The sequence below is a fragment of the Pseudalkalibacillus decolorationis genome (assembly GCF_024609785.1).
GTDB classification, from domain to species: Bacteria; Bacillota; Bacilli; order Bacillales; family Fictibacillaceae; genus Pseudalkalibacillus; species Pseudalkalibacillus decolorationis.
The window spans coordinates 1-49,503 of record NZ_JANHJQ010000033.1 but is presented as its reverse complement, the minus strand read 5'-3'; the positions used below and the strand labels follow the sequence as shown (position 1 = coordinate 49,503).

The 49,503-nt window shown below is 39.6% G+C and carries 47 protein-coding genes, 1 pseudogene and 2 riboswitches; of the genes and pseudogenes, 33 read left to right on the top strand and 15 right to left on the bottom strand.

The features are described from left to right. Positions 1–328 precede the first annotated feature (328 nt). Positions 329–814: a hypothetical protein gene (locus NON16_RS21970; RefSeq protein ID WP_257351539.1), complete on the top strand. Its 486-nt coding sequence runs from the start codon at positions 329–331 to the stop codon at positions 812–814. 385 nt (positions 815–1,199) lie between these two features. Here NON16_RS21970 and NON16_RS21965 read toward each other — a convergent pair whose 3' ends face one another. Together NON16_RS21965 and NON16_RS21960 are read right to left on the bottom strand one after the other, a co-directional pair. After that, positions 1,200–2,579, bottom strand: coding sequence for an amino acid permease (locus NON16_RS21965; RefSeq protein ID WP_257351538.1), 1,380 nt, complete (start codon positions 2,577–2,579; stop codon positions 1,200–1,202). 132 nt (positions 2,580–2,711) lie between these two features. Continuing rightward, positions 2,712–2,942, bottom strand: a complete 231-nt coding sequence (locus NON16_RS21960; protein ID WP_257351537.1) for a hypothetical protein — start codon at positions 2,940–2,942, stop codon at positions 2,712–2,714. A gap of 244 nt (positions 2,943–3,186) precedes the next feature. On the opposite strand from NON16_RS21960, the gene NON16_RS21955 reads away from it, so the two are divergent. From NON16_RS21955 to NON16_RS21935, 5 genes are all read left to right on the top strand, one after another. Continuing rightward, positions 3,187–3,609, top strand: coding sequence for a DUF1801 domain-containing protein (locus NON16_RS21955; protein WP_257351543.1), 423 nt, complete (start codon positions 3,187–3,189; stop codon positions 3,607–3,609). A 162-nt stretch (positions 3,610–3,771) separates the two neighbouring features. After that, positions 3,772–4,311 carry a GNAT family N-acetyltransferase gene (locus NON16_RS21950; protein ID WP_257351536.1) on the top strand — a complete coding sequence of 180 codons (540 nt, stop codon included), beginning with the start codon at positions 3,772–3,774 and terminating at the stop codon, positions 4,309–4,311. Between the two features lie 79 nt (positions 4,312–4,390). Next, entirely contained in the window at positions 4,391–4,891 is a 501-nt protein-coding gene (locus NON16_RS21945; protein ID WP_257351535.1) for a GNAT family N-acetyltransferase, read from the top strand. A gap of 71 nt (positions 4,892–4,962) precedes the next feature. Then, on the top strand, positions 4,963–5,886 hold the full coding sequence (locus tag NON16_RS21940; protein ID WP_257351534.1) for an aminoglycoside phosphotransferase family protein: 924 nt from the start codon (positions 4,963–4,965) through the stop codon (positions 5,884–5,886). A gap of 216 nt (positions 5,887–6,102) precedes the next feature. After that, positions 6,103–6,927 carry an alpha/beta hydrolase gene (locus tag NON16_RS21935; RefSeq protein WP_257351533.1) on the top strand — a complete coding sequence of 275 codons (825 nt, stop codon included), beginning with the start codon at positions 6,103–6,105 and terminating at the stop codon, positions 6,925–6,927. Between the two features lie 168 nt (positions 6,928–7,095). Here NON16_RS21935 and NON16_RS21930 read toward each other — a convergent pair whose 3' ends face one another. Then, on the bottom strand, positions 7,096–8,016 hold the full coding sequence (locus NON16_RS21930; protein ID WP_257351532.1) for a PhzF family phenazine biosynthesis protein: 921 nt from the start codon (positions 8,014–8,016) through the stop codon (positions 7,096–7,098). A gap of 117 nt (positions 8,017–8,133) precedes the next feature. On the opposite strand from NON16_RS21930, the gene NON16_RS21925 reads away from it, so the two are divergent. From NON16_RS21925 to NON16_RS21910, 4 genes are all read left to right on the top strand, one after another. Further along, on the top strand, positions 8,134–9,015 hold the full coding sequence (locus tag NON16_RS21925; RefSeq protein ID WP_257351531.1) for a LysR family transcriptional regulator: 882 nt from the start codon (positions 8,134–8,136) through the stop codon (positions 9,013–9,015). A 135-nt stretch (positions 9,016–9,150) separates the two neighbouring features. After that, entirely contained in the window at positions 9,151–10,755 is a 1,605-nt protein-coding gene (locus NON16_RS21920; RefSeq protein ID WP_257351530.1) for an FAD-dependent monooxygenase, read from the top strand. Positions 10,756–10,820: 65 nt separating this feature from the next. Further along, positions 10,821–11,435, top strand: coding sequence for a TetR/AcrR family transcriptional regulator (locus NON16_RS21915; protein ID WP_257351529.1), 615 nt, complete (start codon positions 10,821–10,823; stop codon positions 11,433–11,435). Positions 11,436–11,832: 397 nt separating this feature from the next. Next, on the top strand, positions 11,833–12,267 hold the full coding sequence (locus tag NON16_RS21910) for a hypothetical protein (RefSeq protein WP_257351528.1): 435 nt from the start codon (positions 11,833–11,835) through the stop codon (positions 12,265–12,267). Positions 12,268–12,515: 248 nt separating this feature from the next. Here NON16_RS21910 and NON16_RS21905 read toward each other — a convergent pair whose 3' ends face one another. Further along, a complete protein-coding gene (locus NON16_RS21905) occupies positions 12,516–14,222 on the bottom strand; it encodes a Xaa-Pro dipeptidyl-peptidase (RefSeq protein WP_372508862.1) in 1,707 nt (568 codons plus the stop codon). A 411-nt stretch (positions 14,223–14,633) separates the two neighbouring features. Between NON16_RS21905 and NON16_RS21900 the strand changes: the two genes are divergently transcribed. The 9 genes from NON16_RS21900 (at position 14,634) to NON16_RS21860 (ending at position 21,928) form a co-directional block, all read left to right on the top strand. Beyond that, a complete protein-coding gene (locus tag NON16_RS21900) occupies positions 14,634–15,104 on the top strand; it encodes a hypothetical protein (RefSeq protein WP_257351526.1) in 471 nt (156 codons plus the stop codon). Between the two features lie 255 nt (positions 15,105–15,359). Continuing rightward, complete coding sequence (locus NON16_RS21895) at positions 15,360–15,986, top strand: hypothetical protein (RefSeq protein ID WP_257351525.1); 627 nt, start codon at positions 15,360–15,362, stop codon at positions 15,984–15,986. A gap of 2 nt (positions 15,987–15,988) precedes the next feature. After that, a complete protein-coding gene (locus NON16_RS21890; RefSeq protein WP_257351524.1) occupies positions 15,989–17,848 on the top strand; it encodes a DUF6792 domain-containing protein in 1,860 nt (619 codons plus the stop codon). A 13-nt stretch (positions 17,849–17,861) separates the two neighbouring features. Then, entirely contained in the window at positions 17,862–18,194 is a 333-nt protein-coding gene (locus NON16_RS21885; RefSeq protein WP_257351523.1) for a hypothetical protein, read from the top strand. Between the two features lie 541 nt (positions 18,195–18,735). Then, positions 18,736–20,469, top strand: a complete 1,734-nt coding sequence (locus NON16_RS21880) for a M14 family metallopeptidase (protein ID WP_257351522.1) — start codon at positions 18,736–18,738, stop codon at positions 20,467–20,469. A gap of 185 nt (positions 20,470–20,654) precedes the next feature. Then, a complete protein-coding gene (locus NON16_RS21875) occupies positions 20,655–20,846 on the top strand; it encodes a MarR family transcriptional regulator (RefSeq protein ID WP_308216647.1) in 192 nt (63 codons plus the stop codon). Positions 20,847–20,928: 82 nt separating this feature from the next. After that, positions 20,929–21,540 carry a GNAT family N-acetyltransferase gene (locus tag NON16_RS21870; protein WP_257351521.1) on the top strand — a complete coding sequence of 204 codons (612 nt, stop codon included), beginning with the start codon at positions 20,929–20,931 and terminating at the stop codon, positions 21,538–21,540. 11 nt (positions 21,541–21,551) lie between these two features. Continuing rightward, the gene (locus NON16_RS21865) at positions 21,552–21,827 is read left to right on the top strand and encodes an AzlC family ABC transporter permease (protein WP_308216646.1); all 276 of its coding nucleotides are present in this window, start codon (positions 21,552–21,554) and stop codon (positions 21,825–21,827) included. Further along, complete coding sequence (locus NON16_RS21860; RefSeq protein ID WP_257351520.1) at positions 21,767–21,928, top strand: hypothetical protein; 162 nt, start codon at positions 21,767–21,769, stop codon at positions 21,926–21,928. The genes NON16_RS21865 and NON16_RS21860 overlap by 61 nt, the downstream gene beginning before the upstream one ends. A gap of 295 nt (positions 21,929–22,223) precedes the next feature. Here NON16_RS21860 and NON16_RS21855 read toward each other — a convergent pair whose 3' ends face one another. The 3 genes from NON16_RS21855 to NON16_RS21845 all read right to left on the bottom strand — a co-directional run bounded on the left by NON16_RS21855 (position 22,224) and on the right by NON16_RS21845 (position 24,794). Beyond that, a complete protein-coding gene (locus tag NON16_RS21855) occupies positions 22,224–23,039 on the bottom strand; it encodes a YihY/virulence factor BrkB family protein (RefSeq protein WP_257351519.1) in 816 nt (271 codons plus the stop codon). A gap of 325 nt (positions 23,040–23,364) precedes the next feature. After that, on the bottom strand, positions 23,365–23,775 hold the full coding sequence (locus tag NON16_RS21850; protein ID WP_257351518.1) for a VOC family protein: 411 nt from the start codon (positions 23,773–23,775) through the stop codon (positions 23,365–23,367). A 116-nt stretch (positions 23,776–23,891) separates the two neighbouring features. Beyond that, positions 23,892–24,794, bottom strand: coding sequence for a LysR family transcriptional regulator (locus NON16_RS21845; protein ID WP_257351517.1), 903 nt, complete (start codon positions 24,792–24,794; stop codon positions 23,892–23,894). 320 nt (positions 24,795–25,114) lie between these two features. On the opposite strand from NON16_RS21845, the gene NON16_RS21840 reads away from it, so the two are divergent. Both NON16_RS21840 and NON16_RS21835 read left to right on the top strand, forming a co-directional pair. After that, entirely contained in the window at positions 25,115–25,591 is a 477-nt protein-coding gene (locus tag NON16_RS21840) for a DinB family protein (protein WP_257351516.1), read from the top strand. 11 nt (positions 25,592–25,602) lie between these two features. Next, positions 25,603–26,424 (top strand): alpha/beta fold hydrolase, encoded by an 822-nt coding sequence (locus NON16_RS21835; protein ID WP_257351515.1) that lies wholly within the window; start codon positions 25,603–25,605, stop codon positions 26,422–26,424. Between the two features lie 409 nt (positions 26,425–26,833). Here the strand turns inward: NON16_RS21835 and NON16_RS21830 are convergent, their stop codons facing one another. Both NON16_RS21830 and NON16_RS21825 read right to left on the bottom strand, forming a co-directional pair. Then, positions 26,834–27,031 (bottom strand): hypothetical protein, encoded by a 198-nt coding sequence (locus NON16_RS21830; protein WP_257351514.1) that lies wholly within the window; start codon positions 27,029–27,031, stop codon positions 26,834–26,836. A 314-nt stretch (positions 27,032–27,345) separates the two neighbouring features. Further along, positions 27,346–27,930: a Crp/Fnr family transcriptional regulator gene (locus tag NON16_RS21825; protein WP_257351513.1), complete on the bottom strand. Its 585-nt coding sequence runs from the start codon at positions 27,928–27,930 to the stop codon at positions 27,346–27,348. Positions 27,931–28,428: 498 nt separating this feature from the next. Between NON16_RS21825 and NON16_RS21820 the strand changes: the two genes are divergently transcribed. The 7 genes and pseudogenes from NON16_RS21820 (at position 28,429) to NON16_RS21790 (ending at position 37,247) form a co-directional block, all read left to right on the top strand. Continuing rightward, a complete protein-coding gene (locus NON16_RS21820) occupies positions 28,429–30,717 on the top strand; it encodes a helix-turn-helix domain-containing protein (protein ID WP_257351512.1) in 2,289 nt (762 codons plus the stop codon). Between the two features lie 302 nt (positions 30,718–31,019). Continuing rightward, positions 31,020–32,645 carry an extracellular solute-binding protein gene (locus NON16_RS21815; protein WP_257351511.1) on the top strand — a complete coding sequence of 542 codons (1,626 nt, stop codon included), beginning with the start codon at positions 31,020–31,022 and terminating at the stop codon, positions 32,643–32,645. Positions 32,646–32,716: 71 nt separating this feature from the next. Continuing rightward, positions 32,717–33,670, top strand: coding sequence for an ABC transporter permease (locus NON16_RS21810; protein WP_257351510.1), 954 nt, complete (start codon positions 32,717–32,719; stop codon positions 33,668–33,670). A gap of 13 nt (positions 33,671–33,683) precedes the next feature. Then, positions 33,684–34,580 (top strand): carbohydrate ABC transporter permease, encoded by an 897-nt coding sequence (locus tag NON16_RS21805; RefSeq protein WP_257351509.1) that lies wholly within the window; start codon positions 33,684–33,686, stop codon positions 34,578–34,580. Positions 34,581–34,592: 12 nt separating this feature from the next. Continuing rightward, positions 34,593–35,453, top strand: coding sequence for an EamA family transporter (locus NON16_RS21800; protein WP_257351508.1), 861 nt, complete (start codon positions 34,593–34,595; stop codon positions 35,451–35,453). A 15-nt stretch (positions 35,454–35,468) separates the two neighbouring features. Next, complete coding sequence (locus NON16_RS21795; protein ID WP_257351507.1) at positions 35,469–36,293, top strand: MBL fold metallo-hydrolase; 825 nt, start codon at positions 35,469–35,471, stop codon at positions 36,291–36,293. An 88-nt stretch (positions 36,294–36,381) separates the two neighbouring features. Continuing rightward, a pseudogene (locus NON16_RS21790) lies at positions 36,382–37,247 on the top strand (alpha/beta fold hydrolase). A 72-nt stretch (positions 37,248–37,319) separates the two neighbouring features. On the opposite strand, the gene NON16_RS21785 reads toward NON16_RS21790, so the two are convergent. From NON16_RS21785 to NON16_RS21765, 5 genes are all read right to left on the bottom strand, one after another. Continuing rightward, the gene (locus NON16_RS21785; protein ID WP_257351506.1) at positions 37,320–37,868 is read right to left on the bottom strand and encodes a cupin domain-containing protein; all 549 of its coding nucleotides are present in this window, start codon (positions 37,866–37,868) and stop codon (positions 37,320–37,322) included. A 19-nt stretch (positions 37,869–37,887) separates the two neighbouring features. Next, positions 37,888–38,508 carry a methylthioribulose 1-phosphate dehydratase gene (locus tag NON16_RS21780; protein ID WP_257351505.1) on the bottom strand — a complete coding sequence of 207 codons (621 nt, stop codon included), beginning with the start codon at positions 38,506–38,508 and terminating at the stop codon, positions 37,888–37,890. Next, complete coding sequence (locus tag NON16_RS21775; RefSeq protein WP_257351504.1) at positions 38,505–39,179, bottom strand: 2-hydroxy-3-keto-5-methylthiopentenyl-1-phosphate phosphatase; 675 nt, start codon at positions 39,177–39,179, stop codon at positions 38,505–38,507. The genes NON16_RS21780 and NON16_RS21775 overlap by 4 nt, the downstream gene beginning before the upstream one ends. Then, entirely contained in the window at positions 39,176–40,420 is a 1,245-nt protein-coding gene (locus NON16_RS21770) for a 2,3-diketo-5-methylthiopentyl-1-phosphate enolase (protein ID WP_257351503.1), read from the bottom strand. The genes NON16_RS21775 and NON16_RS21770 overlap by 4 nt, the downstream gene beginning before the upstream one ends. A 69-nt stretch (positions 40,421–40,489) precedes the next feature. Then, a riboswitch (SAM riboswitch) is annotated at positions 40,490–40,600 on the bottom strand. A 110-nt stretch (positions 40,601–40,710) separates the two neighbouring features. Beyond that, positions 40,711–41,886: a pyridoxal phosphate-dependent aminotransferase gene (locus NON16_RS21765; RefSeq protein ID WP_257351502.1), complete on the bottom strand. Its 1,176-nt coding sequence runs from the start codon at positions 41,884–41,886 to the stop codon at positions 40,711–40,713. Positions 41,887–42,094: 208 nt separating this feature from the next. Continuing rightward, a riboswitch (SAM riboswitch) is annotated at positions 42,095–42,247 on the top strand. Positions 42,248–42,470: 223 nt separating this feature from the next. On the opposite strand from NON16_RS21765, the gene mtnK reads away from it, so the two are divergent. The 5 genes from mtnK to NON16_RS21740 all read left to right on the top strand — a co-directional run bounded on the left by mtnK (position 42,471) and on the right by NON16_RS21740 (position 48,517). Beyond that, positions 42,471–43,679, top strand: coding sequence for an S-methyl-5-thioribose kinase (gene mtnK / locus NON16_RS21760; RefSeq protein WP_257351501.1), 1,209 nt, complete (start codon positions 42,471–42,473; stop codon positions 43,677–43,679). A gap of 3 nt (positions 43,680–43,682) precedes the next feature. Next, positions 43,683–44,729 carry an S-methyl-5-thioribose-1-phosphate isomerase gene (mtnA, locus tag NON16_RS21755; RefSeq protein ID WP_257351500.1) on the top strand — a complete coding sequence of 349 codons (1,047 nt, stop codon included), beginning with the start codon at positions 43,683–43,685 and terminating at the stop codon, positions 44,727–44,729. Between the two features lie 96 nt (positions 44,730–44,825). Continuing rightward, positions 44,826–45,974 carry a sugar ABC transporter substrate-binding protein gene (locus tag NON16_RS21750; protein ID WP_257351499.1) on the top strand — a complete coding sequence of 383 codons (1,149 nt, stop codon included), beginning with the start codon at positions 44,826–44,828 and terminating at the stop codon, positions 45,972–45,974. A gap of 16 nt (positions 45,975–45,990) precedes the next feature. Then, complete coding sequence (locus tag NON16_RS21745) at positions 45,991–47,487, top strand: sugar ABC transporter ATP-binding protein (protein ID WP_257351498.1); 1,497 nt, start codon at positions 45,991–45,993, stop codon at positions 47,485–47,487. Positions 47,488–47,518: 31 nt separating this feature from the next. After that, on the top strand, positions 47,519–48,517 hold the full coding sequence (locus NON16_RS21740) for an ABC transporter permease (RefSeq protein ID WP_257351540.1): 999 nt from the start codon (positions 47,519–47,521) through the stop codon (positions 48,515–48,517). 366 nt (positions 48,518–48,883) lie between these two features. Here NON16_RS21740 and NON16_RS21735 read toward each other — a convergent pair whose 3' ends face one another. Next, entirely contained in the window at positions 48,884–49,192 is a 309-nt protein-coding gene (locus NON16_RS21735; protein ID WP_257351497.1) for a hypothetical protein, read from the bottom strand. Positions 49,193–49,503 lie beyond the last annotated feature (311 nt).

Here is a 49,503-nt window from a genome sequence, read left to right as displayed (position 1 = left end):
AAATCATTTGATTGGGATAAGTTCAATCTATTTCTTAGAAAATATCCATTGTCGAAGCTACGAGTAAAAGTGAACATATACGATCTTAGAAGCGAATTAAGCTATATTCTGTAAATGATGATGGAGAAGAGCCGTGTGCGGGAGTACCGCTCGCACGGTTCTGTGAGGGGGGCGGAGCACAATCCATAATGGAAAGGCTCCCTCCTACTCGACAAAATACTTTCTATAGTATAAGCGCAACTTAGGCTCAGCCGGCGCCAAAGGCTTGACTTTGCCAAGTTTTCTTTAGTTAAATGGAGATAATACTCTCAAACGTGGAGGTGTCTCTTTGAAAAAACATTATGTGTATATCCTTTTAGTCGGTTTATTTCTGTTCAATGTAACCGACGTTGAGGCAAAACAACCATCAGAAGCCATTGTTATTGAATGTACCAAATTCAATTCGGCAGTCTTATTAGACATTAAACGAAGCTTTCCAGAACTCAACGTGTTGGATGATGAAAAAGAAAAGGTATTGGATTATACTCTGAGAGATTTGCAAAAAGCTAAGATAGCTGTAGGAAAGAACGATCGACATATCAACTCATTGTTACGATATTTCGAAGGGGGGAGTATTGGTGAAAGAAGGTTGTTTATACTCGGTGGGCAACCAAGTGAAAAGTATGAAAGCAATATAGCCGGTTACCTCTTGTATAAAGAAATAGATGGTACGAACGTTTTCGTTAAATTAAGGTTAACAAAGGACAAATGGGTAAGAGAATACAAAAAGGAAAAAAAGGGGCGTGTTCTCTCCTATCAAGATTATTGTAAATAATATCGTTGATAACAAAGACCCCGGAAAGAAGACCGAGGTCTATTTGATGAGTAAAGAAAGTATTAAAGTTTGCGGCATGGATGTAATGCCCAGCTTCAGCANAACAAAGACCCCGGAAAGAAGACCGAGGTCTATTTGATGAGTAAAGAAAGTATTAAAGTTTGCGGCATGGATGTAATGCCCAGCTTCAGCACCCAACCACTTGGATCACTTCAGGCCTCCTGCGGCGGCAACACACTGAAGTACTTCATGTATATTCCCACGCAGGGCCGAACTCGTTTGGGCCGAGCCTCCTCGTCGGTCTTCCAGTGACCTTCGTGGCTAAGCAGGGCGCTTGCGCTTTTCTTATTTTTCAATAGGACCGATGATGTTTATCTGTTAACACTTAATTTTCCGCCATCTCTCCCGGAGTGGCTTGTTCTGCCTTTGATTTTCGCATCTTATAAATCGCAATCAGCAAAATAAACCAAGCAGGTGTTATAAACAAGGCAACACGTGTATCTTCCGCAAGTGCAAGTACGACAAGAACGAATGCTAGGAAAGCGAGAATCAAGTAATTGGAAAATGGATAAAGCGGCATTTTAAATTTGTTCACTTTCGCTAGATCTGGTCTTGTTTTGCGGTATTTCAAATGGCTGATGACCGTAATTCCCCAAATAAAGATGAAACATACGGTAGAAATACTTGTAATCAGGGTAAATACTCCTTCTGGCATTACATAATTCAAAACAACTGTAATGAGAATGACGACAGTTGAAAAGAACAATGCATTGGAAGGCACTTTACGGGAAGTAAGTTTTGTAAATGGTACAGGTGCATTTTTTTCTTTTGCAAGTGAGTATACCATCCTGCTTGTACTAAAGATGGCGCTGTTACATGCTGAAGCTGCGGATGTTAGGACGACAAAATTGACGATACCGGCTGCTGCAGCGATACCAACCGCGACAAAGACTTGAACGAATGGGCTTTCCATTGGGTTGACAGCGCTCCACGGATAAATACTCATAATGACAACAAGTGCGCCAATGTAGAAAATTATAATCCGAATTGGGATATTATTGATTGCTTTTGGGATAACTCTTTCAGGGTCTTCCGTTTCACCTGCCGTAAGTCCTACAAGTTCAATGCCAACAAACGCAAACACGACCATCTGGAATGAGAGGATAAAACCATTTATTCCATTTGGGAACATCCCGCCGTGGTTCCATAGATTCGTGAAACTGGATGCGCCTGCATCAGTAGAGAAGCCTTTAATAATCATGAAAATACCGATAACAATCAGTGCTAGAATCGCGATGACTTTAATTAATGCGAACCAGAATTCCATTTCGCCAAAAAGCTTTACGGTTGCAAGGTTCATAAAAAGTAAAATAACAAGTGCAATCAATCCCGGCATCCACTGTGGTACATTAGGAAGCCAATACTGCGTATAGAGACCAACGGCTGTTAAGTCTGCCATTGCGATTGAGATCCAGCAAAACCAGTAGGTCCAGCCGGTGATAAATGCTGACATATCACCTAAATAGTCTTGTACAAAGTCGACAAAAGAATTATAATTCAAATTCGTTAAGAGTAACTCTCCAAGCGCGCGCATGATTAGAAAACAAATGACGCCTGTAATCATGTAAGCGAATAGAATCGATGGTCCTGCTAAATGAATAGATTTTCCTGCTCCAAGAAATAAACCTGTTCCGATTGCTCCACCAATAGCGATGAGTTGTACGTGTCTGTTTTTCAGACCTCTAGACAATTTTTGTTCCTGCATTTGATTTCCCACTTTCTGCTCTTCTAAGCTGTCTACAATGAAAAAATTAAATCAGATTGCCAATTCATATCCCAATAATAGTTTAACAAATTATGAGTTGATACGACAGCAAACGCTTACAAATTTAAAGACTCAATAGTTAAAAAAACTCCTCTCATGCATATTAAAAAGAAATATTACCATCAAGACTAAGCGTTTCAAGGGACTGTTCAACATGAATAACCATCCCCCGTCTGTAGAAATATTCGAACCATCTACTGAAAGGGTGTCTATTTTCCAGCCCTTATCTTTTAAAAATTTTTGAAGCAGAGTCACCTGCCAAACCGCGCAGTTATCAAATACAATGAATGCAAATTTCTTCATCGTCATCATCCTAAACTCAAGATATACCCATTTTACAAGGATATAAATGGAAAAAGCAGACTGATTTTAAAAAGAAATTAATGATATAATTAAAGTATGATAGGTACATAATTTTCTAGAATAGTAGACACGGAAATCCGAGAAGTAGTCATTTTGGAAGATATATTAGTCTAGGTTACTGCCTGTACAGTTGGAAAAGTTGATAACCAAGCAAGAAAGAAGATAAGGAGGAGGGATTAGTATGGTGTACGAACTAAAAACGAAAGAAAATGACAACAGTGTCATCGAGTTTATTGGAGGTGTGGAAAGCCCTAAAAAGCGTGAGGATGCATACAAATTGTTGGACATTTTTACAGAAACGACGGGCTTTAAAGCAAAGATGTGGGGTACTAGTATCATCGGATTCGGTTCCTATCATTATAAATATGAGTCGGGTCACGAGGGCGATGCACCGTTAGTAGGATTTTCACCGCGAAAAGCAAAAATCAGTTTGTACTTTGCAACAGGTGATACAAAAAGCGAGGAATTATTAAAGGAATTTGGAAAACACACGGCAGGAAAAGCATGTGTGTACATCAATAAAGTTGCAGATATTGATGAAGATGTATTAAAGGCATTGATCAACCAGTCCGTAATGTTTTTGAAAGAAACCTACCCGAACCAATAATGTTTGTTTTGTATTAATGATAAATTCAAAAGAATTACATGGACGTTTCATCGGAGGCGTCTTATTTGTAATGGACAAAAAAGTGATGGGGGAGGATTTGCAGGTTTTACAAGGATATTAAAGAATTAATAGAGAAATAATACATGTTTAGGAGAGGTATTCATGCTATTTCAAAAAGAGAAGTTAAAAGTCCGGCATTTAAAGGTCGAGGATCAACATGTCTTGACAAAATGGCTTTCTGACCCTTTCGTTCTGAAGTACTATGAGGGAAGAGATAATCCTTTCGATTTAGAAAAGGTAAACAAGGAATTTTTTAATCCTGATAATGATAGTTTTGGTTGTATTGTTGAATTTGAAGGAAAAGAAATTGGTTATATCCAATATTATCAATTAGATGAAGAAACGAGAAAAAGATACGGATACCTTGATAAGACAGAAAACATTTATGGAACTGACCAATTCATAGGTGAAATCGATTATTGGAATAGAGGAATCGGTAGTTTACTTGTCAAATCCATGTTGGAATATTTAGTTGAAGAAAAACAAGCGGATGTTGTCGTGATGGACCCGCAAATTTGGAATGTAAGAGCCATTCGCTGCTATGAAAAGTGTGGGTTTAAAAGAGTTAAAGTACTACCTAAACACGAGCTTCATGAAGGTGAGTATCGAGATTGTTTGTTAATTGAATTTAAAAAAAGGTAAAAACGAAGAAGAACAAACGCAATTAAACTATGATAATTAGAACTAAGATGGGGATCTAGTAGAAAAAGGTGGTGAGCAAATGGTTATTACGGTACAGATTGATGTGTTGTTAGCAGAAGACTGGACTCAAGTTCGAGAAATCTACCTTGAGGGAATATCAACCGGTCATGCAACCTTTCAAAAGGAAGCGCCTTCTTGGGAAAACTGGAATGAAGGACATTTTTCTGAATGTAGAATAGTTGCACGGTTAGGAGATAAAGTATTGGGATGGGCTGCACTTAGTCCAGTTTCCAGTCGGTGTGTATATGCTGGTGTTGCAGAGGTAAGTGTATATGTTCGTCAACGTACCCACGGTAAAGGAATAGGCAGTAAACTACTAAAATCATTAATTGAAAAAAGTGAGCAAAATGGAATTTGGACATTACAGGCAGGAATTTTTCCGGAAAATAAGTCAAGTCTTCAACTTCATAATAAATTCGGGTTCCGGGAAGTAGGCCGTAGGGAGCGTCTCGGCCAAATGAATGGTATATGGCGTGATGTTATTTTAGTAGAAAGAAGAAGTAACGTTGCTGGAATATGAATAACCTTGATTGCTGAAGTGGCTAACAAGTACATAATCTTTAACACATTTTTAAAAGAGGAGCACAGCTCATGAAGCTGCAAAAGCAATTTGTTCAGTCGGTTCGTTTATATTTTCAAGAACAAGGGGAAGCTTGGTTAGAAAAATTGCCAGAGCTAATCGAGTATTGTGAACAAAAATGGTCGATGAAGCTGAAGGAGCCTTATTCCCTTTCTGTCAATTATGTTGCCCCTGCTGTAATGGAAGACTCAACAGAAGTGGTTGTAAAGATCTGTATTCCTGGGGAAGAATTTCTTGATGAACTAGAAGCTTTACAATTATTTGGGGAGAAAGGGAGCGTCCAATTGATTGATTCGGATCATAAGAATAGAATCATCATTTTAGAAAAACTTTCACCTGGGTGTACGTTGGCAGAACTAACAGACGACGAAGAAGCGTGTTGGATTGCAGCTAAAGTAATCAAAAATCTATCAATAAAAGCACCGGTCCAAACTAGAATCCCTACGATAAAAACAAGGGAAGAAAGCCTACGGAAGATTGTAAAAGAATACCCAAATGGAATTGGCCATATTTCTCTTCAAACACTGCAAAAGGCTTTGAAAATCTTTACCTATTTGAACGAAACAGCAGATAAAAGCTTTCTCCTACACGGGGATTTTCATCATTATAACGTGCTTGCTTCTGGAGACATGACATGGACGGCAATTGACCCTAAAGGATTGATCGGTGAAATTGAGTATGATTTGATTCAGTACATGTTAAATAAACTGCCGAATCAAAGAGCGTATGAAGTAATCGAAAAGAGAGTAGAAATCTTCACCGAAGAACTGAATCTCAATAAAGAGCGACTCCTACTCTGGGGTTATTGTCATACTGTGTTGGCAACCTCATGGTCAGTAGATGATAAGGATGGATCATACTCTGAAAGCTTCTATCAAGGCATTGAAATCTTTAAAAAGTTGTACGAAGCAAATTTCGGTGGTTTGTATTATTAATTTGAATGTTTCTTTGTAAATATCACCTATATATACAGGGATTATAGTGGGGAACTAACTTCTGATAACGTTGAAAATAATGAAGACGGGAGTCAATTAACCCAACAATTAAAAGAAGAACTTGAAGATCAATATAAGATTCACTTTTCTCTGTCAAATATGGCGAGAAATAAAATATAATTAGAGTAGTAAATAGCTAGTATTTGCGAGGAGGGAATGGAAATAAGAAAAGAAGCTATTATTCATTCGTACGATGGTGTGGAGCTATACTATCAACAAGATGTTCCTTCTGATCCTAAGGCAATCGTTGTCATTGTTCATGGACTAGGCGAGCATTCTGGAAGATATGATTATGTCGTTAAAGCACTGAATTCCTATGGATATGGTGTATTTAGATTTGATAACAGAGGACACGGGAAATCCGGTGGCGCTAGAGGATATTTGGATGATTATTTTAAATTTGTGGATGATGCGAATTTCATTGTTGATAATGCAAAAGAACAATTCCCAGACGTTCCTATATTTATGTTGGGTCATAGTATGGGAGGGTTCATCACTGCATCATACGGTGTCAAGTATCCTAAAAAGCTGAATGGCCAAATCTTATCGGGTCCATGTATTATCGAATTGCCGATTTTCGAAGACTTGAAAACGGTTGATGTAGAAAAAAATCCATTATCACCTATCGAAAATGGATTATCTCATCTTGTTTGTAGAAGCCAAAAAGTTGTTGATGATTATAACAACGACCCATTCAATTTGAAGGTATTTACCCTCAAATTGTTAACAACAGTGTTTCACGATGGAATTCAATGGCTAACCAGTAATGTTACAAACTACCATTATCCTTGCTTGATTTTGCATGGCGAAGATGATCAGATTGTACCTAAGAATGGATCTGAATATCTTTACCATAACTCTCCTTCAAATGATAAAATGTTAAAAGTTTACCCTGACTTATATCATGAAATATTAAACGAAGAGATTGAAAAGAAAGAAATAATGGAAGAAATTAATTCTTGGATCAAAAAAAGGATTTAGTGATAAGCATGGGTTCTTCACATCCGTGTATGAAAACATCTTTTTAAATTTCGTTTTCTTATTCATCAATGAACTTATTAAATGATTCCGTATGACCTAAAGAAACAATCTCTCTCAATTCATTATAAAGGAGTGACTCAAAATTCAAAGTCACCCCAACACTTCTCTCTAAAAAAGATTCAATTGCCCAGAACCGATGATGACGGAGTTTCCGCCGATTTTAACCTTTTTAAATCCATTTCCATCCTTTCTTATGGAAATATCAATATAACTCGGTCTTCCCAGTTCCAATCCTTGTTCACTTTTAATTAAGTACGAATCATTATCATTAGGAGATACGACTCCATTTTCAACTAAATATGCTCCAAGAGGACCACTTGCCGCCCCGGTGGCAGGGTCTTCCGAGATCCCCATTGCCGGTGCGAACATTCTGCTATGAACGGTAGATTCTTGGTGTTCCGTTTCGGTTGTAAAGGTGAAAATATGCTTTGTATTCGGATTACCGCTAAAATACTTTTCCCATATATCAGCCCGAAAGTGAATGTTCTGAATTGCTGAAAGGGAACGGATCGGGATGTATAAAAATGGTACACCCGATGAAACCGTTTGGATAGGTAAGCTCGTATCTAACTCATTGATGGATAGTGAAAGCAATTCCGTCACAGCTTCTATATTTGAAAATTGATCTCCAAACAGAGGGGTCGGCTGCTGCATTTCTACCTTTGTTATTTCCGAATTTTCCTTATGGACCGTTACAGGAACATCACCGACACCTTCTTCAAAAATCCATTCATTTTCGCCTTCTTTCGTTTCGACTATACCTTGGTCCGCTAAAAGATAAGCCGCACCTATCGTTGGATGTCCAGCCATCGGCAATTCAACATGTGGGGTGAATATTCGAAGTCTTTTTTCATGATTCGAATCATCTGCGGGATAGATAAATACGCTCTCCGATAAGTTTAATTCTCTCGCTATCTTTTGCATTGTTTCAGTCGGGAGTACTTTATTTGGTTGGAAAACAGCTAACTGGTTTCCTCCAAATGGGGTCTTGGTGAAAACGTCTAATAACGAATAATTCAATGTGTTCATGGATATCCTCTCCTTCAATTTTCTTTCTTGCATTCATCATATGTCACCCTTTACTATTAATCAAATGAATGTTTATAATGATTTAAATGAATATAATTAATGATAGGAGACAATAGGATGACACTACTTCAATACGAAGTCTTTAAAACGATTGTTGATACAGGAAGCTTCACGAAAGCTGGGGATGCACTTGGTCTCACCCAATCTGCTGTGAGTCACGCCATTAGAGGGTTAGAGACAGAACTTAACCTGACTCTTTTGAATCGGGGGCGTACCGGTGTGACACTCACTTCTGAAGGTGAGAGAATCATCGATTATGTACGGGAAATTCTAAATTTAACAGAAAGGATGAAGCAGGAAGCGGGAAAACTTAACGGCTTGGAAGTTGGCACGCTCTCCATCGGTACGTTCCCTAGTGCCTCAGCAAATTTATTACCCGGTATCATTGAAAAATTTCAGTCTGAGTTCCCTGCGATAAACATAAAATTTCATGAAGGAGGATACGACGAGATTAAAAAAATGATTTTGTCCGGAAAAATTGAGATCGGTTTTTTGCCTTCATCAGATGCCGAAAACGTTGATTTTATCCCGTTATTTGATGATCATCTCCGTGTAATCTTACCCGAAAATCATCGGCTGAAAAATAAAAAGAAGCTCAGCATCCACGAAATCGCATCCGAGCCTTTCATTATGCCAAAAGCAGGGTGTGATGAATTGATAAAAGGTCTGTTCAAGAAAAACAAGGTTCAACCAAATATCTATTGTGAAATTGCTGACAATCAAACCATCATCGCGATGGTACAAAAGAACCTAGGCATTAGTATTGTCCCTGAAATGGTAATTAGAGGCGGTCACAATGAACATACAATCGCACAGTTAAAAGAAGAGTGCTATCGGACGGTAGGTCTGGCTTTGGCGTCGCGTCAGCAGGCATCACCGGCAGTTCGAGCATTCATTGAACTGACAACAACTTTAGCGAATGATCTCTTTACAAAATAACCCGGGGTTGAAGAAATTTGTCGAAAACTTATGTGGAACTTTTTATTGAAAAAAGAATATAGATAAATTATAATCAAACTGAACAGTACAGTTTGATAAAAGCGATACTTAAAAAATGAAAAGGGGTTTTGAAAAATGAAAACTTTTGAAACGGATGTTTTAATCGTCGGTGCAGGACCTACAGGTTTGACGTTAGCGAATGAGTTAGCAAGACACGGGATCAAGTTTAAGATAATTGATGCCTCCAGTACAACATCAAAAACGACGAAAGCTCTCGGTGTAATGTCAAGGACACTTGAACTATTTGAAAAAACGGGAATCACTGATGAATTGGTTACAAAAGGTCTTCCAACCCCAACATTCAATGTCGTTCAACAAGATCGTCAACTTATAAAACTTGATTTTGATAAACATTGTGAAAGTCCTTTTCCAATGGTATTAATGGTTCCCCAGAACATTACAGAGGAAGTCCTTTATGAAAACTTAAAAAACCAAGGATACGATGTAGAGTGGGAAACGAGTTTACTTGATTTTAAAGAAATTGAAGAAGGGTGCCAGGCAACGGTTCGAAAAGATAGGGACAAAGATGAAACCATTACGGCAAAATATATCGTCGGTTGTGACGGAGCCCACAGCGCTGTTCGCCATCAATTAGGATTCGAATTCGAAGGAACAACCATTGATCAAACGTTCGCTCTCGCCGATATTAAATTGGATTGGAAATTACCGTATAATCAGAGCTATGCTTTTGTGAACAAAGGTCAATTTATCGCCTTTTTCCCAATGAAAGATGGCCGCCACCGGATTCTAATGACATCAAAAGAAGATTCCAAACAACAAGAGGTGACCATGGAGGAAATTCAGTCAGTCATTAACAAGGTTGGTCCGTCACCTGCGACCATTAGCGATCCGTCATGGACGTCAAGATTCCATGTCAACCAGAGGAAAGTGAAGGAAGCTCGAAAAGGCCGGATTTTCCTTGCAGGAGATGCAGCACATATTCACTCCCCAGTTGGTGCTCAAGGGATGAATACAGGCATACAGGATGCATTCAATCTATCGTGGAAGCTTGCACTTGTCGTTCAAAATCATTCACCAGAGGATCTGTTAAACAGCTATGCAGAAGAGAGGGTGCCTGTATGGAGCGAATTATTGGCAGGAACGGAACGTGTAACGCGGATGCTCTTGAATGAAAATCAATTGTTCAATCATTTTAGAAAAAGAGTAGCCCCTATCATTACGTCGAAAAAACCTGTAAGGCAACGATTAATCGGATCCCTTTCTGAAATCGGTATCCATTATCGCCACAGCCCTCTTATTGACAATGACGGCAAACCTTCGACAACATGGAAAAGCCTTTTGAAAGGAAATGAATCGATCCAAGCAGGGGACCGTGCGCCTGACGTTACGTTCAGCAATGACGACCGGCTATTTAACCATTTGAAAACAACTAAGCATGTCCTTCTTATCTTCACGAACTACCCTCAACCGATTCAACATACTATTACTGCTCTTGATTCCCTTCCCATTGAGGTTTATCAAGTGGGAACAACGGAAGCTCATGAACGCTTTTTAGCTGATAAGGAAAATGTAATCTCTCAAGCTTATAATCTTCAAACCAAGAACGGTTTTATTTTGATCAGACCGGATGGATATATTGGTTATCGCAGTGAAAACCTACAGGAAAAAGAACTCCTCGATGTATTGAACCATTATTTCTTAGGTGAAAAAGTCGTGTAGATAATGTACATCATCTAGGATACAATAAGACTGTACAGTTCAGTTTGAAAAAGGAGTTTTATTTAATGAATTCTAGATCAAGGAAAAAGAAAGAACAGATTCATGATGCTGCGAAACAGTTGTTTTTACACAACGGCTTTTCAGGAACAAGCATGGATATGGTAAGAGACAAGGCCGGGGTATCGAAGCAAACACTATACGTCTATTATTCCAGTAAAGAAGAATTATTGACCGATGTAATCAATCAATTGATCTCAGTTATATCACAGGAAGAATTCTCTTTAATCATGAATCAGTTGTCACTATCCAACCACGAGGAAGTGGAGAATTCGTTAAGGTTGGTCGGGCAACGAATTCTTGATCATCTTATGCAGGAAGAATATATAGGGTTGGCTAGAGTGATCATCTCAGAAATATCTCGTTTTCCACATTTAGGTCAACTTTTTCAGGAAGCCGTGCCAAAACAGGTATTAAGCAGCATAGCGAACCTTTTGGAAAAAGCAAATCAAATGGGCAGTATTTCAGTAGAAGATACAGCGGTTGCTGCAAGAGGATTTGTAGGGCCGTTGGTAACGTATGTGTTAATTGACGGTTTACTTGTTGGGGATGGACCTATTCGGAAACCAGATGAAGAAGAAATCACTAAGCTAGTTCGTTTTTATATGAAGGCACTAGAATGAGTCATCAGGATTGTTTCAACAATTTATACTATGAGGCTGTATCAAGATCTTTTGATACCGGAAACAGGGATGCTGAATAAGGCTCTAATAATCGGCGCGGGAATTAGTGGACTTTGTTTTATGTAGCGAAATTTCCGCCCATTTACTGGGTCATGCGTTTAAAACCAAAAGTTCATTCGAAAACATATCGTCGTAGCTTTTGTCTCAGGTGATCGTTCAGTAACATTCTTCTGAAATTGTCTAAAATGTCTTGAACTGAGCCTCTAGGAGATGGTAATGCCATCCGCTAATAGATAACTTCATCATAGAATTTAAATCCTTCCATCAATTTTTGGATGAATGCACCGGGAAAAGAAATACTGAATAGGCTATATATATGAAGAAAGGAGGTCAACGGATGTCTTCTCACAATCCTTATAAACCGAGTTGGCAATATTCTGGTCATGACCAAGGCAGAAGCAATCAACGCGGTGGATCCCAAGGTCAAGGCAGGGAACAAGCGCAGGGGTCAAGCGTAGGAACACAAGCCCAAGGGGGTATGCCAGGCATCGGTAAGTTCCAGGGAGATCCGTCCCCTTTTCGAGATCCTAACTTTCATGGATACAATAGTACTCAAGCCTATTCAAATTCGTATTATCCGAATAGTTCGTACGATGTCCCATCAACAGATATGCAGTATATGATCCAAATGATGATCAGTCTCGGGCATCAATTGGATCAACTTTCCCACTTGATCGCACAGAACAATCAATTGTTACAATCTATGCACGACCAAGAAGATACCAAGTGCATCCAGGGCAGTGGTGGCGGCGCGATCATTGTACGGATGTGAAACAAAACAGATTTCTTTTTGCTATTGTATAAGAAAAGCGCAAGCGCCCTGGTTAGCCCCGAAGGTCACTGGAAGGCCAACGAGGAGGCTGTCGCCGCCGCAGGAGGACTGAAGTGATCAAGGGGTTGGGCGCTGGAGCTAGACATTGCATCTATGCATCCGAATTTTATACTTTCTTAACGTCCAATAAAGACACCTGGATATAATGTCCAGGTGTCTTGTAAATGGCGTTAATAGTGTTAGCTAGGTTACCAATCAAGTGCCTTTTTCCCACCAACAATCGGTAATGTAATTTTACTACGTGTAGGTGTTAGTGTGATCTCCGTTCCTGCTTCAGGACGCAATGTATAGAAATAGTCACTTGCTATAAAAACTACTCCGATACGATGCCCTTTCTTAAATACATAATCGTCTGGTTGCATATTCCAGCTAAATGTATACTCCCGATTAGGTGTAAGCGCCTTTGACCGTTTTGATGACTTAAGATTTTGTGGATCCATCCAGCCCCGAGTAACGATTTCTGGCGTTTCCCCACCATAATCGACTAGAAGAGCCGTTAAGTTAGCAACTCTCCGATCAATATTTGCACGAATGCTGACTTCCGGTGTACCGCTGATTCGGGTTGCTTCAGTCAGTTCCGGTGTAAGGTAAGCTAATCGATTTGGGTTATCAGAATTGGGTTCTGTCACAAGACTGCTTGCTTTCTTTTGGGGAGCGTCAACCAATGTTTGAGTAAAGTGCGGTTTATTGCGTCCATGGCGGGTACTAAGTGTTCCATCGAGACCTTGGTGATTACCATCTATAAAGAGTTTGGTTGGGTCTGATTTGTTATTTGGCCAATTTTCTTCCTGATCCCAAGTATGGTCTTCGCGTTCAATGTCGATCTTCGGTTCATCCATAATTCCATTTTCTATCCCGTACAACCAGTGATCGAACCATCTATTTTCTGTTTGCTTCCAATTGTTTGCGCTTGTTCCGCCGTGTCCGCCCTGATGCAGCCACATTTTACGAGGTACATTATTCTTCTCTAGAGCTTCCCACCATTGGGCAAAATGTTCTGTTTTCACGTTCCAATCGTTAAGTCCATGGACGATCAATACACTTGCTTCAATATTCTTTGCATCATTTACATAGTTCCGTTCATCCCAAAAATTGTTGTAGTCTCCGGTTGCTCGATCTTGGTTCTGTGTCAGTTCATCAATTACAGTTCCGCACACTTCAGGATTGTCTCTAGTCGTGACTGCCTTAGCCAAAACATCTGTATCCTCACCTTGATAGCCGCCCGGAGCAACGACAGCCCCATTCGCTCGATAATAGTCATACCAGCTGCTGATCGCCGAAATTGGAACAATCGTTTTCAGTCCTTCAACCCCTGTCGTAGCAGCTGCGTTTGGAAGGGTACCATTATATGAAACGCCAATCATTCCGACGTTTCCGGTTGTCCAGCCAGCATTCACTTCTTGCCCGTCTTCAGTAAACGCCTTCGCTCGGCCGTTTAACCAATCGATTACTGCTATTGTGGCGAGTGTTTCCTGCTCATCCCCTGTTGTAGCGCAGCCTTCGGATTTTCCAGTGCCAATGCTCTCTCCTAAAATAACTGCATAACCACGAGGAATATAATAGTTTGCGAAGCGACCGAAGTTAGGTCCTGCACCATTCGTAACAGCAAATGGCTCCCCACCTCGATTATTACCTGGGTGTTCGACAGGTGTAAGAGGAACATTAACATCATGAAAATCTATGGGATTTAACCCGGAGCGATAGGGGCTCATTTCATAAATGACAGGAACTTTTACCCCAGGTTCAGTCTTTGGTCGCATAACCTTGATTGAAATCCAATCATACTCCCCATCACGATCACTATCTACAGTCGTTTCGACATATAAATTTTCCACGATTGTTTCATCAAGTGGGTAGATCGGCTGAGTCATCCCGTTTTCCACTTTAATGTTCATTGAATCAGTAGTTGTTTCCGCATTAGCAACAGAAACAGTCGTGATATTCATCCCAACTGATAAAGATAAGAACATCACGAAACAAATCGTCACGTTTAATACTTTTCTGCTCATAAAAAACTCCTCTCATCAGTAAATGATTCAAAAAATAGGTATCTGCTAAACTTCTTTACTATTTATAAAAAACCTTTTAAAAAAGGGATAAATAGGGATAAGGTAGGATGATTAAAGACTAATATTGGGTTAATATTTAGCTTTTTATGGAACTAACTGGTGGATAATGGTAGGATAATACATGGTTATTTACGACCTACCCAGTCGTTTGGAAAAGGTAACAATAAAACAGGAAAGCAGTGAGTAATTAATTATTTCTTAATAACCTATTTATATAAAGCTAAAGGGAGCTAAAGAATGTTATTAAAGATTGGAAGAATCGTTGGAGTAACTGGAGGTATAATTGGAGTGATTTTAATTCCCATGATTACCCACGGATATTTATTTGCACAAACTTTTGCAATGATAGGAGATGCGTTTAGTCGGTTGGGAAATTTATTTTTAGGAGTTCCAGAGCAGGAAAAAATGTCGGAATCAAATATAAAGCAGCAATTAATACTATTATTAGCTGCATTTTTGTTTTCCGTCCTTGGAATTGTGGGGTCAATTATTGCTAAAAACAGACCAAAGCTTGGGAGTACCTTTATATATTTGGCTGCCATAGGTGGGTTTGTATGTACATTGGAAAACTATTTTTTGGTTCCTGGGATATTATTATTAATGGCTGGGACTATGATTCTTGTTGATTTAGCGGATCCTGAAAGTAAAAAAAGAACTGAAACGAACACGAAAGTTGATGTCACTGATCAAAAAGACAAGAAAGTTTAATAGGAAAATTTCTTATAGTGAATGTTTAGACCTTACCAATGATGAGGCGGAACTTTTAGTCGCAAACCTATTTACTATTACAGTAACATTCAGATTTTCCAAAAGCATATCGATGTATGGATTAATATGGTAACTAGTGATAAACTGATACATAACAATCAATGAGTTATCGCGAAAGGAGTCCCTATCTTGAGAAAAAGCACTTATTTCTTTTCTATAATAATCGTAATACTTTTGGTTGCAGGAGGGTGTCAAATGAATAAACAAGGTGGAGAAAATAGCAAAGATCCTGAAGAATTATCCGCCGAAGAGTTACCAAAGGTGGATGCATTTCAAGATGAATTCACTCGGAAGTTTATGGATTCAACGGAAGAAGTAAAAGAAGGGTATTACAAATTTCGATCTGGTACAAATGGATATACTATGCTGTTTCCTGAGGATGGAAAACTAAGTGAAAAATCTTATTCGATTGAAGAAAAACGATTTGAGAATATTGATTTTGGAGCGGGAATGGGTCAAAATATATCCTATTTTGTTATAGCCAAATATTATCAATCTGGTACATCAAAAGAAAATACATTAAGTCTCATTCGTGGAATGCAAGATTATGAAGGGGATTTTAAGGAGGTACGTTTATCAAATAAAACGATATATTTTGCATCATCAATGACCGAATTCGAAGACGAGAAGGATACATTTTATAATTATTTTAGTTTTATTAAATCAAATGAGAGTGAGCAGGGGATTGTTTATAACTTTAGTATTGGATGTTCGGATGTTGAAAAACCATGCGATATTGATTTGAAGAAGTCAGAAGAAACAGCGAAAATGATGATGAAGTCTGTTAAATTCACTAAGGGTGATGAAAAAGAAGGTGAATAGTCATGGGGAATGAAGAAATCTTAAAGACTGAGGAACTTAGGCTTCGGATTACTAATCTAGGTTATAAAGATATTGATGAAACAGAATTTAAAAAAGAACTCCGAAGAATTTATTTTGAAGAGACTGGTAAAGAAATTCCTGTCGATATCAATATCATTCGTTCCGATGACATAATTAAGGCAGATTCCGGTTACGATGGTACGGCTATTCACTTTCAAAATGAAAATGGAATAAATCAAGTATATATAATTTCGGAGGGAAGTGCAGATGTTAAGGACTGGGGTTATAATCTGATCGGAATCTTTGCTGGTAAAGATGGTAGCCAATATGAAGATGCAAAAAAATTTTATGATTCAGCCATGAAAGAAATAAAAGGCAAAAGTGGTTCAAAAAAAGAAATTATATCAGTCGGGTTAGCCCATTCCCTTGCGCACAATAATAATACAAATTTAAGATTGGTTGATGGTAAATTTGATAAGTTATATAGTGTAAATGGTGCTCAAACCAATGTTTATCAGCTTGCTGAAATTGATGCGGTGTTTGCACGTAGATTATTAAGAAGGTTCAATATTTATCCAGGAGACCGAGATGCCATCTACGATATCGATCCTGAGAAGCTAAGGGAGTTTGCCATCCAGTATTACAATGATAAAGGTGTTACAGATAACATTCACCAATTGATCTCAAAAGATGATCCGTTATACGGAGTAAGTGGAACTCGTGGTTTTTTTCATGTAGGCCATCTGGAATTCTTTGATACAAATCCAGAATTCGAAGGTATTCGTGTGCTAGTAGATGATTTGCCAGATGAAGAGATTCAGAAAGTCCAAGAGTTCGTTTTACAATTTTCGGATGATTATAAGGATGGTGGGTTCAAAGCTGTTGCTACCTCTATGACAGGTCTTGACGTGGATTTGATGATGGACCTTAAGGAAGACCCACTTTCTTATTTTAGTCGTGGTAATGAGTTAACCGAGATGCTAAATGATGCTGAGGAAAAAATCCCACATGTTCTCGATAAAATCCACTATGTGATCAAACACTCAGATGTCCTCTTAGGTGCTTTAGTTCAAGGTGGCTATATGGCAGAGGAAGAAAAGGAAATTGTTGTTCGGGAACTTACCGGGGTAGAGAAAGATTTGCAAGAAATCTATGAAGTAATTGAAGGAATGGATAGTGTTCGTGATACCCAGGCTTCAGGTTTATACTTCTCTCCCAGATCAATCCTTGGCACAGATATTGGTAGTCTCCTTAACTTATGGGGTATTTACCAAGAAATGCTGGTTAAGTTTGAAAGTATCGTTGAAAACACAGAAGGATCACTCGAGTTAATAGGACATAGTCATAGTATTGCAGAAATGTTGAATGCCATAGGAAGGGAAAAAGGAAAAGGCTACAGTCATGGCGATCTGCTCCTCTTTTCCAAAGGTACTAGCGGTACAACAATTAAGGTCAATATTTCATCAGCAGTTCGAATCTATCAATCAGGACTTGCGAACATCGAAGAACAAGAAAATGCGTTAAGACAATATAAAGAGGCTTTTGATTCAGAAATCAACGAATGCTTTTCAAGAAACCAAAGAGCTGTAATCGGGGAGATCAATAATATGGAAGCTAACCCTACCTCTTATACATATGTTTTACGCAAGCATGTCTACTTCCCAAGAAATAGTAAAAAGTTAGAGGGTATAAACGCCCACGAATCATTTTCACCATTACAAACCAATGCTGTTGAGGATATTCCCCATTCTATAAAGGGGCAAATTGAAGGATCACGAAAATTCATTCAAAGAGTCCGAACGAGTATTGAGGAAATATTTAAAGAGGATGAGAGGGTCTCTGCATTATTTGATTTGAAATAGGAGGTTAACCAAAGTGGATGAAGTCCATCAACTTACAACAAACCACCGTATTCTTGAAACGAATAATCTTTCTTATAAGGCGAAAAACATTAATAAACATCTAGATGATTTGATCGATTTAAATACAAGATTAGAAAAATTAATTAAAGAAGAAACGAGTTCTGATCAAGGTAAAACAATTAATGCTATCCATGACACGATTACTGAGAATGGTGGTAAACATAAAGAAGAATTAGGAGCAATGAAGGGTGATATTGAGAACTATGTGAAGACCTTTGAAACGCAAATCGAACAAATGAATAAACAAAGTATCACCTTATATTACACCAATCACCCTTCTGCATGATAAAAAATTTCCTTATTAATAATAATTCGAATAAGAAAGTAAATCAAAAAGCCATCTGCTGATTAGTAGATGGTTTTTTTGCACGTTAAGAAAGTATAAAAATACTTTCTATAGTATAAGCGCAACTAAGGCTCAGCCGGCGCCAAAGGCTTGGCTTTACCAAGTTTTCTTTATATGTCATATACCAATCATAATCATTTGTCCTTCATAGCTACATCAGCTAATTACTACTTTCTCCATATATTTATTCTAATTATGAACCTATTAAGTGTTAAAATTCTTCAAAAGTCCTGTTTACTAATATACATCTTTCGACGCAAGGGATCATCTTTCGCGAAATAGAAGCTAGTAAGACAAGCTTGTTAGTGAATATAGAACATGAGAGGTGATTTAATACTACATGGTTTCTAAATTAATCTAGGTAGTAGACCGATTGGGTACTAGTTGAAATGGACTGTAGAAAACGCATCTTAGCAACACATTTAAACCTATTTGGTAAATGTAGAAGAGTCAATCAAACTATTAAATGGAGGTAATAAGGATGAATAGGAAAGTTTTAACAATTATAACTCTGATGATTATGCTGTCGACTGTATTGTTCGGTACAGGGCAGGTAAGTGTGGCTTCAGCTGATAAGCAGAATGAAGCTGTTTCTCCAGCCTCTGCACATGTAAACGCTGCTCCACCAGTAGCGGGTCAAATGAATCCGAATTTTACACCTTACTTTGGAAAGAGCTATGAACAACCTGAACAAGTGAAGGAATTGTATCCAGAGCCTGATATCGATTTTGATACACCGGGTTTTAAAGCTGGTAAGTGGAATTTTACGTCACAAGAAGAAATGATGGCATTTTTGGAAGAACTCGATCGTACGAGTGACGTAATGAAGATGAAAACTGCAGGTCATTCCCTTGAAGGTCGAGAGTTACCTTTGCTCATTTTTTCTACAAGTAGTGATAAAAATACCGATGATTTTAAACGTAAAACAACGATTATGTTAGAAGGACAGATTCATGGGAACGAACCAGCAGGTGGTGAATCCATGCTCGTGATGGCACAAAAACTTGCCAAAGGTGATCTTGGGGAAAATGTTCTTGAAGATATTAATGTCCTTATCGTCCCACGAATTAACCTTGATGGTTCTTACTATTTTCAACGCCAGACCGCCAATCGGTTAGATGCGAACCGTGACCACGTTAAGCTTGAACTTCCAGAAGTACGTACGCTTCACAAGATATTTAACCAATTCAAACCAGAAGTAGTTATCAGTGCTCATGAGTATGGTACTGTCCCCGGTAAATTTCCAGACGTGGGTGAACAGGGTGCATTGCCTTACCATGATATTCTTTTGGCCCCAGGTTATAATTTGAATATACCGAAGACAATTCGTAACAAGTCAACGAACTGGTTTGTCGAACCCGCACATAAGGATATAGAGGAAAAAGGCTTTTCTTCTGCTCCATATTACATTGTTGATCGATCACAGGAGAAAACCACAATTGCTGAAGGCGGATTAGAGGCACGTTTAGATACTAATGCATACGGACTTCAACCAAGTTTCACGATTCTGGTCGAGAGCCGGGGAATAGGAATCGGCCGGGAAAACTTCGAGCGTCGGGTTACTGCGATGGTAGCCGCGCACACAAGTTTGGTGAAGACAACAGCCAAACGTGCGACAGAAATAAGAGCAGTCGTTAAAGCTGCAAAAGCCAAGATATCACGACAGGGTGGGAAAATCGGGAACAACGACAAAATCGTGTTAGATAGCCAACGTAAAGAGCTACCGGGTGAACAACAGCTGAAAGTAGTCGACATTGCGAAAGGGTCGATCGAGAAGATACCAGTTAACTATTACAGTTCAAAAGAAGCAGAGCCGACATTAGAACGGGTACGTCCAACCGCTTATATTATGCCCCCAGCTTATCATGAAATTGCACAAAAGCTGGAGACGCAAGGTGTAATCGTTAAAAAGCTCGAAAAGGCGAAAGAGTTGACTGTCGAACACTATAAAGTCACTGACAAAGAGGTGGATGAACAATACTATCAGGGGCACCTGTTAAACCACGTCAAAACCAAAATAGAAGAGCAAAAATACTTGTTCCCTAAAGGGAGTTATGTATTCAGCTCAGCACAACCAGCTGCAAACCTAATTGCCTTAGCACTCGAACCAGAATCATCGGAAAGTTACGTCACCTTCAACTATTTACCTGTAAATGTAGGTGATATTGTCCCTGTCTACCGATACATGGAAGAAGAAAAACTCGTAAAAGAATAAAGGGAATAATTGTTGAACATACCAAACAAAATCCTCAGAATTCATTGAGAGTTCCGGGGATTTTTGTTTTTTTTTTGCATAATATGATTCTTTCTCAAACCTCTCACATTGGTGTATCCCTCCCTTGTTTATCTAAAAAACACGAAAATTCAACAGGTATTATGCAAATTTATTAGGTAAAATCGATCAGGAAAATCTATAATCAACCATTTCCACTAACGGAGGCACAGGTCATAACTGAAATCAATTTCAGGAATGGTTGCACAGCGACGGAAGTTAGAGAAACTCTTGGAATTGATCGGGGATATATGAGCCGAATTGTTCAAGGCTTTGAGGACGAGAATGTGATTTCAAAAAAGCGTTCATCAGACGATTAGCGTCAATATTTACTCTATCCTACAGACTACGGTAAAGATTTTAAATGATTTGGTTAAAAACTCCAATCATGAAGTGGGTAAAATGATTGAAAACATGGCAAAACGGGATCAATCCAAACTCATAACCTCAATGGAAACGATTGAATCCATTTTTTCAAAGAAACATGCTTCTCAACCAGAAGTGTCCATAAGACCATTTCTACCAGGAGATGTCGGTTATGTAGCACACCTCCATGGAAGGCTTTACGACAAAACCTATAAATTTGGTAAAATGTTTAAATACTACGTTATGAAAGGTTTAACTGAATTCATGATCAACTCAGATGGAGGAGATCTATGGATAGCAGAAGTGAACGGTGGAATTGTCGGTTCGATTGCGATTACTCGATCGAATGAAACAGTAGCACAACTTAGATGGTTTGTATTAGATGAAGGTTACCAAGGATTGGGTATAGGTAAGAAGTTAATGGAGTCTGCAATCAACTTCTGTAAAAAACAAAATTATCAGCACATATTCTTATGGACGGTTAGTATTTTAGAAGCCGCCCGTAATCTTTACCAAAAGTACAACTTTACGTTAACTGAAGAAAAGCCGAATAAGGAATGGACTGGAACCAAATTAATGGAAGAACGATGGGACTTGGATCTTTCCAATGAAAAACCAACGCTCATGATTGGAGACGAGGGATTATAGATGCATTGCCCATGGGGATAAGCTTCATAGTATTTGGTAGCATTTTTGGAATGATGGCCATTCAAATAGGGTTATCTCCATTTGAAAGCTTATTAATGTCAATCTTTTCTTTTGCGGGTTCAGCACAATTATCCGTTCTTCCTATGATCGTGGAAAATTCAAGCGTCTATGCAATGGTTTTAACTACCTTACTGATAAATTTGTTCCAATTGGTATTTTTGCAGGTTTGGTTTTTCTTTCACTTTTTATCGGTGAGAGCGGGTTACAGTGGAAACCATTATATTTGATAGCCGCTTGGTTCTGTTTGTTGACTATGAAATTCACAAAAAACTTCTTTATAAGTTTCTTTATCGGGATGGGAATTGTCTTAATCGGAAATTGTTTTTAACTGGGTAGGAGGGGGAGCCCATCAAGTTAAACCTATGAATGGTGATTGTAGACAGCTACATACCTGTGTCAGGGTACGGTGACCACAGGCGAAAAGAATGATGGGAAAGAATTAAAAAACCTTGACTTTAATTACTTTCAACTGAAAAATCATACAGCTTTTCAGTAGCCTCTACATACATGTGATGGATTTTTTAGATTACAAATTGAAAAGATGGCAACGGCTAGTGCAAATAGTAAGCCGTAAAATAAATTTGTACTTATATGAAACCCTTTCTGTCTCGTAGTCAAATGAATTACTCTTGATCTGATTGAGCAGGATGAACAATGGTGTTCAACAGTCCTCCGATGATAATGATCATCGCGGAGAGATAAAACCAAAGCATTAATACGACAATACTTCCTAATTGACCATATACGGCAGAATAGTTGTTCTGGCTTACATAAGAGGCAAATCCTAAAGAAACTATCTGCCAACCTATCGTTGAAAAAATAGCTCCTGGTAATACGTTTACGATTCTAAGTTTAATATTAGGAGCAAAATAGTAAAGACCTATAAAAAAGGAAACGATGAACAAACTTCCAATACCCCACTGAATAAAAATCCACAGGTTTTGAAACCTTTCGATGGAGAAAACACCCCCTAAGTAATGCCTCATCACTCTTTCAAAAACAGGGACTACGACAGAAATCAGAATGGCAATCATAAAACCGATTGTAAGCAATAATCCTTCTATCACTTGTTTTAGAACGTTTTCTTTTCCTTGTATGGCATAGGCATCATTTAGAATTCTCTTGATGCATTGAAATCCCATAGAAGAAAGCCATAATGTAATAACTAAACTAAACGAAAGAAGATTCTTTTTTTGGTTAACCAACGTATAGGATAAAGTATTTTCAATTAAGTGATACGTCCCTTTAGGAGCAAAAGGCTTAACTAATTCCAACATATAATCTTCTTTCAAGGGTAAATAAGGAAGTAGGGAATAGATCACTAATAGAAAAGGGAAGATAGACATTAAAAAATAATAAGCCATTTGAGCAGATAGATCATAGACCCTCAATTTAAGAAAGCGGTCACCTAGCTGATAGAGTATGGAAGAGATCTTCATAATAAGGACTCCTCGTATTATATCTTATAAGAATTTACCCTTTAGTATCAATATTTACACCTAATTGATTTAAAATTTAATAAAAATTCTATGTAAAAAAATGTTTCATAAAAATGCTCGAACGGAATAATCTTAGCAGTCAAAAAGGAAATCAAAATAAGTGAAGCTAAATTTCTCACTTACAACACTGAGAAATTTAGCTTTATTTACTTCACAAAACGAACCTATTAGCTTAATAAAATAATAATGAGCAGTAGACGGAAAAAACTGTGCAATAAAAAACAAAAGAGTCGCCTATCATTTTGAGCAACTCTTTATCAGCAATTTAGTTTTGACTTTCAGTAAAAATTTGAAAGGTTATGCCGAATTTGTCCGTTACATCACCAAAAGCAGGGCTAAAAGACGTTTCTTCAAGCGGCATATTGACTTGGCCGTCTTGCCGCAATGCTTCAAAAATTTGTTTTGATTTTTCCACGTCGTTAGATGAAATACAAATTGTAACCTGTTTACCTTTTGGAATAGGCGAACCTGGAGTATCGGAAAGCATGATTTCTGTTCCTCCAACTTGTAACTTTGCGTGTGCCACAAGGTTCTTCAGATCATCAGGGGTAGAATCAGGCATTTCTCCGTATGTGACGATTGTGAGAACTTCGGCACCGAGTGCTTGTTCATAAAACTGAATAGCTTCCTTAGCGTTTCCATCCATAATTAAATAAGGGGTAAGTCTTATTGTCATAGGGTATTCCTCCTTGAGTTTTGATTAAGTACTTTACTAATTTTATCATCTTAATATTTTTTGATTTCTTTTCGATTGCTATTTTTGAGAAATTATTTGGAATGTTGGTCAGTAGGTTAAGAAGTTAACGTATTACTTTTTGCCATTTGAATGTAGTCTTGGATTGCCGTTATGAAAGTTCGTGCAGCAAATCCTAAGTATTTATCAGTTCGATAAATCAAACAAATTTCCTGACTTGGTGTTGGATTCGTAATTTTGATTGTTTGGATGTTTTCATTAGGAAGATTTTCAAGTAAGAGCCTAGGTAAAACACTCACCCCAATCCCTTTCTCTATCATAGTAATTAATGAAGATAAAGTTGTTGTTTCGATTTTGGGATTGATTCGAAACCCCAATTCTTGACAATGTTCATCTATTAATTTTCGGCACTGATGGTCAGGAGGGAACATAACTGTCTTCATTTCTTGTAAACTTTTAAGTGGAATGGTCATTTTATTTACAAGTGGAGTATTTTTCGCAACCGCTAAAGAAAACTCTTCATGAAAAAGCGGTATTCGTACAATTCTTTCATCTGGATTAGGAGATGTTGTGATACCAATATCAATATCTCCTTCAATAACCTGTTCTGCTACTTTAATTGTTTCGACTAATGATAAGGAAACATTCGGATAGGTACTGTGAAAATCTAGGAGTAAAGAATTAAACATAAGATCAGCATCCCCGGGTAAAATCCCGATTGTGAGGGAGCCCCCTTTTATTTGCTTCAGTTCTGATATGCTTTCCTGGGCTTGTTTCAAATGTGAGAAGATATGCGTGCTCTGCTCATATAATAGGTTACCCGCTTCTGTTATGGTGATCCGTTTGCCGATTCGATTAAAGAGAGGGACACCTAATTCACGCTCCAATAATTTGATTTGCTGGCTTAGGTTGGGCTGAGAAACCATGATTTTCTCAGCTGCTCTTGAAAAATGAAGCTCCTCGCAGATGACCATGAAATACTCCAACTGTCTCAGTTCCATGTGTATTCCCCTTTCAAATACGTGTTCAAAAGGATAAGAAAATGTCGAGTAACGAAAGATTCGATAGCTATTTTTACACGTTAAGAAAGTATAAAAATACTTTCTATAGTATAAGCGCAACTAAAGCTCAGCCGGCACCAAAGGCTTGGCTTTGCTAAGTTTTCTTTACCGGACTTTTTGAACAACCTCTTCAAATATTTCCATAATTATAACTTATCATAATAATAAGAAACACTGCATTGATAAACTCTTGAGGGCCAGATATACTTACGTTGTAGTTATTTGAATTTTTTTGAAAATAGAAATGGAGGGATTTTGTTATGTCAAATGCGTTAATTAGTACAGCTAAATCTGTTCGCCAGATGGTTATTCACCAGGTTCAATCTATTCCTGAGGAGTTGTTTGACGTTCAACCGGACCAGTTCAATAATACGGTTAGATGGAATATCGGACATATTGCCTTCACTCATGAGTATTTTCTGTCGCTGGGTTTAACGTTTGATTCCAACCTCTCGGAAAACTACGCACAATTATTTAAACCAGGAACCAAGCCATCTGATTGGGTTGAAATAGCGCCGACTAAAGAGGAACTTATCCAAAACTTGTCAAGGCAGCTTTCTGATATTTCCGATATACATCCGAGCACATTTGATAAACAAATAGATCCGCCGGTTGAAATGGGTCCGTTTAGATTCGAAACGTTTGCAGAGGTTTTCAACTTTGCTATCGTCCATGAAACGATGCACTTCGCCACGATTTCATCTCTATTAAAAGTATTACAATATCAAAAAGTGTAGGGAGGTATGTTATGCCATTCCTTGAAACGAAGGATGACACCCGTCTGTTCTATAAAGATTGGGGAACAGGTAAACCTATTATCTTTATTTGCAGCTGGGCCGTGAGCTCTAAGATGTGGGAATATCAGATGTACTCGTTGATTAGCGAAGGGCATCGTTGCATCTCGTATGACCGACGTGGACATGGTCTGTCGGACGATCCGGGACGTGGTTTTGACTACGATACGCTAGCCGATGATCTCAGTTCACTAATCGAGTACTTCGACCTTCGTGAAATCACCCTTGTAGCTCACTCGATGGGGTGCGGTGAGATTGTTCGTTTTCTAACTCGCCACGGCAGCGACCGTATTGACCAGGTCGTGTTTCTTGCCGGAAGCCTACCCTTCCCATTGAAGACTGCAGATAACCCGGATGGAATGGACATTAACCTCATTGAAACAACTCGTGGGGAGTGGAAAAAGGACTTTCCGCGATGGTTGGCAGAGAGTGAACCTTCCTTTTTCGGTGCAGGGTTGCCAAATTGTTCTGTTTCACCTCAGATTGGGGAATGGACGAGATGGGATATGCTCCAAACTTCGCTTAAAGCGGTACTCGACTGTTATAGCGCGATTATCGAGACTGACTTTCGAGACGAAATGCGTGAAATTACGGTGCCGGCACTGATCATTCACGGTGACAGTGACCAATCTATGCCTATCGAAATTTCTGGAAGAAAGTCTGCACAGCTCATACCAGATAATCAGTTTATCGTGTACGAAAACTGTCCACATGGTCTGTACATCACCCATGCTGAACGTCTTAAAGAGGACATTCTATCATTTATAATGAAATAAGATGATTTTAAAAGGACTGGTCTAACATCATTTCTTATCGATGTTTTGGGTCAGTCCCTTTAGCACGGTTTCACAAGTAATCTCTTGAATCATCCACCATACATCCAACCTTTGTTCCACGTTAATAAAGTATATAAATACTTTCTATAATCGAGCTATCTGACCAATTGTTACAGCACATTCGAAATAACTAAGGCGTGTAAAAGTGGTCAGAATAATAACCATACAAGCACATTCGAGTTGACAAATGTCATCTTTTTTTCGGCAAAAAAGAGGAACCCATATTGGTAATAGGTTCTGGTTTGAACTACATTTTATCAAATCCGATAAAGAAAACTTGGCAAAGCCAAGCCTTTGGCGCCGGCTGAGCCTTAGTTGCGCTTATACTTTCTTAACGTGTGAAAAAAGATCACTTAAAAACATCTAATGGAACAATTCCTCTTTTTATAGAAAGTGACTTCATTTTTTGAATATCCTGATTGTTTTTTAATTCACTCATGAATTTGTCATAAGCTTCAGGTACGGTAGATACAGTATAAACAGTTCGATGCAACTTATTTTCAATAGTAGCTTCTACCAAATAAAGTTCAAAATTATCCTTATCCATTAAGACCACCTCCATGGTATGTTTGCTATTTATTTCTCGCTATAGGGTTGTTGTCCTGCAAATCTTAATTAGTTGTAACAGAAAAGTAAATAAAACACCAAACAGTGAAATTGAAATTAGGATCCAATGTCGCTTACTAACATCAATATGGGGTAGTGTCAGGAAATATAGATTTACAACGTTAAGGAAATTCCTATTTTGTAAATTATTTATTATACGGTTCACCGCACCAACTACTATATATAATGTCAAAATAATTTGCACCCTTGATTTAAGTCAAAAAGGAAAAGTCCCTAAAGGTGGATGACAACTTCCTAAAATTTATCTTTATTGATTCGCTTCTTGATTCTACTTAATGACTCTGGGGTAATACCAAGATAACTCGCCAATTGATGTTGGGGTACACGATCGACTAAATAAGGTCGTTTCTGTAATAGTGCTTTGTAGCGTTCTTCTGGTGTAGATGCAATAAATGAAGCCAATTCATCTTGTACCTCTCCAAAGTTATGCTCGATCATCTTGCGTGTCATTGTTTCCAATTGTGAGTATTTGTTATACATGTCCTTTTCGGTATCGAGGTCACCAACGACCAATATACAGTCTTCTAGACAAGTCAAAGAGTACACGGATGACTTATCCTGTTTATGATGATTGAAATTCGAAATGGCTTGTTCTTCTGTGTAGAAATTGGATGTGACCTCCTTTCCTGTTTCATCTATAGAATACTGCCTAACACATCCCTTCAATACGAAATAACATTTAGTTGGAACATCTCCTTGTCTAAGGAGCATTGTTCCTTTTTTATATTCTTCAATTTGTACTTCTTCAACGACTGACTGTTGTTCTTCTTCGCTTAGTGTTGTAAATCTAGTCAAATACTTCATTAATATTTTTTTCATTTTGCTCTCCATTCAACTCCTTTGACAAAAAATAAGTTTGTTTAAGAGGTTGTTCAAAAAGTCCGGTAAAAATAGCTGTCGGATTTCTTCGTTACTCGGTCTCTACGGTCCTCACGTATTACAATGAAGCATTGATATCATCGAAGTCATTCATTGTGCACCTGCGTCTAAATAGTTGACGCTATCGATGAAAGCTTCCTCGGTGCAAGGCAGCAAAGATGCCTCCAAGTGAGTAGCCTTCCTCGAGACTGTCGCGCCTCGAACTGCTCGGCTCTTTTTATCCTCCTTTTTGAACACGCACTTTAATTAAAGTTTCATTAACATATATAGAATTCCTTCTCTTCTTCAACTAAACTTCTCCTAAGCATGAAGCAATTAACAATCAAATAATAAATTGAATTTTTCAAAAATTAAATTGTACCAATAACCCAATGATGGTAAAATTAAAAGAACATTCAGCAAGGAAAAATCAGTCACTCTTTAGACAGGGGGTTAAAGATGATTGGATTGAATAAAAAAAACTCAAGGTTGTTTTTCAAGTATTTCCTGTCTTATATCGTAATCTTTTTAATTCCTTTCGTTGTATTAAGCTCTTATATTTATCACAATTCTGTCACGAGCTTGCGAGATGAAATCACAGGATCAAACATTCAGAAGCTGCAGCAGGTCAAAGAAGTGACCGATGCGCGTATGAAGGAACTGGCTAACATGGCGATGAAAATATCCTTCGATTCACGTTTAACTCCTTATAAGGTTAGCCATCCTTACTACTCAAAACAGGCGGTAGAGGAATTGGACAGGTATATGACAAATAGTACGCTCATTGATAATCTGTTTTTATATTACAGAGGATCTACTCGTGCTTATTCTCCAGAGGGCTGGGTCTCACTTGATACACTAACGAATGTTTATCGGTTCAATCACTGGAACCCTGCTCAACTGAAGAAAGATTTGAAAACAGTTTCACAGCCTGTCGTGCGTCCTGCAGATGAAGTTACAGTGAATAAAGTTAATAAAGAAAGCGTACTTGCTTACTTATATCCAATTCCACCTCATAGTTCAATTCCATACGGTACCGTGATGTTTCTGATTAAAGAGTCAGAGTTAACGGGATTAACAAAAAATATATTAGGTGACTTTAAAGGGAACGTTTATATTTTTGGCAAGGAAAACCGTGTCTTATCTTCGGAAAGCCATGGAACATCTATTCATTCTGAAGAGGTCCACCGTTTGGCATTAAGTAAACCGGGTGTTACAAGCGTACAAATGAATAATCAAAAGTATTCAGTCGTAACGGTACAATCAAAGGTCAGTGATTGGACGTTTATTACTGTTATGCCAACCGCACAGTTTTATCAACGTGTCATGCACTTACAATCGATTATTGTATTGGTTTTGGTGTTATTCGCCTTATCGGGGTTTGGAATTGCGATTTATTTAGCAATCAGGCAATATAGGCCGATTTACAATCTTTCTGAGTATATCAAAATGAGATATAACGGGAGCTCTGATGTGCCAGAAAGGGATGAATTAACCAAAATTCGGAAACGGATAACGCTGATGGCAGAAGAAAGTGAAAAACTACATAAAAAGGTAACTACACAACAGCCGTTCGTCAGGGATCAATGTTTGTTGAAACTGTTAAAAGGAACGGTGAAGAATCAACAAGAAGTCAAAGATATGTTGAGAAAATCGCAAATGTCGATTGAAGGAAAATATTTTTATACGGCGATCATTCCTCTCGATGAGAATCGATTTGAACAGGGATCATTGCAAAAAAGGGAAAAAGTACTACAACTACTGACGAGGGTTTCTATTCGGGAGACTGATAGTTTTGGTTTAGAAATGATTCATGATAATACAGTTGTTTTATTGGTAAGCATAAATGGTGAAGTTGATAATCTGCAAAAAAGTCAACATGACTTCCTAGTTCAACTGATGCAACAGTTGAATGATCACTTCCAAATGACACCGATCATCGGGGCCGGCAAAATCTATACTGAAATCAATCAGATTAACCGGTCTTATATAGAGGCTTCAGCAGCATTAGAATACAAATTATTAAAAGGCTCTGAAAGAATTCTTTTCTTCGAAGAGATTTCTATGCAATCTGAGACAACGTCGTGGTATTCAGTCGAAGAGGAATTGAGATTCATTCAAAGTTTGAAACAAGGAGACCATGAAGTTGCAAACGACACACTGAAAAAAATCATTGATAGCTTGGATAACAAAGATGTCCCGATCCATGTGCTAAGGTGCATGTATTTTGATCTCATCAGCACCGTTTTGAAGACATTGTTAGAGTTGGGGATGACTCAATACATTCAAGAGGTCAAAGCGCTTGTTGAGTATGATTACCTGGATCAATTGGAAGAGAAGATTCATAGGCTGGTATCTAAAATTTGCAATGAGATCGAACGTGAAAAGGAGAGTCATAACACTGCCCTCCGTGATAACATCTTGGATTATATTAGTGAACATTGCAGAATGTACGATTTGAGTAGGGAAAAGGTAGCAGGAGTTTTTCAGATTTCAGTTTCTTATCTAAGCAGATTTCTGAAGGAACAAACCGGGACTACCTTTTCGCAGTATGTTTGGCATTTACGTGTGGAAGAGGTGAAACGACAATTGATGGCAACAGATCAACCTGTTAAAGAGATCGTCAAAAATGTCGGTTACATGGATGTCGCCAACTTCACAAGAAAGTTTAGAAAAACAGAAGGTATGACACCAGGACAATTCAGGAAAATGAACACCGATCAAAATAATAAAATGAATATTTCATGAAAATACTTTTAGCCCCTGTGTTGTTCTCGGAGAACAACACAGGGGCTAAAACCCTTCTATAACAGGATTTGTAAGGATCTACATACTGGTGAACAAACGACATATGTACAATTTTAATGGTGCCATGCTAAGTTAAAAATGGAATTCCGAAAATTAAGAAAAGGAGGGATTCAGAAAGTTTTTTACACGTTAAGAAAGTATAAAAATACTTTCTATAGTATAAGCGCAACTACGGCGATCACCTGCGCTAAGGCTTGGCGCTAGCAAAGTTTTCTTTAACATTTTATGAATGGAGGATTCGAATGAAAATAAGAAATTTATCATTATTATTACTTGTCTTGGTGCTAGTATTATCCGCCTGTCAGAGTAAAGAAACAACAAAGGAAAGCATTAAGCCTACGGAGGATGAGGCCAAAAACTTAAACAAGTCAGGCATGCCGATTGTTAAAGATTCGATTACGTTTAATTTTTTTCAAGGACAGGCTCCGGCGACAAATGATAATTGGAATGACGTGTTAATTTGGAACACTTATGAAAAAATGACAAACATCAATGTGAAGTGGAAAGCGATTCCTTACAGCGGATTAAGCGAAAAAAGGAACCTTGCGCTGGCGAGCGGCAATTATCCGGATGCATTTTACGGTGCTTGGCTTCCTGCAACAGATTTATTCAAGTACGGAAAGCAAGGCGTCTTCCTACCGCTTAATGATTTAATTGATGAACATGCACCGAATATAAAGAAATTGTTCGAAAAATACCCAAGCATTCAACAGGGCTTAACTTTCCCTAATGGAATCATCTATTCGTTGCCGATGATTTATGATCCGGAGTTTACAGCAGGAAGGATGTCTACACACTTATTTGTTAACGAAGATTGGCTTAAGGCATTAGGTATGGATGAGCCAAAGACACTAGAAGAGTATTATCAATATTTGAAAGCGGTGAAAGAACAAGATCCGAATGGAAACGGTAAGAACGATGAGATCCCATATGGAGGCACGGATATAGCCTCGATAATCAATCAACTCAAAGGTGCATGGGGGTTGGGTAACAGAGGAGCCTTACATTCCTATGTGGATGTTGATCCAGACTCAGGTGAATTACGGTTTATTCAAAAGGATCCTAAGTATAAAGAACTGCTTCAATATGCTCATAAGCTTTACAGTGAAAAGTTAATTCAGCAAAATATTTTTTCAATTCAAAGAAGTCAGTATATGGCGACAGCTTCAAAAGGATTATACGGCAGTATTGCTGCTATAAATCCCGATGCGATTTTAGGACAGGAAAATTACACATCACTTCAAGCATTGGAAGGTCCACATGGAGACCACATGTTTGCTAATTTTTTTCACCCATTAGTAAATTTAGGTGCCTTTGCAATGACAAACAAAAATGAACACCCGGTCGCTACAATCAAATGGATCGATTATTTCTATGGTCAAGAAGGACAGAAATTGTTCTTCATGGGTGTCGAAGGAAAGACGTATAAGGAAACGTCCGACGGTGACGTGAAATATTTAGACAAAATCACCAATAATCCGGATGGCCTAACGTTTGATCAGGCAGCTGCAGAGTATTTAACTTGGCCAGGTGGAGGTTACCCTGGAGTTGTTTCCCGGAAGTTCTTTAAAGGATCTGAATCTCAACCTACAGCAATAGAGGCAATGAAGAAAAAGAAAGACGATCTTCCTAAAGAAGTATGGCCTCCATTTACTTATGCGGAAGAAGAAAGCAGGGATTTGGCAACAATTAAGGCTGATATGGATACGTACATTGAGGAAATGGAAGCAAAATTCATTACTGGGGAAGTTCCTTTTTCTGAATGGGATCAATTTGTTAATACGCTTCAAGATATGGGTGTGGAGAAATTTATGGAGATACAGCAAGCGGCATACGAAAGATATCAAAGCGGGCTAAGTGAAAAGTGAAACAAAGCAAATTGGGGTAATAGCCTTCCCCGATTTGCTTGCTAACACCGAAGACAGAAGGAGGCAGATTTATGGAATTAAGCAGAGTACAAGTCCCTTCCACAGTTAGACGGGAGACCCGTTTTCATAAAATAAAAAAAAGATTTTTGAAAAGCTGGCAGTTGTATGTTTTTCTTCTTCCTGCACTACTTTATTTTATCATCTATCATTATGTTCCCATGTACGGTGTGCAAATTGCTTTCAAGGATTATTTTGTCACCCAAGGAGTTTGGGGAAGTCCATGGGTAGGATTTGATCACTTTTTGCGTTTTTTTGATTCCTATTATTTTTGGAGATTGCTGATAAATACCCTTTTAATTAATCTGTATCAGTTGGCTCTGTTTCCGTTACCAATCATTCTAGCACTTTCAATTAATGAACTCAGACTCGGTGTGTTTAAGAAATGGTCACAAACGATTACTTACGCCCCACACTTTATTTCTGTAGTCGTGGTTGTAGGGATGATTGTCGCTTTCTTGGATCCACAAAACGGTCTAATTAACAATATTATTGTTGCGGTTGGCGGAGAACCGATTGATTTTCTAACTTCCCCGGTATGGTTTAAGCATATATTCGTTTGGTCGGGAGTCTGGCAGCAATTAGGATGGGGAGCGATTATTTATCTGGCTGCATTAGCCGGAGTTAACCCAGAACTTCATGAGGCGGCAAAAGTAGACGGTGCAACTAGGCTGCAAAGAATATGGCACGTCAATATCCCTGCCATATTACCTACGATTATCGTATTGCTTATTCTGAACATGGGTAATTTCATGGCGATTGGTTTTGAAAAAGTATTGCTCATGCAAAACTCTTTGAACCTTTCCTCTTCATCGGTTATACAAACATTTGTTTATAAGAGCGGTCTGTTGGAGGGTCAATACAGTTTTGCAGCTGCAATAGGGCTTTTTGATTCAATGATTAATATTATTTTACTTGTAACCATGAATCAGCTTGCCAAAAAAACAAGTGATAACAGTTTATGGTAAAGGGGATGGGGAGATGTACAAATTAAGTATCTCGGATAAAGCGTTTAATGTGTTGAATTATGGTTTCCTGTCTTTTGTTCTTGCCTTGACCTTTTACCCATTGATTTATGTTTTAAGCGCATCAATTAGTGATCCGGCAGCCGTCAGTTCAGGAAATATGTGGCTATGGCCAGTAGATATTACGTTTGAAGGATATAGAAAAGTTTTCGAGAATAATGCCATATGGACGGGATATCGAAACACAATTTTCTATACCGTTTTGGGTACGTTGCTTCACCTATGTATTCTGTTACCCTGCGCATGGGCTTTATCGAGAAAAGAACTCATGGCTAAGAAGGCTATTTTATGGGTCATTCTTTTTACTATGCTGTTTAACGGGGGACTGATCCCGACCTACCTGGTTATTAAATCATTAGGGATGCTGAATACAGTTTGGGCTATTGTAGTACCAAATGTTGTTGGAGCTTGGGCGATACTTGTTGCGCGTGCTTTTTTTCAGCAAAATGTTCCGGATCAGCTGGTAGAAGCAGCTAAGATAGATGGAGCTTCAGATTTCCATATTTTCTTTAAGATGGTGATCCCTCTTTCCGCGCCCATCATTGCTGTTATGGCGCTCTTCCACGCGGTAGGTCTGTGGAATCAGTATTTCAATGCGCTCATCTATTTGACTGATCAGGATATGTATCCGCTGCAAATCATTCTTAGAGAGATTCTTATACTCCAGGAAGTAGGTGGAGATTCAGCAGCTGGCGCGGTGGGGCAGACGGAGAATTTACTGGAACAAGCCAAAACGGCTGAACTAATTAAATATGCCGTCATTATTGTTTCCGCGCTTCCATTACTTATTGTTTATCCATTTTTACAAAGGTTTTTTGTAAAAGGCGTTTTGATTGGCTCGGTTAAAGAATAAAGGGGTGTTTAGATGTCACCGTTGGCATTTGTTTTAATTATTATTTCAGCCTTTATGCACGCAACATGGAACTATTTTGCCAAACGGTCAGAAGGTGGCTTTGCTTTTGTATGGCTCTATATGGCAGTGAGCGCCGTAATTTACGCTCCGCTTGTTGTTGGTTTGTTGATTTTTCAAGATTTGAGCTTGGGTTGGCCTGAAGTTGGTTTTATTGTTGGCAGTACGGTGATTCATTTGGCTTATTCCTTGACACTTCAAAAAGGTTATAAAATCGGAGACCTTTCTCTTGTTTACCCGGTAGCAAGAGGGACGGGTCCGATGCTGGCTACAATCGCAGCAGTATTTATTTATGATGAGCATCTTTCAATCATCGGTCTGATCGGGATTATTTTTATCGTGTTGAGCGTATTTACCTTGACTGGCGGGCTTCAAGTGTTAAAACAATCAGCTTCGGTGATGCCGCTTGTTTATGGAATCATGGTTGGGGTAATGATCGCGGGTTATACCCTTTTGGACAAAGGAGCCGTAAGCGTTTTGTTGATCCCTCCATTATTGTTAATTTACGGGAGCATTCTGGGGCAATTAATAGTACTAACCCCGTTGGCTCGTAATCATTGGAAAGAGGTTCGTTATGAATGGCAAAATCATCGCAAAGAAGCTTTAGGGGTCGGAATTTTGAATCCGCTTGCCTACATTCTTGTTTTGATCGCGATGGTTTTTACTCCGGTAAGCCACGTGGCACCAGTTCGGGAAATAAGCATTCTTTTCGGCACCGTAATGGGTACTCGTCTGCTGGCTGAGGGATTTGGATTGCGCAGAATTGCTGCTGCTGGGGTAATGGTTGTCGGAGTTATCATGGTCGCTTTAAGTTAAGGGGAGATGGTAAATATGAAGCTACATTTTTTAGGAACCGCTGCGGCGGAAGGTTTTCCAAACGTTTATTGTAAATGTGATACATGTGAAAAGGCACGGCAGTCGGGTGGACGTAACATTCGTACAAGATGTTCTGTTATCATTGACGATGTTCTAAAGGTTGATCAACCTCCTGATTCATTCACACAGGCACTTCGCGATGGCATCGATATGTCTCTCGTACGTGACCTTCTAATCACTCATACGCATTATGATCACCTTAATGCGGGTGAGCTGATTAGCCGCATGAAAGGTTATGCTCATGGAGTCGAACATCCTTTAAATATTTATGGGAACGACCTTGCTCTCTTTCAATGCCGGCAAGCTCTTCTTGAGGAACATGAAGGCGAAAAACAATTTTATATGCGGCGATTACAACCTTTTAAACAGATTAAGGTGGGGGATGCGAAGGTCACCCCTCTCTTGGCAGACCATGACCAAAGGGAAACATGTCTAATCTATTTCTTGGAAAAAGATAATATGAACGTGTTGTATGGTAATGATTCAGGATGGTTTCCTGATGAAACATGGGAGTGGTTGAAAGGAAAGAAGGTTGATTTCGCCATCCTTGATTGTACGGTGGGGAAAAATGGCAACAAACACAGTGGTAATCATATGAGTGTCGAATCGGTCATAGAGGTTCAGAACGTCTTTCGTGAGGGAAATCTATTAAAAGATCACACAAAACTGGTCGTTACCCATTTTTCTCATAATTGTGGATTACTTCATGAGGATTTAGTAGAAATATTCAAACCGTATGGTATAGAAGTTGCTTATGACGGAATGGTGGTTAACATTTAACTTTAAGAGAAGAAAGCCTCATAATGTATGGAGAGGGCTTTCTTCTATTTCATCTAAATAGGTTTAAAATAAGATAGTAGGTGACGGTATGAATAGAAACGTAGAAACAATTTCAGTAGATGGTGAGGTCATTGAATTTTCCGTAATTGGACAAGGTGAGCCAATTCTAATAATGCACGGTGGACATTCGAGTTGCTACGAGGAGTTTGGATATGCAACACTCGTCAAGAACGGCTTCTCAATCATCACCCCATCACGAGCAGGATATGGAAGAACCTCCAAATCAATAGGGGAAAGCTTATCGAAAGCGTGTCAGCATTATGCGAAGGTACTCGATTATTTACAGTTTAAAAAAGTGCATGTAATAGCGGTTTCAGCAGGAGGTCCAGCGGTATAATCTTCGCTTCACAATTTCCGGAGCGTGTTAAAACATTAACGTTACAAAGTGCTGTAGCGAAACAATGGCACACGCCAATGGATAAAGAATACAAGATTGCAAAGGTCTTATTCCGTCTACCATTTGAAAAAATGATCTGGAAGCTTGTTTCGTCGTTGAGTAACAAGTTTCCGAACTACATGTTTAAACAATTCCTACCATCCTTCAGTAAACTTTCCCACAAGGAAGTAGCGGAACAAATAAAGGAACGCGATCTAGAGGAGTTTTGTAAAATGAACAACCGCCAGCGATCCGGACAAGGCTTCTTAATCGATTTAATCCGAAATAATGAACTATCCACTGAAGATCTCCAAACAGTTTCTTGTCCAACGCTTATTATGCACAGCGCACACGATGCAGGAGTACCAGTCGAACATGCTTATTACGCAAAAGACCACATCTCGAATTCAGAGCTTCAAATACTAGATTCCTGGGGTCACCTGATTTGGATTGGGAAGCATGCCAAACAATACGACGCACGATTAATCGATTTCCTTAACCCACAGCCCATAACATAAGCCTGAGATGCTACCATCCCAGGCTAAATCATTTTATATTCAGTCATCTACATGATAGTGCAAGTTAAACGTCTACACTTCCTGCTTCTTAAACTCTGGATCAGCGAATGGATGAGCCACCCAGCCTGAAGGATCCACGAATAGGCGAATGGCTACAACCTGTCGATCATCCATTAATGTGAAAAAGTGTGGCGTTTCCACTGGGACTGAAATGACATCGCCTGCTTCAAGTTCGACATCAAAGTAACCAAGCTCACCCTTACCTTTGATAATAAAAATCCCATGGCCAGCTGTTATGGCACGAACCTCATCCTCGGTGTGAACATGGACTTGCTCGAATTTCTTTAGTAAAGCCTCGAGATCAGGTGTCGCTTCGGAAAGAGCGACGACGTCCCAACTTACATATCCGTTACGTTGCGCAAGTGAGCGGATTTCTTCATCAAAAACCTGAAGAGTCTGTTCCTTCTGTTCATCATCAATCCTGCAGTTTTCCCTTAAGTTTTCGGGAAGCTTGCTCGTATCCCAATTTTCATAAAGGACCCCTTGATCTTGCAAGAATTGTTCAACATTCTTTGTTCCATCAATGACTTCGTTTGTGTTTCTGATTTTAATAACTGCCATTTTTTGATCTCCTCCTCAATTATAAAACACTTAACCTTTGATATGACTTGAGCTTCAGATGATAGGTAAATAGGAACTCAAATGCTTCAAGGTATTTTTTCGCCTCGAAAGCACTTTTTCCCCAAACCGTTATCCCGTGATTTCTAATCAACACACCATAGACTCCTTCACCTAGCTGTGCAGCGATTTCTTCTGTCAAAGTTGGGATATCAGCAACATTTTCTACGATAGGGATTACGATTTCAGCATCCTCTTGCCATAAACCAAATGCTTTAATTAATTCTTGGCCCTTAAATGAAATGCTTTTTTCATTACTGTAAAGTTCTGAAATGACATTGTTATCAATGGTATGAACATGGAGGCAACATACGGCATCTGTCAGTTGATAAATTTTCCTGTGAATAAGTGTTTCTGCAGAAGGGCGTAACGATGTTTTTTCTACGGGAACACAGTTCTCATCAACAAGAAGAAAGTCTTCCTTAGTCCGCTTGCGTTTGTCTTTTCCACTTGCAGTTACGAGTAATTGTAGTGGTTCAGATTGCACCTTGATTGAAAGGTTACCGCTTGTGCCGGGAAACCAGTCCCGTGCAGCTAGTTCATCCTTTACATCAGCGAGTTGATCCCAGTGTACTTTAATCATGCTCCCTCCAGTTCCCCCTGTCTTTGGTTAATAATTTCAATAACATCGTAAAACGTTTCGAATGGTTTGTAATTCAACCCCAGTGCACGGCATTTTTCTATTAAAAAGTCTCTAGCGATAACACTATCGGCACGTTTTGCTGCTTGAAGATCGGTAATCGAATCGCCAATAACAATTCTTTCGTATTCATCAGCTTGATAGTTCCTGAGAATAGAAGGTTTGCAGCATCCACAGTCATTATTGCAGAAGCGGTCACAGGTGTTCGGCCATGTAATCTTAATCCTTTCTGCACTAAAATCACTGCCATTGCAATAAATATCTGCTCTATCAATATTAAAAGGCTGAAGCAAAGGATTAACGAAAAAGTCGATACCGCCACTGACAATGAGGAGTTTAATGTCCTTTTCCCTTGTATAGGCCACAAATTCTTCAAATCCCGGTCGGATCTCAGCTTGACTAATCACGTATTCTGTGATTTCTTGTTTCCAATTAGTAGGGAGGAGGGAAAACATGTTTCCGACCCCTTCTTTAATCGATATCCGTTGTGATAACACATCGTCTTTCAACTTTTCCCATTGTGACGGGGCGAATTTTTTCATGATCGCAATGATGTTGTCATTATTTGTGATCGTTCCATCAAAATCACAAAAGATGATCGGTTGTTTAGTCATGTTTTCACCTGGGGTGGTCCCCATAATTCTAGTGCTTTACGCAGAGGCTCGCTTTCCTCTGCTGCATTTTCTAATGACTGTCCTTTTAACACCCCATTAATCGCATCCCGAAACGCTTTTCCGCCAAATTCTGCTCCGTCTGGATGACCATGAATTCCGCCACCTGCATTGATGATGCTATCAATACCAAAGTCATTAATCAGCAGTGGTGTAAGTCCGGGATGGATTCCCGCTGATGGAACAGGGAAAGACTTACGTAAACGTTTCTCATCGACAGTTAAAGCTTCTGCAATAGCGGTTGTTTCATTTTTCTCAAGAGCAACACTTCCGTATGGAGATGGAAATAATACGTAATCCGCTCCAGCTAAGCGGAGCAGTTTTCCGAGCAGTACCTTATTGGATACCCCGTAAAAAGGCGAGGGGGTAATCGCTCCTGAAAAAGCGGGGTGCGCCATAATCGGAACAGGGATTTCAGGATCTTCAGCTAGTGCCTGCAACGTATCCAAACCGTAGGCAAAAACGTTGAACAACAAGGAGGTGGCTCCAAGTTCTACTGCACGTTTCGCCTTATCTCTAAGTTCGAAAGTTCGTCCGGTCAAATTGACAGCATACAACGTTCGATGACCAGTTTCCTCAAAGGTTTCTTTTAAAATTTGTAGACCGGATTTCAATCTTGATTCAAATGGTGTTTTTTCATTGTCAAACAAGATCTCATCATCTTTGACAATGTCGACTCCACCTAAAGCCTGTAGTCTCATCTGGTGATTGAGGTCGTCCTGTTCCTTACCGATCACCCCTTTGAAAATACTCATTAACAAGGGCCGGTCATAAACACCAAGTTGTTCACGGATTCCTGAAATTCCGAATTGCGGTCCCGAAAACTCTGATGTCAACGAATCAGACAACTCTACGTCGATCAATTTAATTTCACCATCCAACGAAAGCTTTCCGAAGATCGTTGTCAATATCGCTGGTATGTCAGTGCTGAAGTTAGCGGAAGGGTAGGCGATTTTGATCAAGCCTTTTGTTCGCTTTTCTCCCAAAAATCGGCTCACTCTATCATCTTCTTGGAGATAGGAAACATCAACAACCCGTCCTTTATGTATACTGAGCTGTTCTTGTTCCAATAAAGGTAGGTCTGTCCATGACCCGACAGTTAAGCCAAGTGCAATGGATTCCGCTTTTTTCTCCAGGTCCTCTTTCTTGTCATGCAGCAGGTACGTCGCGATGATTTCACTCATGCTATCCATCCTTTCCGAAAAACTAAAAAACCCCTTCCAAAGAGGAAGAGGTTGAAAAATCGGCTCCTCCTCTTATCTGTCAGCATCATGCTGCGAGAATTAGCACCGTATTTTTAACAATTGTTAAAAGTCGGTTGCCGGGCATCTTCGGGCTCGTCCCTCCGCCTCTCTTGATAAGAGTGAATTCGTTTATGGAATTTTTAATTAATTGATTAATTGATTGAAAGTATGACACGGTTTTCTCACTCTGTCAATTCTCATTTTTTATTTTTGGATGAAGTTTCAGAAAACTAGTCAAAAAGGTGCAGTCTTCGGATTCGATCAACCGCTTCTTGAAGTCGTTCTTCACTCGTCAGCAAGCCTGCCCTCACATAGCCTTCACCGTTTTCTCCAAAACCGACTCCTGGGGCAACGACGACATGTGCTTTTTCTAAAAGGAGATCTGCAAATGATTCAGAAGAATATCCTTCTGGAACAGGTAGCCATGCGAAAAAGGAACCTTCTGGAGCCTTAACATTCCAGCCTATTTCTTGAAGGCCGTTTATGAAGACATCGCGCCTAGATTGATAGGTTTTAACCAAATCTTCCACACAATCTTGGGGTCCAAGTAGGGCAGCAGCAGCTGCTTCTTGGACGGCCCCAAACAGGCTGACATAAAAATGGTCCTGAAGCGTGTTGATCATTTTAATTACACTCTGGTTTCCAAGGACAAACCCTACCCGCCAGCCTGCCATATTATACGTTTTCGACATCGTATAGATTTCAACGCCAGTATCCTTTGCACCAGCGGCCTGCAAGAAACTGACCGGTTTCTTGCCGTTAAAGCCGATACCCCCATAAGCGAAGTCGTGGAGAACACAAATATTGTGCTCTTCAGCTAGTGACACAGTCTCGGCAAAGAAGTCAGCTGTCGCAACACCAGCAGTTGGATTATTAGGATAGTTCAGGAACATCAGTTTTGCATCGGATAAGGCTTGCTCGGAAAGCTTGGAATAATCAGGTAAAAAGTTGTTGCCTCGGTTCAAAGCCATTGTTTCGATTCGTGCATTTGCCATTGAGATCCCAGATAAGTAGTCCGGATAACCAGGGTCAGGGACAAGGGCGAGATCTCCTGCATTAAGAAGGCATTGGCTGATTTCAACAAGCCCGACTTTACCGCCAAACAAAATGGCAACTTCTGTTTTAGGATCAAGATTAACGTCATATTCGCGCTTATAGAATGTTGCGATCGCTTCCTTGAGAAAGTCGTAACCTTGGAATGGAGAATATTTATGATACTGTGGATTTTCGGTAGCAGTTTGCATAGCTGAAACAATATGAGAAGGGGTAGGTTGATCAGGGTTCCCTTGCCCCAGATTGATGATATCATGTCCATCAGCTGCCACTTTTGCCGCCTTTCCAACTAATTTGGCGAAAAACTGGGTCGGCAGCCTTTTCATTACATCAGAGGTATCGAAGTGTTTCACGGTCAATCACATCCTGTTCTATTTCACATGATTTTATAGTAGGTTATACTATCGCTGAATTAAGTAATTGTAAAGAAGCTAACCAAGTTTTCTTTAAAAAAAGTTATTGACAATTTCCAGTTCCTTCTGTAATGTTTTGTTCAAGTTATCTTAATATTCGTGGTAGTTCAAAACTTTTTGAACTACCTTCATTACAATTAAATAAAATCTCTTATCAAGAGCAGGCTGAGGGAATTGGCCCTATGACGCCCAGCAACCGATCTTTTACCTTAGGAAAAATTATGTCCTTTTCTTCAAGGGATTCTAAAAGGCACGGTGCTACTTCCAACAGAGTGAGATCGTTCATTCTGGAAGATAAGAGGTGCGAAGATAGTCCCTTCAAGCCTCTTTCAACCAGAAAGAGGCTTTTTATACGTTAAGAAAGTTGCAAAGATGTAATGTCTAGCTTCAGCACCCAGGTACTCGAGGTCGCTTCGATTCTTTCACAAACACAAAAAGCGTGTTGCGCTCCAGAATCTCCAGCGCTTTTCGTACCTAAACAGGGCGCTTCCGCTTTTCAATAATTTAAACTGGGGGTTTCTTATATGTTAACAAAACAATCAACCTATAATTCTTTTACCACAATAAGTGTCGTGGACTATTTAAAGCAACAGAAGTACATCCATGAAAATAGTTTAGTGGAGTGTGAAGAAATTGGCGATGGGAACCTGAATTACGTTTTCCGTGTAAAAGAGACTGAAACGGGGCGGACCTTGATTGTTAAACAGGCCCTTCCATATGCAAAAGTGGTCGGCGAATCATGGCCATTGACATTGGATCGGGCGAGGATCGAAGGGGAATCATTGAAACTAGCTGCCAAATTCGTACCCGAACTTGTTCCTGGGGTCTACGGAACAGATGATGTTGCCGCGGCTACCGTTATGGAGGATCTATCCGCATACACATTGCTAAGAAAAGGTCTAATCGAAGGTGAAAGGTATCCGAATCTGGCGGAACATATCGGAAGGTTCATTGCTCATACACTGTTCCACACCTCCGACTTTGGATTAGAGCCTTCTGAGAAAAAAGTGTTAGCAACTAAATTCGTGAACCCGGAATTATGTAAGATAACGGAAGACCTCGTCTTTACCGATCCTTTCTTTGACCATGAAACAAATGAGTTTCCAGAGGAATTACTACCCGAAGTTGAAGCCTTATGGAACGACGACGAACTGAAGCTTGAAGCCGCAAAGCTTAAACAGCTGTTCCTTACAAAATCTGAAGCGCTTATACATGGTGATTTGCATACAGGGAGTATTTTTGTGACGAGGGATTCTTCAAAAGTGATCGATCCTGAATTCGGATTTTTTGGTCCGATCGGGTTTGATGTCGGTGCATTTTTCGCCAATCTGATACTAAATCATTTATCACAAGAAGCCAGGATCGAAGACGAGGTGAAACGTGATAGCTTCCAAGACTATTTAATTCAGGTCATAGTGGAAACGTGGGAAGTATTTACGGCAGAATTTACGAAGTTATGGGTTGAAAACGGGAAAGGACCATTTATTAAAGTCGCTGGATATCTGGATTATGTGTTAAGACAAATACTTCAGGATGCGGTCGGATTTGCCGGTAATAAGATTATAAGAAGGACAATTGGTCTTGCCAAAGTGGAAGACATCAACGGAATTGAGGATAAGGAAAAGAGATTAGAAGTCCAAAGGAGAGCTCTCAAAACAGGAAGGCATCTAATCGTCAACCGAAGTCAAGTGTCTACTGTTCAGAATCTTATTCAGCTCGTGAAGGGAGATTGAAAAATGATCAAAACTGATTTCATCCGCTCCGTCAGTTGGGAGAACAATCATGTTGTAATTCTTGATCAACAAAAACTACCACACACAACAGAATTTCTCCATCTTAAAGAGATTAAGAGTGTGTGGGAAAGCATTCATTCATTAAAGGTGAGGGGCGCCCCTGCCATTGGAATTGCTGCTGCATTCGGTCTCGCTCTTTGGGCGAAAACGTTCACTGGAAATTCAACTAAAGAATTCAGGGCAGGACTCCGGGCAGAAAGAGATTATCTTGCAAGTGCTCGCCCGACAGCGGTCAATCTATTCTGGGCGCTCGATCGAGTTGTGAACGTCGTAAATCTAGCAGAAACGGTTGAGCAGGCAAAAGAGATTGTAATCAATGAAGCTCTTTTGATTCAAAAGGAAGACGAAGAGGTTTGCCGGCGAATTGGTGAGCACGGATTATCCCTTCTTAATACAGGAGATACGGTACTTACACACTGCAATGCTGGAGGAATCGCCACAGCCAGATACGGAACGGCACTAGCACCTTTTTACCTTGCAAAAGAACAAGGAATTGATCTTTCCGTATATGCAACAGAAACACGGCCAGTATTACAGGGAGCTCGATTAACTGCTTGGGAACTTCAACGAATCGGAGTCAATGTCACATTGATTACCGACAATATGGCTGCACATGTTTTGAAAAATAAAAACATCTCAGCTGTCATCGTCGGGACCGATCGAGTTGCTGCCAATGGAGATGTCGCGAACAAGATCGGAACCCTTGGTCTTGCTGTAATAGCAAAAGCATTCAACATCCCTTTTTATGTGGCATCACCACTTTCTACGATTGATTTGAATGTTCTAACAGGAGAGGATATTCCAATCGAAGAACGAGCTGAAGAAGAAATTACTCACTGGAATGGCGAGCGGGTTGCCGCTGAAAACATCAACATATATAATCCGGCGTTCGATGTCACACCACACCATTTTGTGACAGGAATCATAACCGAAAAAGGAATTGTTACAGGTGACCTACAACAAGGATTAACAAGAGTGAAGACATTATAAAAAAGCGAGGGGAGTACATACAACTTAGTTACCCCTCATAACCATTAAACCTAGTTTTCAGCTAAGGTTACTACGATTTTTTAAGGAGGAAATACATTGAAAAAGGTAAAGGTATTATTTGTTTTTCTACTACTTTTTACATTGATCTTGTCTGCTTGCACAAATGAACAAGATGTTGCTTCACCACAGGCAACAACAACACAAGCAGCAGAGGATGAGAAATCAACAGGTGAAACGAATAAGGATGACGGTTCGTCAGGCGATGCTTCAGCCGATATTCCAAAAGAGGTACAAAAGCCTCTGAAAATTGCAGCGATCATGCAAATATCGTTAGGTACGTTCTCTTCCCAGTATGTACAGGGTGTCAAGGAACAGGTCGAAGCGTTTGGCGGAGAAGTGCAGGTCTATAATGCTGACAATAATCTTGCCAAAATGGCTACCCATCTGGAGACAGCAATCAACCAGAATGTAGATGGGATTTTGATTGACCATGGACGGGCGGATGCACTAGAAAGCGGTGTAAAAAAAGCGCTGGAAAAAGGCATTCCTGTCGTTTCGTTCGATAACGATCTCAACCTTCCAGGCGTAACGGTAATCGATCAGGACGACTATAGCCTTGCATGGAGTTCACTGAAGACTCTCGCGCAAGACCTTAATGGGGAAGGTGAAATTGTTTACGTTTGGGTTGGAGGATTTACCCCAATGGAAAGGCGGAATACGATTTATGAAGCGTTTCAAGAACGCTATCCGAATATAAAAGAGGTTGCGAAATTCGGTAATGCAAGTGCCAATACTGCGCTTGATACACAGAATCAGATGGAAGCGATCTTAAAGAAATATCCGAATAAAGGAGATATCGATGCCGTGTTTGCCCCGTGGGATGAGTTTGCAAAAGGGGTGACAAGGGCAATCGATCAGGCTGGCCGTAACGAGATTAAAGTATATGGAATTGATTTAAGTGATGAAGACTTGCAGCTAATCCAAAAGGAAAACAGCCCATGGGTCGCAACAGCGGCGACTGATCCTGCTGAAGTTGGCCGTGTACAGGTCAGATTCCTGTATCAAAAAATAGCAGGAGAAGAGACGCCAGCGATTTATTCCTTAGATCCGCACCTCGTGAAACAATCAGACCTGCCAGACGAAACAATAACTATGGATGAATTAGGTGAGTATGTAGAGGGCTGGGGAACATCCGATGCAGGTGTATCTCCGTGGATGAAGGCATTAGAGGAAAAGGCGAATTAACATGTGCCAATTGTTCATGAAGAACATCTCAAAGAGTTTTGATGACGTCTCTGTGCTAAAAAGTGTTTCATTTTCAGTAAAAGCGGGTGAAGTGCACGCATTATTAGGTGTGAACGGAGCTGGGAAAAGTACGTTGATGAAAATTTTGGCTGGGGATTATCAAAAAGACGACGGTACGATCGAGATTTCCGGGAAGGAAGTCTCGCTTGAATCCCCATTAGATGCAAAACGTCATGGTATAGGGGTTGTCGTACAAGAGGTTGATACGGCGCTTTTTCCAACATTGACGGTGGCTGAAAATCTTGCAATCGATACTTACACAAGTACTGGTTTCAAAATGTCAAGGGTATCCTGGCAATCGATTAAAAAGCAGGCAAAAGAGATTTTGAATGATATGAACATTGAGCTTGAGGTCAACAAACCCGTTGCCCAGTGCAGCTTATCAGAGAAACAAATGATTCTGATTGCGCGTGCTGTCGCCGGAAATGTGCGTTACTTGATCCTTGATGAACCGACAGCTCCATTAAGCGAAAAAGAAACAAACACCCTTTTTGAAATCATAAAAAAGCTTCGTGATAAAGGGGTCGGCATCATTTATATTTCACACAGAATGCCGGAAATCAAGAAAATCAGTGATCGTTTCACGGTTATGAGAGACGGAAAGCTGATTATTACCGAAAAAACAGAGACAGCTTCTACTGAACAAATCATCCAACAAATGCTCGGTAAGTCGCTTCAACAAACCGAGCGTAAACGTAAAGTTACCTCAACGAACACCCTTTTTGAAGTAAAGGATATAACTATTCCTGATACAGGTAAAAGCATTAGCCTCACCGTTCAGGAAGGTGAAATCGTCGGGGTAGCGGGTTTGGTAGGAGCAGGAAAAAGTGAAACGGCAAGAGCGTTATTCGGTGCTGGGGAAGCAAAAGGGTCGTGGTTCATCAATGGAAAACGTAAAAAAATCACATCACCTTATCATGCACTCAAACAAGGGCTATGCCTTGTCCCAGAAGAGAGGCGAAAAGAAGGCATCCTAACAGAACATAGCGTTGCCCACAATCTCTCCCTCCCATCCCTGCAGTCTTTTACAAGGTTCGGTTGGCTTCAGTTAAAGAAAGAGGCGGAATATGCAAACAGAAAAATCGATGAACTCGGGGTCGTGACTTCCTCCTCAACAAGATTATTGAAATATTTAAGTGGTGGAAATCAGCAAAAGGTTTCGATCGGAAAATGGATTTCTCCGGATCGGAATGTCTATCTATTCGATGAACCGACAAAAGGCATAGACGTAAAAGCGAAGAAGGAAATCTTCCAATTGATCCAATCGTTAGCTGAACAAGGAAAAGGGATTCTTTATTTTACGAGTGAGTTGGAGGAACTGCTCCATATCGCTGATCGGATTCTTGTCATGTATGATGGGGAATTCACAGCTTCCTTCACCGGAGCAGAAGCGACCCACGAAAAAATAATGCAAGTAGCAACTGGAGGGATGTTAAGTGAAACAAACGGTTGAATTAAAAAGCGAATATGCTCCAGAAGCTAGTATTCATTTTAAGCAAAAGATCGTCCACTTTCTATTTAAGTATGGAACGGTTCTCGTGATCGCCCTATTAGTTTTGTTTTTCAGTATTACGAATGAGCAGTTTCTAACTTACAGCAACTTCACAGACATTTTACGTTCGATTTCGATTGTGACACTCGTGGCGATTGGCGTTACTTTTACGCTTATCGTCGGGGGTTTTGACTTGTCGGTTGGGTCAACTGTCAGCTTAGCGACGATTGGGGCTTCCGCAGCACTTGTCTGGTATCGCCAAGAACTGCTCGTCGCCTTATTGATTCCTATCGTGTTAGGCTTGCTCGTCGGGCTGGTCAATTCGTTAATTGTCGTGAAAATAAAGATACCAGATTTGTTAGGAACGCTTGCGGTTATGTACATCGTAAATGGGGTCCAACTGACGTATACGAAAGGATTCTCGATTTATAACAACATGCCGATGGCGGACGGAGGTACAGCACCCGGTGTATTTATCCCTTCCTTCTTATTTATCGGGCAAGGGGAATTGTTCTCGATACCATTTCCAGCTATTCTGATGGTCCTTTTTGTCATCATCGCTCACCTATTCCTGACATATACGAAAGCTGGCAGGTTGTTCTATGTAACAGGGGCAAACCGTGAAGCAGCCCGCCTCTCGGGTGTTCCTGTAGAACGCTACAGAATGTATGCCTATGTATTAAGTGGCTTGTTTGCCTCAATAGCAGGAATCGTTCTTGCATCCAGAATCGGAACAGGTCAGATCTCAGCTGGTGCACCGCTACTGATGGACGGGGTCGCTGCTGCATTAATCGGTTACTCTGTTCTTGGACAAGGAAAACCAAATGTCATCGGCACGTTTTTCGGAGCAATTTTGATCGGCATCTTACTAAACGGCCTAACAATGATGAATGTCCCATACTATGCACAGGATATTGTAAAAGGAACCATTCTTGTAGCAGCGTTAGCATTCACGTTTTATCAGAAGAAAGCGGCTGATTTTAAGATATAGTCAGGCCTATATAGGAATGAAGAGGGGATCATCGACTAATTCTATGCTCATGCTAAATATCATGTTTCATAAAAGAATCGTACCTATCTGTGTGGTTTTGTTTTGATGACTTTACTACAGAAAATAGGGCGATTCTTTTGTTTTTTAAAAGGTAAGAAAGTATAAAATTTTGTAGGCATAGAAGTGATGTCTAGCTCCAGCGCCCAGCCACTTGGATCACTTCAGTCCTCCTGCGGCGGCAACAGCCTCCTCGTCGGTCTTCCAGTGACCTTCGTGGCTAAGCAGGGCGCTTGCGCTTTTCTTAATATAAATTGAGACAACAATCTTGTACGAATTTGTTAATCAATATCACGTATTACAATTCAGTTACAGCCAGATTCCCATCCCCATACTCATCGTGTCTTTGTAGGAGCTTGAGGACCGGTCTACCCATACAAATAAGGAAACACCAAAGACTCCCAATCTTTCCTCATCTACTTTTTTGAACCCATTATCTAATAGACATTCCTCTGCACGTACGAATGATTGTCCACTTTTTAAAAAGCGCTTACAAGGTTCAGAGCTTCCTATAACAGTTGCTTCTACAATTGTTCGTGGAGATCTTGGATTCAGTGGGTTCCTTTCCCAAAGAATTGTAACTACATCAGGTGGTCTTGGAATTGATACATTACTCACAGGATTTCACCCCGTTTCTATAAGATTACTTTATTAAATGAAAATAGAAGACAACTTGTCTACACGAATTTCACGATTTTTTTACTTTTCACTTGCTTTATTATTTGAGTGTTCTAAATTAAAATAATTGAATCAATTTCATAATTCCATAATTTAAATAGACACAGACTTACAGAAATCAATTTTTTCATAATTTTTTTCAGTTTATGCTGCTGCTTGTTGTTGATTTAAACTGGCATTGATACGGTCTACAGCTAGTTTTGAAGCATTATAAACTAAAGTCACCAGGTCAAAATGGACTTTCGCACGTT

Bases quoted from the DNA above. Each gene is read 5' to 3' on its own strand.
- NON16_RS21745 (WP_257351498.1), top strand. From the start codon at position 45,991: ATGAAGAACATCTCAAAGAGTTTTGATGACGTCTCTGTGCTAAAAAGT.
- NON16_RS21775 (WP_257351504.1), bottom strand. From the start codon at position 39,179: ATGACTAAACAACCGATCATCTTTTGTGATTTTGATGGAACGATCACA.
- NON16_RS21815 (WP_257351511.1), top strand. From the start codon at position 31,020: ATGAAAATAAGAAATTTATCATTATTATTACTTGTCTTGGTGCTAGTA.
- NON16_RS21785 (WP_257351506.1), bottom strand. From the start codon at position 37,868: ATGGCAGTTATTAAAATCAGAAACACAAACGAAGTCATTGATGGAACA.
- NON16_RS21915 (WP_257351529.1), top strand. From the start codon at position 10,821: ATGAATTCTAGATCAAGGAAAAAGAAAGAACAGATTCATGATGCTGCG.
- NON16_RS21805 (WP_257351509.1), top strand. From the start codon at position 33,684: ATGTACAAATTAAGTATCTCGGATAAAGCGTTTAATGTGTTGAATTAT.
- NON16_RS21840 (WP_257351516.1), top strand. From the start codon at position 25,115: ATGTCAAATGCGTTAATTAGTACAGCTAAATCTGTTCGCCAGATGGTT.
- NON16_RS21905 (WP_372508862.1), bottom strand. From the start codon at position 14,222: ATGAACATTAAAGTGGAAAACGGGATGACTCAGCCGATCTACCCACTT.
- NON16_RS21890 (WP_257351524.1), top strand. From the start codon at position 15,989: ATGGGGAATGAAGAAATCTTAAAGACTGAGGAACTTAGGCTTCGGATT.
- NON16_RS21845 (WP_257351517.1), bottom strand. From the start codon at position 24,794: ATGGAACTGAGACAGTTGGAGTATTTCATGGTCATCTGCGAGGAGCTT.
- NON16_RS21945 (WP_257351535.1), top strand. From the start codon at position 4,391: ATGGTTATTACGGTACAGATTGATGTGTTGTTAGCAGAAGACTGGACT.
- NON16_RS21870 (WP_257351521.1), top strand. From the start codon at position 20,929: ATGATTGAAAACATGGCAAAACGGGATCAATCCAAACTCATAACCTCA.
- NON16_RS21965 (WP_257351538.1), bottom strand. From the start codon at position 2,579: ATGCAGGAACAAAAATTGTCTAGAGGTCTGAAAAACAGACACGTACAA.
- NON16_RS21910 (WP_257351528.1), top strand. From the start codon at position 11,833: ATGTCTTCTCACAATCCTTATAAACCGAGTTGGCAATATTCTGGTCAT.
- NON16_RS21930 (WP_257351532.1), bottom strand. From the start codon at position 8,016: ATGAACACATTGAATTATTCGTTATTAGACGTTTTCACCAAGACCCCA.
- NON16_RS21925 (WP_257351531.1), top strand. From the start codon at position 8,134: ATGACACTACTTCAATACGAAGTCTTTAAAACGATTGTTGATACAGGA.
- mtnA (WP_257351500.1), top strand. From the start codon at position 43,683: ATGATCAAAACTGATTTCATCCGCTCCGTCAGTTGGGAGAACAATCAT.
- NON16_RS21800 (WP_257351508.1), top strand. From the start codon at position 34,593: ATGTCACCGTTGGCATTTGTTTTAATTATTATTTCAGCCTTTATGCAC.
- NON16_RS21865 (WP_308216646.1), top strand. From the start codon at position 21,552: ATGGGGATAAGCTTCATAGTATTTGGTAGCATTTTTGGAATGATGGCC.
- NON16_RS21770 (WP_257351503.1), bottom strand. From the start codon at position 40,420: ATGAGTGAAATCATCGCGACGTACCTGCTGCATGACAAGAAAGAGGAC.
- NON16_RS21810 (WP_257351510.1), top strand. From the start codon at position 32,717: ATGGAATTAAGCAGAGTACAAGTCCCTTCCACAGTTAGACGGGAGACC.
- NON16_RS21855 (WP_257351519.1), bottom strand. From the start codon at position 23,039: ATGAAGATCTCTTCCATACTCTATCAGCTAGGTGACCGCTTTCTTAAA.
- NON16_RS21825 (WP_257351513.1), bottom strand. From the start codon at position 27,930: ATGAAAAAAATATTAATGAAGTATTTGACTAGATTTACAACACTAAGC.
- NON16_RS21960 (WP_257351537.1), bottom strand. From the start codon at position 2,942: ATGAAGAAATTTGCATTCATTGTATTTGATAACTGCGCGGTTTGGCAG.
- NON16_RS21830 (WP_257351514.1), bottom strand. From the start codon at position 27,031: ATGGATAAGGATAATTTTGAACTTTATTTGGTAGAAGCTACTATTGAA.
- NON16_RS21950 (WP_257351536.1), top strand. From the start codon at position 3,772: ATGCTATTTCAAAAAGAGAAGTTAAAAGTCCGGCATTTAAAGGTCGAG.
- NON16_RS21895 (WP_257351525.1), top strand. From the start codon at position 15,360: ATGAATAAACAAGGTGGAGAAAATAGCAAAGATCCTGAAGAATTATCC.
- NON16_RS21820 (WP_257351512.1), top strand. From the start codon at position 28,429: ATGATTGGATTGAATAAAAAAAACTCAAGGTTGTTTTTCAAGTATTTC.
- NON16_RS21940 (WP_257351534.1), top strand. From the start codon at position 4,963: ATGAAGCTGCAAAAGCAATTTGTTCAGTCGGTTCGTTTATATTTTCAA.
- NON16_RS21920 (WP_257351530.1), top strand. From the start codon at position 9,151: ATGAAAACTTTTGAAACGGATGTTTTAATCGTCGGTGCAGGACCTACA.
- NON16_RS21900 (WP_257351526.1), top strand. From the start codon at position 14,634: ATGTTATTAAAGATTGGAAGAATCGTTGGAGTAACTGGAGGTATAATT.
- NON16_RS21780 (WP_257351505.1), bottom strand. From the start codon at position 38,508: ATGATTAAAGTACACTGGGATCAACTCGCTGATGTAAAGGATGAACTA.
- NON16_RS21935 (WP_257351533.1), top strand. From the start codon at position 6,103: ATGGAAATAAGAAAAGAAGCTATTATTCATTCGTACGATGGTGTGGAG.
- mtnK (WP_257351501.1), top strand. From the start codon at position 42,471: ATGTTAACAAAACAATCAACCTATAATTCTTTTACCACAATAAGTGTC.
- NON16_RS21880 (WP_257351522.1), top strand. From the start codon at position 18,736: ATGAATAGGAAAGTTTTAACAATTATAACTCTGATGATTATGCTGTCG.
- NON16_RS21850 (WP_257351518.1), bottom strand. From the start codon at position 23,775: ATGACAATAAGACTTACCCCTTATTTAATTATGGATGGAAACGCTAAG.
- NON16_RS21795 (WP_257351507.1), top strand. From the start codon at position 35,469: ATGAAGCTACATTTTTTAGGAACCGCTGCGGCGGAAGGTTTTCCAAAC.
- NON16_RS21835 (WP_257351515.1), top strand. From the start codon at position 25,603: ATGCCATTCCTTGAAACGAAGGATGACACCCGTCTGTTCTATAAAGAT.